This is a genomic window from Sphingomonas phyllosphaerae FA2, from assembly GCF_000427645.1.
In the GTDB taxonomy this organism is placed as follows: domain Bacteria; phylum Pseudomonadota; class Alphaproteobacteria; order Sphingomonadales; family Sphingomonadaceae; genus Sphingomonas; species Sphingomonas phyllosphaerae.
In genome coordinates, this window is sequence record NZ_KE386571.1 from 1 (window position 1) to 57,671 (window position 57,671).

47 protein-coding genes and 4 pseudogenes (1 of these 51 running past the window's edge) are annotated in these 57,671 nt (G+C 64.7%); 29 read left to right on the forward strand and 22 right to left on the reverse strand.

All coding sequences use genetic code 11. The features are described 5' to 3' along the window. The first annotated feature begins 568 nt into the window (after positions 1-568). From SPHPH_RS18405 to SPHPH_RS20620, 3 genes and pseudogenes are all read left to right on the forward strand, one after another. A pseudogene (locus tag SPHPH_RS18405) lies at positions 569-1,690 on the forward strand (IS3 family transposase). A 347-nt stretch (positions 1,691-2,037) separates the two neighbouring features. Continuing rightward, positions 2,038-2,517: a hypothetical protein gene (locus SPHPH_RS0100470; protein WP_156025728.1), complete on the forward strand. Its 480-nt coding sequence runs from the start codon at positions 2,038-2,040 to the stop codon at positions 2,515-2,517. 257 nt (positions 2,518-2,774) lie between these two features. Beyond that, on the forward strand, positions 2,775-3,110 hold the full coding sequence (locus SPHPH_RS20620) for an HU family DNA-binding protein (protein ID WP_081668698.1): 336 nt from the start codon (positions 2,775-2,777) through the stop codon (positions 3,108-3,110). Between the two features lie 258 nt (positions 3,111-3,368). Here the strand turns inward: SPHPH_RS20620 and SPHPH_RS0100480 are convergent, their stop codons facing one another. Continuing rightward, positions 3,369-4,121: an EAL domain-containing protein gene (locus SPHPH_RS0100480; protein WP_475296572.1), complete on the reverse strand. Its 753-nt coding sequence runs from the start codon at positions 4,119-4,121 to the stop codon at positions 3,369-3,371. A gap of 482 nt (positions 4,122-4,603) precedes the next feature. Then, positions 4,604-4,699: pseudogene (locus SPHPH_RS21750) on the reverse strand (PEPxxWA-CTERM sorting domain-containing protein); the annotation flags it as partial. A gap of 795 nt (positions 4,700-5,494) precedes the next feature. Here SPHPH_RS21750 and SPHPH_RS20955 point away from each other — a divergent pair. The 7 genes from SPHPH_RS20955 (at position 5,495) to SPHPH_RS20625 (ending at position 11,105) form a co-directional block, all read left to right on the forward strand. Beyond that, entirely contained in the window at positions 5,495-5,896 is a 402-nt protein-coding gene (locus tag SPHPH_RS20955) for a hypothetical protein (RefSeq protein ID WP_156025729.1), read from the forward strand. Positions 5,897-5,999: 103 nt separating this feature from the next. Continuing rightward, positions 6,000-6,443, forward strand: a complete 444-nt coding sequence (locus tag SPHPH_RS20300) for a hypothetical protein (protein WP_051272740.1) — start codon at positions 6,000-6,002, stop codon at positions 6,441-6,443. Positions 6,444-7,392: 949 nt separating this feature from the next. Next, complete coding sequence (locus SPHPH_RS0100495) at positions 7,393-8,163, forward strand: SDR family oxidoreductase (RefSeq protein WP_028964951.1); 771 nt, start codon at positions 7,393-7,395, stop codon at positions 8,161-8,163. After that, the gene (locus tag SPHPH_RS0100500; RefSeq protein ID WP_156025730.1) at positions 8,160-9,122 is read left to right on the forward strand and encodes a glycoside hydrolase family 130 protein; all 963 of its coding nucleotides are present in this window, start codon (positions 8,160-8,162) and stop codon (positions 9,120-9,122) included. The genes SPHPH_RS0100495 and SPHPH_RS0100500 overlap by 4 nt, the downstream gene beginning before the upstream one ends. Before the next feature lie 279 nt (positions 9,123-9,401). Next, positions 9,402-9,557, forward strand: coding sequence for a hypothetical protein (locus SPHPH_RS20960; RefSeq protein ID WP_156025731.1), 156 nt, complete (start codon positions 9,402-9,404; stop codon positions 9,555-9,557). 137 nt (positions 9,558-9,694) lie between these two features. Then, a complete protein-coding gene (locus tag SPHPH_RS0100510) occupies positions 9,695-10,252 on the forward strand; it encodes a hypothetical protein (RefSeq protein ID WP_028964953.1) in 558 nt (185 codons plus the stop codon). Between the two features lie 95 nt (positions 10,253-10,347). Further along, a protein-coding gene (locus SPHPH_RS20625) for an IS5 family transposase (protein WP_156025732.1) occupies positions 10,348-11,105 on the forward strand; the annotation gives its coding sequence in 2 pieces (ribosomal slippage) (positions 10,348-10,672 and positions 10,672-11,105; 759 coding nt in all). 70 nt (positions 11,106-11,175) lie between these two features. Here the strand turns inward: SPHPH_RS20625 and SPHPH_RS0100525 are convergent. Further along, on the reverse strand, positions 11,176-11,460 hold the full coding sequence (locus tag SPHPH_RS0100525) for a hypothetical protein (protein WP_156025733.1): 285 nt from the start codon (positions 11,458-11,460) through the stop codon (positions 11,176-11,178). A gap of 194 nt (positions 11,461-11,654) precedes the next feature. Between SPHPH_RS0100525 and SPHPH_RS20965 the strand changes: the two genes are divergently transcribed. The 3 genes from SPHPH_RS20965 to SPHPH_RS21755 all read left to right on the forward strand — a co-directional run bounded on the left by SPHPH_RS20965 (position 11,655) and on the right by SPHPH_RS21755 (position 12,757). After that, positions 11,655-11,801 (forward strand): lmo0937 family membrane protein, encoded by a 147-nt coding sequence (locus SPHPH_RS20965; protein ID WP_156025735.1) that lies wholly within the window; start codon positions 11,655-11,657, stop codon positions 11,799-11,801. A 118-nt stretch (positions 11,802-11,919) separates the two neighbouring features. Next, positions 11,920-12,174: a hypothetical protein gene (locus tag SPHPH_RS0100535; RefSeq protein ID WP_156025737.1), complete on the forward strand. Its 255-nt coding sequence runs from the start codon at positions 11,920-11,922 to the stop codon at positions 12,172-12,174. Positions 12,175-12,568: 394 nt separating this feature from the next. Further along, positions 12,569-12,757, forward strand: a complete 189-nt coding sequence (locus SPHPH_RS21755; protein ID WP_420329279.1) for an Rmf/CrpP family protein — start codon at positions 12,569-12,571, stop codon at positions 12,755-12,757. Between the two features lie 403 nt (positions 12,758-13,160). Here the strand turns inward: SPHPH_RS21755 and SPHPH_RS20305 are convergent, their stop codons facing one another. Further along, a complete protein-coding gene (locus SPHPH_RS20305; protein WP_272944256.1) occupies positions 13,161-13,607 on the reverse strand; it encodes an SOS response-associated peptidase family protein in 447 nt (148 codons plus the stop codon). Between the two features lie 27 nt (positions 13,608-13,634). Between SPHPH_RS20305 and SPHPH_RS0100545 the strand changes: the two genes are divergently transcribed. Continuing rightward, on the forward strand, positions 13,635-14,351 hold the full coding sequence (locus SPHPH_RS0100545) for an IS6 family transposase (RefSeq protein ID WP_028964958.1): 717 nt from the start codon (positions 13,635-13,637) through the stop codon (positions 14,349-14,351). Positions 14,352-14,651: 300 nt separating this feature from the next. On the opposite strand, the gene SPHPH_RS0100550 is transcribed toward SPHPH_RS0100545, so the two are convergent. After that, positions 14,652-15,137, reverse strand: coding sequence for an Rrf2 family transcriptional regulator (locus SPHPH_RS0100550; RefSeq protein ID WP_272944229.1), 486 nt, complete (start codon positions 15,135-15,137; stop codon positions 14,652-14,654). A gap of 79 nt (positions 15,138-15,216) precedes the next feature. Between SPHPH_RS0100550 and SPHPH_RS0100555 the strand changes: the two genes are divergently transcribed. Then, complete coding sequence (locus tag SPHPH_RS0100555) at positions 15,217-16,119, forward strand: NAD(P)/FAD-dependent oxidoreductase (protein WP_028964960.1); 903 nt, start codon at positions 15,217-15,219, stop codon at positions 16,117-16,119. 432 nt (positions 16,120-16,551) lie between these two features. Here the strand turns inward: SPHPH_RS0100555 and SPHPH_RS0100565 are convergent, their stop codons facing one another. The 3 genes from SPHPH_RS0100565 to SPHPH_RS0100575 are packed head-to-tail and all read right to left on the reverse strand — an operon-like array spanning position 16,552 to position 18,663. Next, positions 16,552-17,454 (reverse strand): sigma-70 family RNA polymerase sigma factor, encoded by a 903-nt coding sequence (locus tag SPHPH_RS0100565; RefSeq protein ID WP_028964961.1) that lies wholly within the window; start codon positions 17,452-17,454, stop codon positions 16,552-16,554. Next, complete coding sequence (locus tag SPHPH_RS0100570; RefSeq protein WP_028964962.1) at positions 17,441-17,884, reverse strand: hypothetical protein; 444 nt, start codon at positions 17,882-17,884, stop codon at positions 17,441-17,443. Before SPHPH_RS0100570 ends, SPHPH_RS0100565 begins: the two co-directional genes overlap by 14 nt. Further along, positions 17,881-18,663, reverse strand: a complete 783-nt coding sequence (locus tag SPHPH_RS0100575) for an SDR family oxidoreductase (RefSeq protein ID WP_028964963.1) — start codon at positions 18,661-18,663, stop codon at positions 17,881-17,883. Before SPHPH_RS0100575 ends, SPHPH_RS0100570 begins: the two co-directional genes overlap by 4 nt. Positions 18,664-18,826: 163 nt before the next feature. Here SPHPH_RS0100575 and SPHPH_RS0100580 point away from each other — a divergent pair, with 163 nt between their 5' ends. From SPHPH_RS0100580 to SPHPH_RS0100600, 5 genes are all read left to right on the forward strand, one after another. Further along, a complete protein-coding gene (locus SPHPH_RS0100580; protein WP_028964964.1) occupies positions 18,827-19,282 on the forward strand; it encodes a carboxymuconolactone decarboxylase family protein in 456 nt (151 codons plus the stop codon). Between the two features lie 274 nt (positions 19,283-19,556). Further along, on the forward strand, positions 19,557-21,287 hold the full coding sequence (locus tag SPHPH_RS18420) for a tryptophan-rich sensory protein (RefSeq protein ID WP_162143906.1): 1,731 nt from the start codon (positions 19,557-19,559) through the stop codon (positions 21,285-21,287). Next, a complete protein-coding gene (locus SPHPH_RS0100590) occupies positions 21,284-21,646 on the forward strand; it encodes a thiol-disulfide oxidoreductase DCC family protein (protein ID WP_028964965.1) in 363 nt (120 codons plus the stop codon). The genes SPHPH_RS18420 and SPHPH_RS0100590 overlap by 4 nt, the downstream gene beginning before the upstream one ends. After that, positions 21,643-22,137 (forward strand): DUF427 domain-containing protein, encoded by a 495-nt coding sequence (locus SPHPH_RS0100595; protein ID WP_028964966.1) that lies wholly within the window; start codon positions 21,643-21,645, stop codon positions 22,135-22,137. Before SPHPH_RS0100590 ends, SPHPH_RS0100595 begins: the two co-directional genes overlap by 4 nt. 56 nt (positions 22,138-22,193) lie before the next feature. Continuing rightward, positions 22,194-23,609, forward strand: coding sequence for a deoxyribodipyrimidine photo-lyase (locus SPHPH_RS0100600; RefSeq protein WP_238302775.1), 1,416 nt, complete (start codon positions 22,194-22,196; stop codon positions 23,607-23,609). Positions 23,610-23,813: 204 nt separating this feature from the next. Here the strand turns inward: SPHPH_RS0100600 and SPHPH_RS0100605 are convergent, their stop codons facing one another. The 3 genes from SPHPH_RS0100605 to SPHPH_RS0100615 are packed head-to-tail and all read right to left on the reverse strand — an operon-like array spanning position 23,814 to position 27,008. Continuing rightward, a complete protein-coding gene (locus tag SPHPH_RS0100605; protein WP_037487812.1) occupies positions 23,814-25,148 on the reverse strand; it encodes a GntT/GntP/DsdX family permease in 1,335 nt (444 codons plus the stop codon). Then, entirely contained in the window at positions 25,149-25,541 is a 393-nt protein-coding gene (locus SPHPH_RS0100610; protein ID WP_028964969.1) for a RidA family protein, read from the reverse strand. Then, entirely contained in the window at positions 25,542-27,008 is a 1,467-nt protein-coding gene (locus SPHPH_RS0100615; RefSeq protein ID WP_028964970.1) for an N-acyl-D-amino-acid deacylase family protein, read from the reverse strand. It lies immediately after the preceding gene. 86 nt (positions 27,009-27,094) lie between these two features. Here SPHPH_RS0100615 and SPHPH_RS0100620 point away from each other — a divergent pair, with 86 nt between their 5' ends. Continuing rightward, on the forward strand, positions 27,095-28,318 hold the full coding sequence (locus SPHPH_RS0100620) for an amino acid deaminase (RefSeq protein ID WP_037488858.1): 1,224 nt from the start codon (positions 27,095-27,097) through the stop codon (positions 28,316-28,318). A 21-nt stretch (positions 28,319-28,339) separates the two neighbouring features. On the opposite strand, the gene SPHPH_RS0100625 is transcribed toward SPHPH_RS0100620, so the two are convergent. From SPHPH_RS0100625 to SPHPH_RS0100660, 7 genes and pseudogenes are all read right to left on the reverse strand, one after another. Further along, positions 28,340-30,448 carry an alpha-L-fucosidase gene (locus SPHPH_RS0100625; RefSeq protein WP_081668411.1) on the reverse strand — a complete coding sequence of 703 codons (2,109 nt, stop codon included), beginning with the start codon at positions 30,446-30,448 and terminating at the stop codon, positions 28,340-28,342. After that, positions 30,445-32,745 (reverse strand): beta-N-acetylhexosaminidase, encoded by a 2,301-nt coding sequence (locus SPHPH_RS0100630; protein ID WP_028964973.1) that lies wholly within the window; start codon positions 32,743-32,745, stop codon positions 30,445-30,447. Before SPHPH_RS0100630 ends, SPHPH_RS0100625 begins: the two co-directional genes overlap by 4 nt. 40 nt (positions 32,746-32,785) lie before the next feature. Continuing rightward, on the reverse strand, positions 32,786-36,070 hold the full coding sequence (locus tag SPHPH_RS18425) for a TonB-dependent receptor (RefSeq protein ID WP_051272744.1): 3,285 nt from the start codon (positions 36,068-36,070) through the stop codon (positions 32,786-32,788). Positions 36,071-36,124: 54 nt separating this feature from the next. Continuing rightward, on the reverse strand, positions 36,125-37,213 hold the full coding sequence (locus tag SPHPH_RS18430) for a FecR domain-containing protein (RefSeq protein ID WP_051272746.1): 1,089 nt from the start codon (positions 37,211-37,213) through the stop codon (positions 36,125-36,127). Next, positions 37,210-37,737, reverse strand: coding sequence for a sigma-70 family RNA polymerase sigma factor (locus SPHPH_RS0100645; RefSeq protein WP_337587812.1), 528 nt, complete (start codon positions 37,735-37,737; stop codon positions 37,210-37,212). The genes SPHPH_RS18430 and SPHPH_RS0100645 overlap by 4 nt, the downstream gene beginning before the upstream one ends. Positions 37,738-37,825: 88 nt before the next feature. After that, positions 37,826-38,182: pseudogene (locus SPHPH_RS18435) on the reverse strand (IS5 family transposase); the annotation flags it as partial. A 266-nt stretch (positions 38,183-38,448) separates the two neighbouring features. Beyond that, entirely contained in the window at positions 38,449-40,797 is a 2,349-nt protein-coding gene (locus tag SPHPH_RS0100660) for a GH92 family glycosyl hydrolase (protein WP_028964975.1), read from the reverse strand. A gap of 215 nt (positions 40,798-41,012) precedes the next feature. On the opposite strand from SPHPH_RS0100660, the gene SPHPH_RS21495 reads away from it, so the two are divergent. The 5 genes and pseudogenes from SPHPH_RS21495 to SPHPH_RS18450 all read left to right on the forward strand — a co-directional run. Next, positions 41,013-41,801 (forward strand): TonB-dependent receptor plug domain-containing protein, encoded by a 789-nt coding sequence (locus SPHPH_RS21495; protein ID WP_238302776.1) that lies wholly within the window; start codon positions 41,013-41,015, stop codon positions 41,799-41,801. An 8-nt stretch (positions 41,802-41,809) separates the two neighbouring features. Then, complete coding sequence (locus tag SPHPH_RS18440) at positions 41,810-44,203, forward strand: TonB-dependent receptor (protein ID WP_238302777.1); 2,394 nt, start codon at positions 41,810-41,812, stop codon at positions 44,201-44,203. A gap of 97 nt (positions 44,204-44,300) precedes the next feature. Next, positions 44,301-45,353, forward strand: a complete 1,053-nt coding sequence (locus SPHPH_RS0100670) for a glycoside hydrolase family 43 protein (RefSeq protein ID WP_037487815.1) — start codon at positions 44,301-44,303, stop codon at positions 45,351-45,353. Between the two features lie 47 nt (positions 45,354-45,400). Continuing rightward, on the forward strand, positions 45,401-47,737 hold the full coding sequence (locus SPHPH_RS18445) for a GH92 family glycosyl hydrolase (RefSeq protein WP_051273165.1): 2,337 nt from the start codon (positions 45,401-45,403) through the stop codon (positions 47,735-47,737). Positions 47,738-47,818: 81 nt separating this feature from the next. Beyond that, positions 47,819-48,190, forward strand: a pseudogene (locus SPHPH_RS18450) (IS6 family transposase); the annotation flags it as partial. A gap of 914 nt (positions 48,191-49,104) precedes the next feature. On the opposite strand, the gene SPHPH_RS0100685 reads toward SPHPH_RS18450, so the two are convergent. Together SPHPH_RS0100685 and SPHPH_RS18455 are read right to left on the reverse strand one after the other, a co-directional pair. Continuing rightward, positions 49,105-49,512 carry a hypothetical protein gene (locus tag SPHPH_RS0100685; RefSeq protein ID WP_156025741.1) on the reverse strand — a complete coding sequence of 136 codons (408 nt, stop codon included), beginning with the start codon at positions 49,510-49,512 and terminating at the stop codon, positions 49,105-49,107. 62 nt (positions 49,513-49,574) lie between these two features. Further along, the gene (locus SPHPH_RS18455) at positions 49,575-51,725 is read right to left on the reverse strand and encodes a FecR domain-containing protein (protein WP_081668415.1); all 2,151 of its coding nucleotides are present in this window, start codon (positions 51,723-51,725) and stop codon (positions 49,575-49,577) included. Positions 51,726-51,903: 178 nt separating this feature from the next. On the opposite strand from SPHPH_RS18455, the gene SPHPH_RS0100695 reads away from it, so the two are divergent. From SPHPH_RS0100695 to SPHPH_RS20970, 3 genes are all read left to right on the forward strand, one after another. Continuing rightward, a complete protein-coding gene (locus SPHPH_RS0100695; protein WP_051272749.1) occupies positions 51,904-53,550 on the forward strand; it encodes a ShlB/FhaC/HecB family hemolysin secretion/activation protein in 1,647 nt (548 codons plus the stop codon). Beyond that, the gene (locus tag SPHPH_RS0100700) at positions 53,550-55,832 is read left to right on the forward strand and encodes a putative bifunctional diguanylate cyclase/phosphodiesterase (RefSeq protein WP_037487816.1); all 2,283 of its coding nucleotides are present in this window, start codon (positions 53,550-53,552) and stop codon (positions 55,830-55,832) included. The genes SPHPH_RS0100695 and SPHPH_RS0100700 overlap by 1 nt, the downstream gene beginning before the upstream one ends. A gap of 106 nt (positions 55,833-55,938) precedes the next feature. Beyond that, positions 55,939-56,094, forward strand: a complete 156-nt coding sequence (locus SPHPH_RS20970; protein WP_156025743.1) for a hypothetical protein — start codon at positions 55,939-55,941, stop codon at positions 56,092-56,094. Between the two features lie 295 nt (positions 56,095-56,389). Here SPHPH_RS20970 and SPHPH_RS18460 read toward each other — a convergent pair whose 3' ends face one another. Further along, positions 56,390-57,127: a hypothetical protein gene (locus SPHPH_RS18460; protein ID WP_156025745.1), complete on the reverse strand. Its 738-nt coding sequence runs from the start codon at positions 57,125-57,127 to the stop codon at positions 56,390-56,392. A 372-nt stretch (positions 57,128-57,499) separates the two neighbouring features. Further along, on the reverse strand, positions 57,500-57,671 hold the 3' portion of the coding sequence (locus tag SPHPH_RS0100715) for a hypothetical protein (RefSeq protein WP_028964980.1). Its footprint extends 251 nt past the window's final position; the window shows 172 of its 423 coding nt (coding positions 252-423); its start codon lies beyond the right edge, outside the window; the stop codon is at positions 57,500-57,502.

Here is a 57,671-nt window from a genome sequence, read left to right on the forward strand (position 1 = left end):
AGCCGCCCAGCATGATGCTCCACACCTCGGCCGCCGGCGACATCGCCGCCATGTAGATCAGGCTCAGGCTCAGCGCCGCGACCAGGATCTGGAAAGCCACAACCACCCGGAATTTGAGGCGGATCGGGGCGTTGTTTCGGAACCAGGCAATCATCTTCGTACTCCTACCGGCCGGCAGAACTAGCGAAGCTCAATAAATTTTCATTGGCGAAATGATGCTTTGCGACGATCTGTATGATCGAATATACAGATTCAGTAGTGAGGCGAAAATCTCAATAAGATTAACCATTAAAGTTGGCCTCAGGGGCGACATCCAGGGACATAAAGATCAAGACGCTTGTCTCAATATTTACAATCTATATTCGTTTGCAACCGAGGAGGTGGTGGTGAATGTTTCAACGGTTAAGATAAGGTTGAAACGCACCAGCATCTACGGAGCAGTAGCACAAACCCATTGTTTCTGGTTCTGCTCGTGATCATCCGAAGCGAGCAGGAGCGCCTTCAAGGGGTGAGGTGCTCCCCGGAAATCATGTCATTGATAAGTTAGCTCGTCAGATGGAGACGAGCGATGCGGCGAGGCCGTTTTACCGAGGATCAGATCATAGGCGTGCTGCTTGAGCACGAGGCTGGCGTGAAGACCGCTGAGTTGTGCCGGAAGCATGGCATCAGCGATGAGACGTTCTACAACTGGAAGTCGAAGTACGGCGGGATGACCGTGTCGGAAGCGGCGAGGTTACGAACGTTGGAGGACGAGAACCGGCGGCTGAAGAAGCTGCTGGCGGAATCGATGCTGGACGTGTCGGCGCTGAAGGATCTGCTGGGAAAAAACTGACCCGGTCTGTGGATCGCTACGCCGCGGTGGAGAAGCTGATGACCGACCACGGCTTCTCAGAGCGTCGCGCCTGCAGGCTGGTCGGGGTCAACCGGTCGGCGTGGCAATATGAGCCGCTTTGCGGAAAGGATGATGCTGTCCGCAAGCGGATGCGCGAGCTCGCCAACGAGCGTCGCCGGTTCGGTTATCGCCGGCTTGCGATCCTGCTGCGGCGCGAAGGCAAGGGCATGAACCTGAAGAAAGTGTACCGGCTGTATCGCGAGGAGCGGCTGACGGTGCGCAAGCGTGGCGGCCGGAAACGGGCGTTGGGCACGCGGGCGCCGATGGCGATCCCGCAGGAAGCCAACCAGCGCTGGTCGCTCGACTTCGTATCGGATGCGTTGGCCTGCGGCCGGCGGTTCCGCGTGCTCAACGTCATCGACGACTACAGCCGGGAATGCCTGGCATGCATCGTCGACACCTCGTTGTTAGGCCGGCGTGTCGTCCGCGAACTCACCGCCATCGCCGACCGTCGCGGGCTGCCGTGCATGGTGGTCAGCGCCAACGGCACCGAAATGACCAGTCATGCCGTGCTCGCTTGGTGCCAGAACACCGGCGTCGAGTGGCATTACGTTGCGCCCGGCGAGCCGCAGCAGAACGGCTTTGTGGAGTCGTTCAATGGTCGCTTGCGCGACGAATGTCTGAACGAGCACCTGTTCCCCTCGCTGGCTGCGGCGAGACGGATCATCGAGGCATGGCGCACGGACTACAACACCGTGCGTCCGCACAGCAGCCTCGACGGCATGGCACCCCGCCGACTTCACCAACCGCTCGCGCCAAGGGCATGAGGACACCGAAGCTAACTTATCGGCGGCCTGAAAATGGGGAGCACGTCAGTTGTTGAGCAGGGCGCTGGCGACGCTTTCTTTGTTTTGCCGAAAGATGAAAAGCCTCGATATCTGACCGAAAAGGAGACGGCGGAGCGCGATACCGATTCTGATCGTTGGCGATATCTGGGTGTCGTTAAGGGGGACGTGTTTCATACAGACATACCGGAGCGTATAGCGCTTCTCGGCGAGCGGAGTTCGCCATATCGGCGTCAACACCAGAAGCGCGATTTCTGCTGAAAGCACGCGCCGCTATCGACCGTCACAACGAACGTCTGCCTTCCACCAAATTGCGACGTGGTAGGGCCAAAAAGCGGCGCGGCCGAAGGCGCCCAGTTCTTGCCGGTCATGATACTTCTCGCAGCGGATGAAAGCGGACGTTGCGAACGGGCGTCGCCCATGCTTCAATCGTTCGCGATGTGGGCGTTCAGCAAGTCCGTCTTGGTCGGCAGCCTGGTCAGCGCCGCACCTCTGCTGTCCTTTACGCTGTTGATGGCAATTTCCTCGCTGCCTGAAGGGATCAACGGTCCGGACAGTATGGTTGCGACGGTCTGGCTCGCTGTGCTGCCGTTTGTAGTCGCTTTGGCGATAGTTCTCACCGCGAGCATTGTGATCGGGCTTCCGGTGACGATTCTTTTCAGGCGCAAAGGATGGGAGGGCAGCGCGGCCTATGTTGGCGTTGGTAGCGTTTCTGGATTTCTCATCCTCATCATCGCACTATCCTTGATGGAAATGCCCGGTGGCGATTGGATGGCACTGCTTGGCGCGATTGGCGGAGCAGTCACTGGTCGCATGTGGTGGGTTTCTACCCGAACTTAGAGCGTCCGCTTCTCAGGTAAGCGGCGGCTGATTGGTCGTGCCGCTTTCGACGAATTCCGGCCATTAAGGCGGAGGAGACGTCTGCCTCTGTGATGATGGGCCCGCGGAAGTCTGTCATTTATGAAGGCGCGGTCAGGCTCAGTACCCGCCCGATACCCTGCGATGCTCGCGATCGTCCGTCCTCAAAGGATTTCTGTCCGAATTGTCATTCTCCCGACACCCGATGTATGTTTGCAATCGTTATCAACGGGCGGCAGATGCAGTCAGGTCGTGTCGGTCGGCCAACCAGGCGAAGGAGAAGGAACAGTGACGCGCTCGGAGCTGAAAAGCGCCTTGTTGCAAGGAATAGGACCCTCTTCGGCAGAGATGTCGAGGCGATAGTGTCGATTTTCTTTGATGAGATCCGTGATCGGCTGGCAGAAGGCGGTCGTGTCGAACTGCGGGGCTTCGGCACATTCACCACGCGTGCCCAGCAACCACGAACGGGGAAAAATCCAAAGACTGGCGTGCCGGTGCAGGTGGAAGCATCCCGTAAGCCGCATTTTCGGCCCGCTCGAGGCCTACAGACCCTTGTGAACACAGCGGCCTCTTGATCGCTTGAACGCTGACGAACGTCAGCGAGGCCGGGTTGACGCTAAGCAACGCCGAAGATCCTTTTGGCCAACGGCTTGTTGATTGAGGCGGAGAGACCCTCCGCCGCGATGGCCTTCTCTCCTCAGGATGAAGCGCGATTGAACACGATTATACGCGCCGGATACCCCGGGCGTTCGTCCGCTTACGACTGATTGAGCGGCTCGATTTTGGGACATCAAGCGCGCCTTAGCTCGTTGAGCAACGTCGAGGGCACCAGCTTATCGCGGTATGATGGACGGCAGTCGTTCAAGTTCTGGCTTAGCGTACCAGAACCCCTGATGAAAACGTATGCCCAGCTGGCGCAAGGCATATGCCTCCGCCTCCGTCTCGATCCCCTCGGCAATGAGGAGGGTGTCCAACTCATCGCACATGCCCACAACTGACCGTACAATGGCGCGGCGACGCAGGTCGGTGTCGATGCCCCGGATGAGGCTCATATCAAGCTTGACCTCATCCGGCGCAAACCGCGCAAACATATCCAGTCCGGAGTGGCCGGCGCCGAAGTCGTCAATAGCAACCCCGAACCCGATGCTTTTATAGGTCTCGATGATGCTCATGACGTGCTGGGGCGAGCCCATCTGCTCGTTCTCGGTGAATTCGAAAATCAGCCGGTCGCGTGGCAGCCCCGCCTGACCTGCGGTGCGAAGCGTGAGCTGGATGCACGCGAGCGGCGAGTAGACCGCATTAGGAAGGAAGTTGATGGAAAGACGCGCATCGGTGTTCAGCAGCCCAGCGCTCAACGCGCCTTCGATGGCCATGACCCTGCAGGCCTGGTCGAAGGCGTAGCGGTTCGTCTCGTTGACACGGGACAGCACAGAGAGCGCGCCTGAGCCGTCTACTCCACGAACCAGCGCCTCATAAGCGAATGGCTGCCCGAGTTCCACGTCAACGATGGGCTGGTACGCCATCGTGAACGGTACATCGAAGTCAACGCCATCTCGGCAGCCGGAGCAGATCCTGCGCATCTCCATGCGGGTTTAGCTACATGAGCAGCGTTAAAACAGCCTGAAGCGACTTCTTGCTGTAGTCTGCTCGCGTGTGGATCGCAGGGCCCGTTATCCACGAAAAAATGCACTGTTACCCCGCCGAGGCCGCCTGAGCCAACGGCTGCTTACCGAAGATCGCTTCCCGGGAGCGGCCAGTCTCCAACCCACCATCTTGCGACATTCCTGCCGGACGGCTCTCGCCCAGTTGCGGAAGTCGCGCAGACGGGTAGCATGTGACAACGAATGAACCAGCCGGTCAGCCGTCGTCCATAGGCGGAACATAGCAAGACTTACGATAAAAGGATGGTCAGGCGAAATCAGTCGAAGCATCTCGGCTGCAAAGCCAGCAGAGTCTCGAGCTTGGCCCGGTGAACGGATTGAAAGTGCTTTTTGTTATAGCTCCGACTTCTTGGACGGTGCTTGCTGAAGCCGGATCGCGACGCAAGCACGCTCCGGCTCACCATTAATCAAACGAAGCGCAGGACCGTACGACGACGCAGCGCATACCCGATCACGCCGAAACCCAGCATCATCGTCGCCCAGGTGGCGGGCTCAGGCACCGCTGGGGTCGCGCCCCCGACACGGTTCACGACAAACGATGCCGACTGCCACGTCACGCAGCAGGTTAGCGCCTTGCCGTAGACGAAGTCGGTGTTGCGCACCGAGAGGACGTTGCCGTCCGCGTCGACCTTGAAGCTGGCGAAGAAGGTGTTGGTGCTCGACCCGGCGGTGCAGCCCGTGCGGTCGCAATTGCCGAACGAGACGTTACCGTTGTTGAAGGACGCGCCACCGAACTGATAGCCGTTCAGCTGCTTCGACGAAAACGCGCGCATCGCCGCATTCTCCCGCGCCATGGGATCAAACTCCATGGTGAACGAACCGCTAATCGTCCTGCTCGGCGCCGAGAGGTCGAACGAAGCGGAAAAATCGTACGTGCGCGTGATGTACGCGGCATTGGCGGGGGTGCTGACAATGGCGGTGGCAGCGACGAGCAGAGCAGGCAGGAACTTCATACGACCCCTTGGTTCATTCCCGCCTCTAATCGGGCGAGCGCTCGCTCGTTAGTCGGTTGTTAACCCGCTGTTAAGATGCTGCCGACGTCCATCCGTTATGCATTGTCCCAGATCGGATCGAGAACGTCCGTCGCTGTTCAAGCAAGTCACGCTTTATCACCCGCGCAACAAAAAGGGGACCTCCCGGCAACCATTAGGCCTTGCCGTTCCGGGGCGTGAGAGTCGACCGGATCCTCCCGAAAGCAGACGGACCGCTATCGGGCTGGAAAGCTGCCGGACGGCTAGCGCCCACTTGCTGACGATCGCACATGTGCCGATAGGTTGCCGATCCAACCGGAGGATGGGATGCTCTTTTTCCTTTCTACCGCAGCGCTCCTTCTGGCTATGAGGCCTGACGTCGCCAAAAAGGCCGAGGAGTTGCCTTCGATATGCTGGGTGAGTGACGTGGTTGCCTCAGAGAAGGGGGTCACGATCTATTTCCCGCGAAATGGTGGACCGTTGTTTGTTTCGCTGGCCAATCGCATTTTTCGCCCTGCCGATGCGCCGGTAGATCCTCGCCGGCCGCAGGACGGCGCAATTGAGGTAGAAGTGGGACAACAGCTTCATCCCAGCGCTTCGCCGGAAGATGGGTGCACATTGGTCGTGGCCAATCAGATTGGGCGGATTGGCGTGCTCGCCACGGCCAATCTCCGACCAACTGGGCTGCCACCGGAATCAAAGACCGTGTTCATCCCTGCGCATGACTGAACGTCCGCTTGCCACCACTTCGCGACGTTCGGCGCGGGCATCGGGAGCGGTCGGGCCGCTAGCGCCCAGTTGCGGTCATTCCTGAGACGATTAAGCAGTCTGTATGAACCTACTGCAATTGCGCTTCGCGCCCGAAGACGAGTGGCACGGCGAACTCACTGCTGATGTGTCGGCAAGGGGTTTCGCGGGTCGGGGAAGCGCGTGGTTTGCGGTTGAGGATCTACGCCGATTTGTTGCTGCCTTGTCTGCCTTTCCGCTCGAAGCGCAAAACCTACCTTCAATCGCTGGCGGTTTTGGCGACAGGGCGGAGGCGCTCGAACAAGTGCACCTCGCCATCGCTTTCGCGCCCCATGATCTGCGAGGCAACGTGCGCGCGACGGTCCATCTGGCCACTGAGGTATGGAACGGCGCCGCGGCCGACCTGGAGGCTATGGTAGAAGTGGGATTTCTCGTGACCTATGCCGACCTGGATCAGTTCGCCTCTGCATTCGACGGCCTCTTGACTGGCGAAAACACCGAAGCGATCCTCCGATCTTCTGTCGCCTAGGATGCAGGCGGAGTAGCCAAGCGCGCTCACCCGCCCCGGGTCCGCTGCCGCCCACTAGCGGACATTTACCGGCCAACGGCAAGCGAATGCAGAGAGGCAACAGGTGCGGTCCAACAGGACACGCGATCTCGTTCTCGGCGTATTGCTTGGGCTGCACCAATGCGGGTCAGAGGTTGGCGCGCGTCTTGGAATATCTGCTCGAAAACAAGCAAGCCGGTCGCGGTCGGCACGACGTGATACGCCCTTGACGCTCTGACCCCTACGTCCGTGTAGAATAGCACCGGAAGCCGTGTAGCTAAGCACCGCCTCGCGGCAGCCACCCAGTAACGTTCATATTCTTCGGGGAGCCAGACGTAGGTCCCAGACCAGAACGGCTCCTTGAGTTCGCCCAACGATACCTCGCCATATACATATCGACGACCGGGCGCGGTCTGCCCAACGGGCACCTTGAGGAAAGATAGAGCCTGCTGATTCATCAAACCGATTTACATCGTCGGGGGAATGTCAGCTATCCATCACAATGCGACATTCGGCTGACTGCGGCGGAGAACTCCTCCGCTCGGCCGCCTTTTTCCCTCGTGCAAAGGTACGGACGAACTCGGTTATACCCGCCGGGTACCCGCAGCCGCTCGTCTGCTAACGACCACTTGCAGAGGTCGGAGAGTGTGATCTGAGCTTGTTGGGCCGTCGCACTGGACGACGTTGCTGGCGTGGGCGATCAGTCTTCTCCTTGGCGCGATGCCGACGACAGGATCGATGATGCGGTTGCTGCAAGTTTGAGGCATTGATCACGGGTGGTGACACGGCAGCGAAGCTGCAGCGCATGCTTTGGTCGCGGCACGAAGTTGTTTCGTCTCAGCTCCGCCACCCAGCTACGATATTCCGCAGGGTGGCGGAGGTGAGACCGTTCGCGCCCAAGCGGCGTTATGCGGCGGCAACGGCGAGGACTATGACAGTGGCCAGAACGATCGTGGTGACGGGGGCGGAATCCGGGATTGGCGCAGCGTGCGCGGCGGCCTTCGGCGCGGCGGGGGATCGAGTAGCAGTGCTTTACTACGCCGACGCCGCGGCCGCTGAAGCCAGCGCCGAGGCGGTGCGGCAGCGCGGCGGCGAGGCGATGACCGCTCAGGCGCATGTCGACGACGAGACCTCGGTCGATGCTGCCTTCGCCGCTGTCGAAAAGGTCTGGGGGCCGGGCGATGTACTGGTCAACTCCGCCGGCCTAAACATGAGCGGCGTTCCAGTCCGCGCCATGGCGCTGGCGCAGTGGCGTCGCCTGCTCGACACCGATCTCACCGGCGCCTTCCTCGTCTCCCGCCGTTTCCTGAACGGACGCGGCGATGCGCTGAGTGACGCTGCCATCATCCATATTTCGTCTATCCACGCCTACGCGGTGCGCGCTGGCGGCGCGGATTATTGCGCAGCCAAGGGTGGGCTGTCGAACCTGGTCGAGACGCTGGCGATCGAGGAGGCGCCGCGACGGGTGCGTGTCAACGCGATCGAGCCGGGAATGATACTCACGCCGATGAACGCACGCGCCCAGACTGACACCACCTACCGCCGCACTTTGGAGGGCAACATTCCGCTCGGACGGGCCGGCGATCCGGCGGAGGTGGCGGACCTTGCGGTCTTCCTCGCCTCCGATCGCGCTCGCTACATCACTGGCGCGCGCATCGTTATCGACGGCGGGCTGTCGCTGATGCAGGCGCTCGGCGCATGACCGCGCCTGATTCCTCCGCCACTGTCGCCGACCCTCACCGGCGTGATCCGGTCGTCGCCGCAACGACGCTGCTCGACTTCAACGTCAAGGCGATTGAGCCGGTTATCGTCGACGGTCCGCCTGCGCTGATGGCGCGCGATCTGATGAGCCCCTTTGTTTGGCGCGAGGACGATGGGCGCTGGGGATTGATGGTGCGCGCTATCGTTCGGGCGGGCGAGCCGCTGACCGATACCGGCCAGATCTGGGCCGGGTGGAGCGAGGACGGCGTTCGCTTCACGATGCTCGATGCCCCCTCACTTGTCCCCGGCCCTGACGACCATGACGCGGGCGGCGTGGAAGATCCGACCGTGGTGCGCCAGGGCGGGGAGTACGTCGTATATTACTCAGGCGTGCTCGCCGATCACGCTCACGGCGAGCTCTCCTATGCGACCGGCCCGTCGCTCGACCGGCTGATCAAGAGCGGCACGGCGCTCGCCTCGTCCAAGTCGGAGGGCAACACTAAGGAGGCGACGGTCGACTGCCCGGCCGATGGCCGCTGGCGATTGTTCTACGAATACGCCGCGGACGAGGCCTCTCGCGTCGGGTTGGCGACTGGACCGGACGTGGCGGGCCCCTGGACCGAGCAGCCGACGCCCTTCATGCCCCGCGCAGACAGCTGGGACGACTGGCATCTCTCCACCGGGCCACTGCTGACCGACGATCCCGCGAGGCCGGTCATGTTCTACAATGGCGCTACCCGCGACGCGCGCTGGCGCATAGGCTGGGTGGCCTTCGACGCCGCCTATGAGCGCGTAGTGGCGCGCGGGATCGAGCCCCTGCTTACCCCGCCGCCGGTGGCCGACCGCAGTGCGACCGATATCGCTTTTGCCGCTTCGGTCGTAGTCGAGGGAGACGCAATCTGGCTATATTATTCCCTGGAGGATCGGAGGCTATCGCGCGCGCTTATCCGGCGCAGCTGAGAACTGTTCTGCGCCGAAGCAAGCCGACCGGCGATAATGGATATGGTGAAAGAGGCGACCGGCGTTGCCTCTTAAATCATCAGATAGCTTACCGCTTTTGTGACTCGAGCTGTTGCTGCCTACGATCCGAAGTAGCTATCATAGCGCATGATTAATAATCGGGAAGCAAGGACCATTGCACAGTTGGCCTTAGTACATGTTTCACGCTCTACCCCCTCACGGTATTTTGCGGCAAACGGGCATCTGTCATAATGCCAGCCGGCGGCGTACGTTCACGATATGACCGATTCGCAGCCGCCGCTCACCCCCGAGGCTCTCGCCACTTGGACCGACCAGGAACTCATCACCGAATGGTCGAAAACGACTTGGGAGAAGGATGACTTGCGGATGCAGGTCTTGTCGTCAGAGATCGAGCGGCGTGGCTTAGATTTTTGAGGTCGAGCCAAGCGGAGAAGTCTTCATAGCTATCAGGCTCGGCGCTCGCCGAGCGTGGTCTAACCCATATTTGTGACTCAGTGGATCATCCCACTGCATCGAGCGTCTTGGCTGCTCCACTTCACCGCGAGTTGCCCATGACGTTCCACAAGCTGCTTCTTCCCGTGACCGCTCTGCTCGCCATCGTAACCGGCACCGCTTCCCCTGCGGTTGCGCAGTTCCGCGATAATCAGGCCTATCGGCCAAGCAACGCGCAGCAGACTAAGGACATGCGCTCGCGCCTTGCCGCTGCGATCGACCGAGTTCGCGTCACCGAACAGCACGGCAAACTCTCCCCGGCACGATCAGCAGCGTTGCGCAACCAGCTCATGCAGGCTCAACGTCAAATGGTAGGCTTCGAGCGCCAGCAAGGCTTCGTCAGTGCAGCGGAGTTAGCAAGCTATGACCGCCTCGTTGTCGGCATTGATGCAGAGTTGGGGGACGTGTCAGGCAGGCGCTCGTACGGGAATGATGCGCTGCCCAGCGCCGAAGTGAAAGCATTTCAGCGGCTCGATAAGCGCCTGAGCTATCGTGATGCTCGCATCGAGTACGATGCAAAGGGCTGTGCTGTATATCAAGGCAAGGCACGTAGCGGGCGCATTCGTCAGGAAGTGCTTCGTGACCCGCGGGGGCGGGCGATATGCCCGCGTCGCTAACACTGCATTGAAGAACAGCGCTCCAAGAAGTCTAGGGTCAGGACCCATTGATGTGAGCGTTGCGATCTGATTCAGGCTCCGTGAGGAGACCGTGGATGAGCGAGCTGTACTGGCTGACGGATGAGCAGATGGCGCGTCTGCAGCCGTACTTTCCCAAGAGCCATGGCAAGCCACGGGTCGATGACCGGCGGGTTCTGAGCGGGATCGTCTTCGTCAATTGCAACGGGCTGCGCTGGTGTGATGCACCGAAGGACTATGGGCCGCACAAAACGCTCTACAATCGCTGGCAGCGGCGGGGCGAGCGAGGTGTATTCCTGCGCATGATGGAGGGTCTGGCGTCGGCGGAGGCAGAGCCCAAGACCGTCATGATCGACGCGACTTACCTGAAGGCACACCGCACGGCATCGAGCCTGCGGGTTAAAAAGGGGGCCTTGGGCGGCTGATCGGCCGCACCAAGGGCGGCATGAACACCAAGCTGCACGCTGTCAGCGATGCGAACGGACGGCCCTTGAGCTTCTTCATGACCGCCGGGCAGGTCAGCGACTACACCGGCGCGGCAGCGCTGCTGGACGACCTTCCAAAGGCGCAATGGCTGCTCGGCGACCGCGGCTATGATGCGGATTGGTTCAGGGACGCCTTGGAAGCCAAGGGCATCCAGCCCTGCATCCCAGGTCGGCGATCCCGCAACGAGCCCGTCAGGTACGACAAGCGCCGCTACCGGCGGCGCAGCCGTATCGAGATCATGTTCGGCCGCCTGAAGGACTGGCGCCGCGTCGCCACGCGCTACGACCGATGCCCAACCGTCTTCTTCTCCGCCATCGCCCTCGCTGCCACCGTCATCTTCTGGTTATGACCAATGAGTCCTGACCCTAGGCCGTAACGAAGTCGAGCCGGCGCTATCCAAGATAGCGCCGGCTCGATGTTTAGTGGCTCGTCTTGACGACGGCCTTGCGATCGCCATTCGAGCTGACGGCAGTCTCGCGCACTACCTTGGTCGTCTTCGTCTTGTGCCCGACCTTCACCCCGAGGATCTTCTTTGGCTGGTTGGTCTTGCGCTTGCTCGTGTCGGTCACCTTGGTCGTGGTGGTGGCAACGCCGTTGTGGACACTCGTGTCATGATCCACCTTCCTCTCGTGGCTCGTCTGCGCGAAGCTTGACGCTGAGGTGATTAGAGCGATTGCGGCGATTGCCGAGGTTGCCTGCTTCATCATGGGTGGTCCTTTTTCAATACGCTCGCCCTGAGACGGCGGCCATCAACACGTCACCCAGTTTTTGGCTGTCAGATCAGACCGGCCTAGGGGAGATGTGCGAGGTATAACCCTTTTTGTAACGGAACGTTGCCTCATGCCGGCGTTTGGCTCTTGAACGTGGCGCTAAATGCCATTGAGTGAGGATCTAATCGATGCTGCGGACAATCGCCGTTATCCTGCTCGTACTATGGCTGCTCGGCTTCTCGCTCCACGTCGCCGGCGGGCTGATCCATATCTTGCTCGTGATCGCCGTCGTCGTCGGCCTGATCCAGCTGTTCTCGGGGCAGCGTTCAGTTTAGCCGAACTTGAGCGACGGCTACCAAGGCGGAACTGGTCAGCCATGAAGCCGGGGCCGTTCTCAATCCTGCTGCGTTCCATGCTCGCCGCATTACCCGCGACACAGCGATGGAGGGCATGATGGCCCAGCAATCCAACACGAACGAGGGCGCCGACCCGTCAGGCGACATCAAGAAGCAAAACCTTGGCGGCACGACGACCGAGGATCTGACGCAAGGTACTGGTCAAAGCCGCGCAGGAACCGGCGAAGGTGCCGATGCCGACGCGGATGGCAATGCCAAGGACGAGAACGAGCAGTCGGAGCCAAACACGAAGACGCAGGATTTGGTGAAGGCTGGTCGTGACGATCTGGATCCAAACGCGGGGCAGGAGTGATGACGAGCGCATACGCCCAGGAAGCTGCCTTCTACGCTTCACAAGCAGACAACTGCGACGAACGAGCCGGCAACACGGATCTGTCCAACGTACGAGATCGCTGGCTACAGGCAGCTGCCGCTTGGCGCCTTCTCGGCAACCGATCTCGCCGGATCGAAGCTGCTCGTCAGAAAATTGAAGCCACGCTCCGCGTTTAGCTGTTAACCGTAGCATGCCCTATCCTGTGGGGATCCTGACCTGGCCCGGCCATAGTGCCGGGCGTTTTTACTCGCGCCATTCTCGTAGCGAGCGATATCTGCGCGCGTCCTAATTTTTGTTAACCACGAACCTGTAACCAATGTAGGGCATTGGCAGCCTCCGATAGAGAGGCCACGAGTCGCAGGGATTATCTAAAGTGCAGAATGCTTATGCTGAAGGGGTGCGAGCGGGCGAGCTATTAGGTTCGTCGATGGCGGACTGCCCCTATCGCTCGGCACTCGTTGCGCGAGAACGATCCGAATGGATTCGCGGCTTCAACGCTAGCCGGCAGGATCGTCAGTGGTGCCAAATCGGTAGCACGGAGCAAACCCGACGAACTGCCTGATTATCAGGTCAGGACCGTTAGCCTAAGTGGGTGATGCTGCTTAGTTACACCGCCATCATGGATCGCTCATAAACGGGAGCGCGCGAGGTGGCGGATCAACAGCAAACGAGCGACGCTTTTCGTCTTCGACAAGAGGCGGCCCGGCTGCGGCGGGTGGCAGAAGGCCTGAACAGCAAGGCTGACCGCGACATCATTCTTCGGCTGGCTGAGGAAACCGAGCGGGCGGCGGCTTCGGAGAGTGGCAGGGCAGCGCGAGGCGGCTCCCGCGACGTTAGTTCGCTAGACTTGGCGCAAATTTAGCTCTTCAGCCGAGACTGCCACGCGAGTTATCTTCATCCATAGCCATCAACTGAGACGGGAACGGCTTCGCCAGCGCCACGGCGTCGTCAAACGAGCACGTCAGTCATCGATCCTCATCTTCCTCGTCGAGCAGCACCGGCATGGCCTTCGGATGGCTGAGAGCCACTAGCGGATTAAGATCGGTCGTCAGGAAGGCGAACACAGCGCCGCCCTCGATCGGCCGCCACACGCCCGCGAAGCTTACGATCGGCTGGCTGGGAACATCGAACCAGAACAGCGGACGCTTGCCGGCTGGGCGGGGGCCGTACTCGCTGAAGCTGGTGAACGGGACGAGGCACCGTCGCTCAGGGTTCGCCAACGCCGACTTCCAGAACGGCGACGTGTAGTTTTTGACATTCGTCACTATCGTGTCGAGCAGCATGGGTTTGCCTGTTACCTTGTCGATGCGCTCGCCGGGCACCTTCCACGGAAAACCCCAGCGCATGACGTCCAGCGTGCGGGCGCCGTCCTCCTGGCGGGCTCCGTCAAACCAAATGCACCTGCTGGTAATCGGGTGAGGGTGAGGTAGGGCGGGAGCATGCCCCGCCCGCGCAAGCCAGCCAACCCGTTTCGCTACTTCAACTCGTCGCCGGAGGTGATCCGGCTGGTGGTGCTGATGTACGTGCGGTTTCCACTGTCGCTGCGGAACGTGGAAGACCTGCTGTTCGAGCGCGGGATCGACATCTGCCACGAGACGGTGCGGCTGTGGTGGAACAGATTTGGACCGCTGTTCGCCGGAGACATCCGTCGCCAGCGGGTGAGCCGGATGCGCGGCTTTCGTCACTGGCGCTGGCACCTGGACGAGATGTACGTGAAGCTGAACGGCGAAATGGTCTACCTGTGGAGAGCGGTCGACCATGAGGGAGAAATCCTCGAGAGTTACGTCACCCGCACCAGAGACAAGGATGCAGCACTCCGCTTCATGAAGAAGGCGCTCAAGCGCCATGGCTCACCTGAGGCAATTGCCACCGATGGCTTGCGCTCTTACGGCGCTGCGATGAACGAGCTCGGCAACCGGGACAAGCAGGAGGTGGGCCGCTGGGCCAATAACCGGGTGGAAAACTCACACTTGCCGTTCCGACGACGAGAACGGGCGATGCTGAGGTTTCGGCAGATGAAGACGCTGCAGAAGTTCGCCTCTGTTCACGCCAACGTCCACAACCACTTCAGCCTCGAACGCCACCTCATCGATCGACAGACCTACCGCGAACGACGCTCCGCCGCGCTGGCGGAGTGGCAGGTGCTCGCCAGCTAGGCTGCGACCTTCAAAGACCGACGTGCATCGTGTGGAGAGCGGTTCGCATTAGACTGACAGCACCTTTCTGGGTCTTTGCCGTTGCGGAACGGCGAACCGCCGTTCCGCAGTAGACGGGACATTCCGACACCGGCCGTCCTTCCGACCTGCGGCAATCCTGTTTCTCGTATTCGCCAGAGCGTTTCAATAAAAAGCAGTTGAGACAGGGTCTTGCGAGTAGCTCCAAATTCCCGGGCCTTGAGGAACCCGACCCGCCCTGGCCGTCTCGCTGCACCTTCGTCTTCGGGAAAGCTTGGTCGCTTACATCGACTGCGCTCGTGCGAGCTGATCGTCAGGCGACAGGCTCGCGAAACGTTTGTCAAAGTCAGCGGCGATATCGGCCAGCGTTACCTCGGCAAGGCGTTGCAGTAACAATGTCTCTGCCTCGCGCATCGCACTTACCAGTGAGCCGTTGACGGCCTGTTCCACCAGACAGGTGGGGTTGGGATCAGCCGGACCAAGCGCGAAGATGCGGTTTTCGCCGAGGGCGCGATGCACGTCGAGCATGCTGATGTCGTCGAGTTTGCACGTCAGCGACCAGCCACCGCCATGCCCTTTAACCGACCGAACGTAACCCGCATCGCGAAGGCCGGCCATCGTGCGTCGGACCACCACCGGGTTGGTGCCCAGCATCGTTGCCGCCACCTCGGAGGTCAGCGGTCCCTCCATGCGACCCATGTGGATCAGCAAATGCAGCATTCTCGACAGACGCGCGTCCAAACCCTCGACCTCCGGCAGCGTATGCACGCTATCATGCCACAACCGCTGTTGCAAAAGCTGAGGCACTGCATCATGTAACCGAACGTGTTATATGAAAGGCAGGCGCATGTACGACGTGATCGTGGTCGGGGGCAGTTTTGCGGGAATGTCGGCTGCGATGCAGCTGGCGCGCGCGCGACAGAATGTGCTGGTGATCGATGCCGGGACGCCGCGGAACCGCTTCGCAGACGAGGCGCATGGCTTTCTGGGACAGGATGGGCGTGCGCCTGCGGCGATCATGCGCGATGTCCGTTGTCAATTGCTGCGCTATCCGACCGTCGAGGTCATGTCCGGTGAGGCTGTTGGCACGCGGGCACTTGGTGCCGGTTTCGCCGTCGAACTGTCGGGCGGAGGTGAACACCGCGCCAGGCGCCTGATCCTGGCGACGGGTGTCTCGGATCAGTTGCCAGCGATCCCCGGCATGTACGAACGCTGGGGAGAGACCGTGCTTCATTGTCCTTACTGCCACGGATATGAGGTACGCGACCTGCCGCTCGGCGTGGTTGCAGCGCATCCCATGTCAGCGCATCAGGCTATGCTCATTCCGGACTGGGGACCGACCACTTACTTCACGCAGGGATTGTTCGAGCCGGACACGGCCGAGATCGACGCCTTCGCCGCGCGCGGCATCACCATCGAGCGCACGCCGGTCGTGGAGTTGGCAGGCGACGCGCCAGCGCTTGACGGTGTCCGCCTTGCCGATGGACGCTTCGTTCGGGTGGCAGCGGTCTTCACTGCGCCGCGCACGGATCCTGCTACGCCGCTCGCTACAATGCTGGGGTGCGTACATGAGGACGGACCGACAGGGCCGTACGTGAAGGTCGATCAGTGGGGTGCTACCTCAGTCGCGGGCGTGTGGGCAGCAGGCGACACGGCCACCCCCATGCACAACGCCACGCTTGCGTCCGCTGCGGGTGTGCTGGCGGGCATCGGAGCACATCAGGCTTCCGTTCGTGCAAAGGCGGGGTAAGCCATTCAGTTGGCAGACTTCTGCACCAGTCGACAGTGTAAGCGATGGTGGTGCACCTGCACGCTCAACGTGGCGGATGCGGTAGTTGTGATACCGCATCCGGATGCGTTTAGAAGGCGTGACGCATGCCGATCACGATGTTGCGACCACGCAGCGGCGATTGGTCTTTCACGAAAGAGGTGTGCACGTGCGCGGCTTTCGACCGCTTCAATCATGGAGGCTGTCCGGCATGAAAGTCCCTAATCTCGCTCCGAGATGATGCTGACCCCGATTTAAGCGGTCGATCCGCTCACATGAACGAACGGCAGATGTCGGGCGGCGGAAAGCGGCGCGTGAATGGCCGAAAGTGGGTCGTTCCAACCAACGGGGTCCTGCTGTCAATTAGTCAAAGAGAGGTACGCTCGGGCGCGCAGGCGGACACCGAAAACAGGGTCAGGACGCCGAGTCTGCCGACTTAGTGTCAGGCTGCGATAGCAAGGCAGCGACGTGGCGCAGCTTGTCCGGGTTGCGTACGATGTAGATCGCACTGATCCGTCCATCTCGTATCTCCAGCGCGGTGGTCTGGAGCACGGCGCCGCGATCGATGCTGACGAAGCCTGGCAGTCCGTCGATCATAACGGTCCGCAGCAGCGTGGGCGGGTCGACCCGCTTTCGTCGCTGTGCGACGAAGAGGCGGAGAGCGCGCTCGATCCCGCTAATCACGTTGTGGAAGGCAATGACTTTGCCCCCGCCATCCGCGTGGATGGCGACGTCGCTGGCCAGAAGCGATGACAAGGCGACGCTGTCGCCGTTACGGGCTGCGGCGAAGAAGGCTCGGGCGATGCGGTCAGCCTCCGTCCTATCAACGGCGAAGCGCGGACGCGACTGCTGAACGTGCTTGCGCGCACGCGAGGCGAGCTGCCGCACCGCGCTGGGATCCCGCCCGAGCGTAGTCGCGATGTCGGTCAGCGCGACATCGAACACGTCGTGCAGCAGGAACGCCGCGCGCTCCAGCGGCGACAGCCGCTCCAGTGCGAGCATGAGCGTCAGCGTCACATCGGCAAGGGTCTCTTCCGTCGCGTCGGTCTGCATCAACGGCTCGGGAAGCCAAGCGCCGACGTAGGTTTCCCGCCGGGCACGCGCGGATTTCAGCTGATCTAGACACAGCCGCGTGACAATGCGGGTGAGGTACGCCGATGGGGTATCGACGCTCTCGCGCGTCCCGACCCAGCGCAGCCACGCTTCCTGCACCACGTCCTCGGCCTCGCTCAGCGAGCCGAGCATGCGGTAGCCCAGGCGAAGCAGCCGGGGCCGCTGGGCCTGGAAATCAGGCAGGCGTTCGTCAACGTGCGGCACGCGCTTCCTCCAACGGGGTCCGCTGGTAGATCGCCAGACGGGCATCGCGCCATGCCCAAATCGCCAGAGCGCCCGCCAGCACGGCGGGCAGCGTCACCGCGGCGAAGTCCCGCATCAATGCGTCGGGGCCGCAGATGCCTGCGACCACTGCCCACAGGTGGAACAGCGCGTGCCCCGCCAGCCACAGCGCGGCGGCGGCCCAGAGCGCCACGCGCGTGCCGGGCTTCGACACGCCGACCAGCAGCGCCACCGCGACGAGCAAGAAGGTCAGTCCGATGTCGCGAACGAAGTGCTGATTGAACGGCCCGGTCGTGGTGACCCCCGACACCGCGAAATACCAGTTGGCCGGCGACAGCAGCATGAACGCCCTGTTGGCGGCTGCGCCCAGGCCGAGCAGCACCGCGAGCGCCAGCGGAAGTCGCCGGCTCACGCCGCGGTCGCCGCGGTCGCCGCGGTCGCCGCGGGCGTCACGGCGTGGAGCCACGCGTCGAAACGCGTTGGCATGATCCGCGCTTCGCCGCCGGGCACCAGCGCGTCATCGTCGATCGTAGCGCCGAAATAGTCCTTTTCGGCCGTGACGACGATGTGGCGGGGATCGTCGCGCGCGCCAAGCCAGCTGGCGACGAACTCCGCCATCGACCCGCGCTCCGGACCCGCGACATCGACGATGCCGTTTGCGGGAGACGCGATTGCGAGCTCGGCGAGCATCGCCGACACATCGGCCGCCGCAATCGGTTGGAACGCGAGCTGCGGCAGGTGAACGCCGTCTTTGCGCGTGTAGCCGTCCGCGATGGTGGCCAGAAATTCGAAGAACTGCGTCGCGCGGACGAGGGTGAAGGGCAGGCCGCTGCTGGCGACGAGCCGCTCCTGCTCCAGCTTGGCGCGGAAGTACCCGGACGCCTGAAGCCGATCGGTGCCGACCACCGACAGCGCGACCACGTGCGCGACACCCGCCTCGCGCGCCGCCGCGATCACGTTCGCGGTGCCGGTGCGGAAGAAGCCGAGCACCGCGTCGTCCGCGAAGGAGGGCGCGTTGCTGACGTCGATCACGACCCACGCGCCTGCCATAGCATCGGTGAGGCCAACGCCGGTCACCGCATCGACGCCGGTGCTCGGCGATGCGGCGACCACGTGGTGGCCCCAGTCCTGTAGCAGCGCGACCAGAGGACGACCGATCAGGCCGGTTCCGCCGATTACTACCAACTTCATGTTGCGTTCTCCCACGAAAGTGTCTGCCGGCATGACGAGACGCGCCGGGGGAGTGTGACACGTCGGCGCAGAAAATCTTTCGGAGGGGCGATGTCACACCGCGCCAAACTGCCTCGTCCTGATCGCGTGCGCCGGTGGTCGGCGCCGTGACGAGGAGTGCATCATGACGGGAACGCCGCGCCTGAACTGGGTCGAGGTCGCGCCGGACGGCGCCAGCGCCCTGTTCGGCATTCATCGGTACGTGACGAAGGGCACGAACCTGCCGGAAGAGCTCATCCATCTGGTGTTCCTGCGCGTGTCGCAGATCAACGGTTGCGCACACTGTATCGACATGCACACGCGTGACCTGCTCAAGACCATGTCTGTCGATAGAGTGGCGCTGGTGCCGGTCTGGGCCGAGGTGCCGCACCTGTTTTCCGACCCGTATCGGGCGGCGCTTGCGTGGGCGGAGGAAGTGACGAACCTCAGCACTACCCATGCGTCGGACGAAGCCTATGCCGCGGCGGCGGCTGCGTTCACTCCGAAGGAGCTCGTCGATCTGACGCTCACGATTGCCGCGATGAACGCCTTCAATCGCTTGGGCGCGCCATTTCGGTTGCCGGTGGCCGCCAAGGCATGATCACCGTGTTGAGGTGAACGCGATTCGAGGCGGCCGCTCCGACGCACTCGTCGACCTTGCTGAACAAACGACCGCTATCAGGAGCAAGCGCGGAGCCGCCGAATGGCTGATGATGGGTCAAGGCAGCGAAAGGCTGGGGCTTGGTGCGCTAGGGCCGGAACCACATTCATCGCGAACATCGAGTCTCGTACCATCGATCGATGGCAGGCGGGAATGACTCGGCTGCGCGACTTATCTACTTCCGATCGTTGTATGGACGAGGAGAAGCCTATCCATGTCCCGTCGCATCCTGATCACCGGCGCGAGCGTTGCCGGTAACACCGTCGCCTACTGGCTGGGGCGCGCCGGCTTCGACGTCACGGTGGTCGAACGGACGCCTGCTTTCCGCGATGGTGGCCAGAACATCGACGTGCGTGGGGTTGGTCGCGAAGTGCTGCGCAGGATGGAGCTGGAGCAGGTGGCGCTCGAGCAGGGCACCGGCGAGGAGGGCACCGCCTGGGTCGAGAAGGACGGAAGGGTCGCGGCGCAGTTCCTCACCGCCGACACGGCCGCAGACGGGCCTACGGCCGAGATGGAGATCCTGCGCGGCGATCTGGCGCGACTGCTCTACGAACCCGCCAGGGAGCGAGCGACCTTCCGGTTCGGCGACAGCGTCGCGAGAGTCGAGCAGGACGGTGACGGCGCGACCGTGACCTTCGCGAGCGGAGCCGTCGAGCGATACGACGCGGTCGTCATCGCCGAGGGGGTGGGATCGAAAACGCGAAGCCTGGTCTTCCCGGGCGAGAACGAGCCACGCTGGATGGATCTGACGATCGCCTATTTCACCATCCCGCGCCGTCCCGACGACGACCATCTGTGGCGCTGGTACAATGCCCCCGGCGGCCGCAGCGTATCACTCCGTCCCGACCGGCACGGCACCGCGCGCGCCATGCTCTCGGTGCAGCAGCGGCCGGGCGGCGAGCAGGACTGGGACGTCGAGCGACAGAAGGCGTTTCTGCGCTACCGCTTCGCCGACGCGGGCTGGCAGAGCGACCGCGTGCTGGCCGGGATGGCGACGACCGACGATTTCTACTTCGACGTGCTGCGCCAGGTGAGGATGCCGCGCTGGTCGAAGGGTCACATCGTGCTCACCGGCGACGCGGCATGGTGCGCGACGCCGATTGCCGGCTACGGCACTACGCTGGCGATCACCGGCGCCTACGTTTTGGCGCAGGAGCTGATTCGCTCGACCGACGTGCCGGCTGCCTTCGCAGCCTACGAGATGGCGATGCGGCCGATGGTCGAGGACGCGCAGGGCGTGCCGAGGATCGCGCCGCGGCTGGCGAACCCGCACAGCCGCCTGGGCATCCGGCTTCTCCACGGTGCGCTGAGCGTGGCGAGCCGCCCCGCCGTGCGCGGCGTCGCCGGCAGGCTGTTCGGTGGGCGCTCGAAGGACGTCGACCTCTCGCGCTACGACACGCCGGCGTCCGAAAGAATTCCGGCCCTCTCAGGAGCATTATCTCCGACGGGCCTGCCGCCCCTGCTGGCGCTCGGCGCGGTCGGCGTGGTGCTCGGTGCCAGCGCACTCGTCGGGCGGCGCAATGCGCCCGACCCGTCGCACCCCGGCATCCGCGGCTGGTACCGTCGTCTGGACAAGCCGGGCTACACGCCGCCCGACGCGGTATTCGGCGCGGTCTGGCCAGTGCTGGAAACCGGCCTAGCGGCTGGGGGCTACCGACTGCTGCGACAGCCGTCGGGGAGCGCGCGCAATGCGGCGGTTGGCCTCTGGCTGCTGAACACCGCCATGGTCGGCGGCTGGACGCAGCTGTTCTTCCGCGAGAAGCGGCTGGGCGCGAGCGCAGCCGCGTCCGGCGCGATGGTTGTCACGGGCGCAGCCTACGTCGCCACCGCGGCCAAGGTCGATCGGCTGGCCGCGGTAGCGGCGGTGCCGTTCGTCACCTGGCTCGGCTTCGCGACGCTGCTGGCCGAGCGCATCTGGCGCGACAATCCGGAGAAGGGTCGTTGAGTAGGGTCACGGTCTGGCACGACGGAAACTGTCCGCTCTGCCGTCGCGAGATCGCGCTGGTGCGCAGGCTGGACATTCGCGGCGCCATCGAGTTCGTCGACGCGACCGGCCCGTCCACGTGCCCGCTCGACCGCACCGAGATGCTGGCGCGCTTTCACGCGCGAGAAGCGGATGGACCCCTGTTGTCGGGTGCGGCCGCCTTCGCCGCGATGTGGCGTGCCATCCCCGTGCTGCGGCCGCTCGGAGAGGCGGCCCGCAACCGGTTGATCCTTTCGGTGCTCGAACGCCTCTACCTCCGCTTCCTTCGCATGCGACCGCACCTGAAGGGGGGGCTGTCACGGCGGGAGGCTCGGGCATGAGGCCGACGCCCGATCCCGTCGCCCCCGGGCAGGAGAGCGTGTGGCGCTACCCCCGTCCCGCCATCGCCAAGCCGAGCGATCGGCATGTCCGCATCGACCATCGCGGCGTCGTCGTCGCCGACACGCGCGCGGCGATCCGCACGCTGGAGACCAGCCATCCACCGAGCTGGTACCTGCCGACCGCCGACCTCAATTCCGGACTGCTCCACCGTTCTGAGCGACGGTCGTTCTGCGAGTGGAAGGGCCACGCGGTCTACTGGCACCTGGCGCTCGGCGACGAGCTGCTGCGCGATGTGGGGTGGAGCTATCCGGAACCGACACGGGCCTTCTCGATCCTCCGCGATCACGTCGCCTTCTACGCCGGCCCGCTCGACCGATGCACGGTGGATGGCGAGCAGGTCCGCCCGCAGCCCGGCGGCTTCTACGGCGGATGGATCACGTCCGATCTCAGCGGACCTTTCAAGGGCGTGTCGGGCAACATGGGATGGTGACGGCGGCTCTGCCCTCCGGGCTTCATGACTGGCGCGAGGCGCCGCGCGTTCGCGTGATGAACGACCGCGTGCCGGTTCCCGACGGCAGCTATGTCCTGTGCTGGCTCCAGCAGGCGCTGCGGGCCCGCGACAACCCGGCGATCGAGGCGAGTGTCCGCCTTGGCAACGCGCTTAACCTGCCCGTGCTGGTCTACCACGGCGTGCGCGAAGACTATCCCTACGCCTCCGACAGGCTGCACCGCTTCATCCTGGGCGCGAGCGTTGACCTCACCATCGGCTGCCGCGAGCGCGGGCTCGCATGTGTGCAGCACCTTGATCGCGCCGAACGTCGAGAGAAAGGCCTCGTCTACCGCTTGGCCGCAGAGGCCGCAGCGGTCGTGCTGGAGGATCAGCCAACCTTCGTCGCTCGCTGGCAGGCGGAGCGCGTCGCCGCACGGGCGCAGGTGCCCGTCTATGCGGTCAACGCGGCCTGCCTGGTGCCGCCGGCGCTGATTGGCGACGAAGTCCGTGGTCGATCCGGCTTCCTCCGGCGGCACGAACCGGAGCGCGCCGCTTGGTCGGAGTGGAAGGACGAGCAGGCCAACGTGGCGCCGTATGCTGGCGAGCTACCGTTCACGCCCGACCGGCTGGAGGAGCTCAACCTCGACGCACTGGTCGCGACCCTCACCATCGACCACTCGCTTTCCGTCAGCACGACGCATCCGCCCGGCCGCGCCGCGGCCGAGGAGCGGCTCGCGCGCCTGGTCACCGACGTGCTGCCCGGCTACGCCTCCGCACGCAACGATGCCACGCGGAGCGAAGGCGCGAGCGGCCTCTCGCCTTACCTGCACTTCGGCGTGCTCGGCTCCCGCGAAATCATGGCCGCGGTAAACGGCGCGATCGCCGGAGGACAGCACAAGCGGAAGTTCGCCGACGAGCTGCTCGGCTTTCGCGAGTGGTTCCACTACCAGGCGACGCAGCTGGCGGCACCAGAGCGGTACGACCGCATCGCCGGCTGGGCTCGTCAGACGCTGGCCGATCATGCTTGCGATACGCGATCCGAGCAGGAGACGCTCGCCGCCATGCTGGCGGGCGAAACGCGCGACGAGACGTGGAACGCGTGCCAGCGCCAGTTTCTGATTGACGGCTGGATGCACAACAACCTTCGAATGTACTGGTGCAAGCGGCTTATCGCATGGACGCCGACCCCGGAGGCGGCATGGGCGACCGCCTGCTACCTCAACGATCGTCTCAGCCTCGATGGCCGCGATCCGAGCACCTACGGCAACATCGCCGCGATGTTCGCCGGATCGCCGTCTGACCGCGAAAGAGAAATCTACGGTCGGGTGGCGACGCGCGGCGATGGCTCCACGCGTAACAGGGTAGGCGGCGAGGCGTGGCTCGCAGCAGCGGCTTCGCGGCCGGCCCCGCAGCCGTCGATCCCTGCGGAGGTGCCGGTCGACCCATACTTAACCGGTGAAGCGACCGTCTAAACTGTCAGGCACCCGGCGCCTCGGATCATGCATCTAAGACGGCTGAACGGATGTCTGCTTTCGGGAAAGTGGTTAGCGCCGCTGAATGTCGCCTTCTGGGCGAGGGAGGGCGACCTCGGATGTCTGGTTCTGGGTCGTTGGGGCCAAATTTCTGGGTGGCTCTGACACAATCATCAGTGTGCGAGAGAGGCAATCGAGCCACGTTCACACGATCAGCGACAGAGAGAGCACCAGCAAAAGGGCAATCACCGAAATTAAGGTCTCGCAGATCGACCAGCTGCGGAGCGTGTCCGCGACACTTAGCCCGAAGTACTCCTTTACCAGCCAAAAGCCGCCGTCGTTGACGTGGCTCAGCACCACCGACCCCGCGCCAGTGGCGAGCACTAGCAATTCAGGTCGAACCGCAGGCTGGGCAGCGGCGAGCGGCGCTACGATGCCGGCCGCGGTCGCCATGGCTACGGTGGCCGACCCGGTCGCGACCCGCATCAGTGCCGCGATCGACCAGGCGAGCACCAGTACCGGTACGTGCCATTGCGCGGCCAGCGCTACCAGCGCGCCGGACACTCCGCCGTCGGTCAGCATCCGGCCGAACCCGGCGCCGACGCCCACGACGAGCGTGATCAGCGCGGTCGGAGCAAGGCAGTCGTTGGTGTAGCGCTGGATCGTCTCCATCGTCAGCCCGCGCGCGAGCCCGAGCGTCCAGTAGCTCGCGAGCACCGCTGCGAGCAGCGCGACCACCGGCGTTCCGACGAAGCGGATGATCTGGTCCGCAGTCGAGCCAGGTGCGGCGATCGTTGTGCCGACGCTCCCCAGCAGCATCAGCGCGACCGGCAGCAGAAGGGTGGCGACGGTGATCCCGAACCCCGGTAGTACGCGATCTGGCCTCTCCGCCGCCGGCGTTGCCGATGGGGCGGCCGGGGCGAGGCGCGGCACGATCAACCGGGCGTAGAGCGGCCCGGCGATGGCGGCGGTCGGCACGCCGACGATCAGTGCGAACAGCACGGTCAGCCCGACATCCGCGCCGAACGACTGGGTCGCCAGCATCGCCGCCGGGTGTGGCGGCACCATCGCATGGACGACCGACAGGCCCGCCGCCATCGGCAGCCCGAGCCGCATCGGATGCTGCCCTACCCGGGCGGCGACCGCAAAGACGATCGGCACCAGCAGCACGAAGCCGACCTCGAAGAACACCGGCAGACCGACGATCAGCGCGACCGTCATCATCGCCCAGTCGGCGCGGCGTGCGCCGAAAAAGCCGATGACGGTTTGCGCGACCCGGTCCGCGCCGCCCGACTCGATCATCATCTTGCCGAGGATCGTCCCCAGTCCGACGACGAGCGCGATATGGCCGAGCGCGCCGCCGACCCCGGCCTCGAACGCCTTGACGATCGAGGCCGGCGGAAAACCGGTTGCCAGCGCAAGGCCGAGCGAAACCAGCACCAGCGCGATGAACGGGCTGAGCCGGACGCGGACGATCAGCACGATCAGGATCGCGATCGCGGCCGCGCCCTCGATCAGCAACAGCGTGCCGGACGCCACTTACGGTTTCTTCCAGGCCACGCAGTCCACCTCGACCTTGCAGTCGACCACCATCTGCGACACCACGCAGGCGCGCGCTGGCGGATTGGCGCCGAAATATTCCTTGAAGATGCGGTTGAACGACATGAAGTCGCGCGCATCGTCCAGCCAGACGCCGCAGCGCACGACATGCTCCGGCCCGTAGCCGGCTTCTGCAAGGATCGCCAGCACGTTGCGGATCGCCTGATGCGTCTGCGGGACGATGCCGCCGTCGATCACCTCGCCGTCAACCATCGGCACCTGCCCGGAGACGTACAGCCAGCCATCGGCCTGGACCGCGCGAGCGAACGGCAGATGCTGCCCGCCGGTCCCGCTGCCGCCTTCGACGCCAAAGCGCTTGATCCCGTCACTCATTCATCGATCCTTCTCGTTGAAAACATTCCGGCTTTCCGGGCGGCGCAGCATCCGGCCGCCGCGCGCGCCGGTGACGCCGTTGCGATCGAGCGTCGCTACGCCGTTGACCCACACCCCCAGCACGCCCACGGCTGGCTGCGCGGGATCGTCGTAGCGGGCGTGGTCGGCGATCCGCGCGGGATCGAACAGCACGAGGTCCGCGGCCATGCCGACACGGACGTAGCCGCGATCCACCAGCCCGAGACGGTCGGCAGTCAGCCCGGTCATCTTGCGGATCGCTTCGGGCAGCGACAGCAGCCCGCGTTCGCGGACGTAATGCGCGATCACGCGCGGGAAGCTGCCCCACAAACGCGGATGGGGACGCGGATCGCACGGCAGGCCGTCCGACCCGACCATCGTCAGCCGGTGCGCGAGGATGCGGTCGACGTCCGCCCCGGCCATGCAATGGTACACCGCCCCGGCCGGTTGCAGCCGCCGCGCCGCCTCCAATAGAGCGACGCCCCAATCGGCGGCGATGGCGTCGAGCATCCGCCCGGCCTGCGTGGGTTCCGCATCCGACCAAGTGATCATGATTGGGGTTTCCGGGACGACCTGTCCGAGATCGAGTGTCGAGGAACTGGCAGTGTAGGGATAACAGTCGCAGCCGACCGGATGCGTGCCGGCAGCTTGTTCCAATTGCTCGAGAATCGCGCCGCTACGGCCATGCTGCGGCGCGCCTGCGCACTTCAGGTGCGACACCACCAGCGGTGCGGCGGCGTGGCGCGCGATCGCGACCGCCTCGTCGATCGCCGCGCCGATCCCGGCGCCCTCGCTGCGCAGATGCGTGCAATAGACGCCGCTTGTCCCGCGCAGCGCCGCGGCGACCGCCATCACTTCCCCGGTAGAGGCGTGGATCGCGTTCGCATAGGCCAGTCCGGTCGAGAAGCCGAACGCGCCCGCGGCCAGCGCGTCGGCGAGGTCGGCGCGCATCGCGTCGCGCTCGGCGACGCTGGCGTCTCGGTCGAGCCGGTCGAGATGCCGCGCACGCAACGCGGTATGCCCGACCAGCGCCGCAACGTTGGTGGCGGGCGCAGCGGCGTCGACCGCAGCGGCGTAAGCGGCGAAGGTGGCGTAGCGGAACGCCGCCGGTGCGCCGAGCAACACCATGGGATCGGGCAGAAAATCGCCGTCGGCACATCCGGCGCCGGCGCTGATCCCGCAATTGCCGACGACCACCGTCGTGACGCCCTGCGTGATCTTCGGAGTCATCGCGGGGCGGGTGATCGCGACGAGATCGTCATGGGTATGCGCGTCGATGAAGCCGGGAGCGAGCGCGAGCCCGCGTGCGTCGATCGATCCGGCGGGTAGGGAGCCGTTTGCAGGGTTGACGGAGGCGATTCGTCCGGCGCGGATCGTCACGTCGGCGCGGAAGCCCTCGCTGCCGCTGCCGTCGTACAGCATCGCTCCGGCGATCGTCGTTTCGGTCATGATGCGCTCCTCACCGCTCGACCGCATTGTCACTGCCCCCCGCAATTAAGTAAACGTCTTGAATTATCAGGAGGCTGGCGGTGACGATGATCGAGTTGAACAAGGGTGTCGGCCAGGGTGACGGGCCGTGGAACTTGCTCGCCGGCGACGTGCCGTTCCCCGCCGCGGTGCTGAGCGCATCGCGCATGGCGCATAATCTCGCATGGATGCGGTCGTTCATCGACGCTTACGGCATGGCGCTCGCACCGCACGGGAAGACCAGCATGGCGCCCGCGCTGTTCCGGCGGCAGCTCGAGGCCGGAGCGTGGGGCATCACCGTCGCTACCAGCCAGCAGGCGCGGGTGGCGGCGGCGCATGGCGTGGAGCGGATCCTGATCGCCAATCAGGTGGTCGGTGCCGCGAATCTCGCCGAAATAGCCGGGCTCGCGGCGCGCCCGGAACTCGAATTGCTGTGTCTGGTCGACAGTCCGGCGGGTGTGGCGATGCTGGGGGCCGCATGTCGCGCGCGCGGGGTGACGCTCGATGTGCTGATCGAGCTGGCGCCCGAACGCGATCAGCCGGGTTTTCGCACCGGCATCCGTGACGCGGCGCAACTCACGGCGGTGCTCGACGCGCTGGCCGAGTGGCGCGGCGCGTTGCGGCTCGCGGGGGTCGAGTTCTACGAGGGCGTGCTGCCCGACGAGGCCGAGGTGCGCCGCTTCGTGCGGCGGGCGGTCGAAACGACCGCACGGCTGGTGGAGGCGGGAAGCATCGAGCGCGTGCCCGCGATCCTGACCGGCGCGGGGTCGGCGTGGTATGACGTCGTGGCCGAGGAGAGCGCGGCGGCGACCCGCGACGGCGCGGTGCAGGTGCTGCTGCGGCCGGGCTGCTACCTGAGCCACGACGACGGGCTGTACCGCGCCGCACAGGAACGGATCCTCCAGCGCAATCCGGTCGCCCCGACGCTGGGCGAGGCGTTGTTGCCCGCGCTGCGGATCTGGGCGGTGGTGCAGTCGATCCCCGATCCGGCGCGCGCGGTGGTGGCGATGGGCAAGCGCGACGTCGCCTTCGATGCCGGGCTGCCGCGCCCCGCGACGCTGTTCCGCCCCGGCCGCGACTCGGCCCCGGCGACCGCACCCGCGCATTGGGAGGTCACGGGGCTGATGGACCAGCACGCCTATCTCGCCATCACGCCCGGCGACGATCTGGCGGTCGGCGACGTGCTGGCCTTCGATATCTCGCATCCGTGCCTGACCTTCGACAAATGGCGGCGCGTGCTGGTCGCCGACGACGCACATCGCGTGGTGGAGGTGGTGGAGACGTTCTTCTGATCGTCGCCACCAAGCGGCGGCTCAGCGCGTCAGGATACCGATCTCCGCGATCGCCAGCCGCTGCTCGCCCTTGGCGGTGCGGGTGAAGGCGATCTCGATATAGCGGCCACGATGCGGACGGGCGAAGGCGAGCCGCTGCGGGGCCTGATTGGCCGCGATGTTGCTGAACTCGCCGCGCTCCTGCGGCGGCCCGGCCAGGGCCGGATCGTCGCCGACCCGCACCGTCCAGGCGGCGGGATCGCCGGCGCCCTGCGGCGCGTGCCAGCCGGGCTTGAGCACGAAGCCGCGCACGTCGACGCTGCGGCCGAGATCGATCGTCACCGAGCAGGGCCTACCGTCGGCGCCGGTCAGCGGCGCGATCCAGTCGGTGCGGTTCAACTCGTCGATCAGCCGCTCGGCACCGGGCGCGCTGGCTCGGACGATCTTCCAGTCGCTCTTGCGGATGTCGAAGCTCTGGCGGCCGACCGTGCTGAGCGCGCTTGTGGCGCGGTGGATGCCGATCGCCTGCACCACGCCGCCGTCGGGGAGCGGGAAGGGCGCAGTATAGCGTGGCGAGGCGAGCGTCGGGGCGCTGCCGTCGATGGTGAACGCGATCTCCTGACCCGGTGCGTCGCTGGTCAGCGTCACCATGCCGTCGCGGTCGCGCACGATATGCGGCGGTTCGAGCAGCACCGGGGCCAGATAGAGGCCGAAATCGGTGATCGCGGGCACAGCGCGCGCCGCGACGATCCGCATCCTTACGCCGTGGGTGGTGACGGGCGCGTCGAGGCGGATCACGCGCTGCGATCCGATCCCTTCCTTGCTGACCACCTCGACCCACGCGCCGGCGCGCTGCACGTCGATCGCGAACCGGTCGACGCGCAGCCCGAGCGGCAGATGCTCGGCGAGCCGCACCACGTCGAAGGTCCGCGCGCCGCCGAGATCGAGCGTCAGCGTCGGCACCGCCGCGCCGTCGCAGCTCGCCCAGAAGCTGGCGGGATCGCCGTCGAGCACGTTCGCCGCCGGATGACCCGGCCGCGCGCTGCTGGCGACCGGTCGCGCGCCGCCGGCGAGATTGATGGCATACATCCGGCGCAGCGCCGCGCCGAAGGTGGTGAGGTTGCCGACATCCTCGTCGGTGACCAGCCCGCGCGTGTCGGGCGCAAGGTTGAGCAACAGCCCGGCGCTACGCCCGACAGTCTCGAAATAGATTTTCATCAGATTGGCGGGGCTGCGGCTCTGCCCGTCCTCATAGGCGTGCCAGAACCAGCCGTAGCGGGTCGAGACATCGGCTTCGGCGGGCCACCAGACCGCGCCGCCGCGCACGCCGCTATTGCCCTTTTCGGGGGTGAAGCCCTGGTCGTCCATCGTCGCCCAGCACGGGTCGCCGGCCTCGCCCTCCTCGTTGCCGACCCAGCGCAGGTCGGCGCCGACCGGATCGAAGGTGCAGGCCATCGGCTGGAGTTCGTGGACATAGTCGATGATCGACGGCCAGTTGTAATAGGGCACGGCGTCGATCTTCCGCGTCTCGCGCGCGCCGCCGTAATAGCCGTCGCCGCCGTTGGCGCCGTCGAAGAAGACCTCGTAGATCGGGCCGTAGTTCGTCAGCAGCTCGCGGAGCTGGTTGCGGAAGAAGGTGATATATTCGGGTCGCCCGTAATCGGCGTGGTTGCGGTCCCATGGCGACAGATAGATGCCGAACTTGAGTCCGTGCCGGCGACAGGCGGCGGACAGCTCGCCAACGATGTCGCCCTTGCCGTCCTTGTACGGGCTGTTCTTGAGGCTGTGCTCGGTATAGGCGCTTGGCCACAGGCAGAAGCCGTCGTGATGCTTGGCGGTGATGATGACGCCGCGCAGCTCGGCCGCTTTTGCCGCGCCGACGATCTGGTCGGCATCGAACCGCTTCGGGTTGAAGATCGCCGGGTCCTCGTCGCCATAGCCCCATTCGCGATCTGTGAAGGTGTTGATCGTGAGATGGACGAAGGCATTCTGCTCCATCCGGTGCCAAGCGAGCTGTCGCGCCGAGGGCGTCGCGCCATAGGGGACCAGCTTCGAGGCGGACGGCGCGGCGAGCGCCGACGCGGGAAAGGACAGGCCGGCGGCAGCACCGGCGATCACGCCGCGCCGCGACAGAGGGGGGAGAAAGGTCACCGTGGCTCCTTCGGGGTCAGTCGCACCGTATCGATGCCGTAGAGCGGGCCGCCGACCGGCGGCGCGATCGTCAGGCACAGGTCCGCCTGCGCGGTCGTCGATGCCAGCGGCGCGTCGAGCGTGAAGCGGTTCGGCGCGCTCGCGGGGTCGGGAAGCGGCAGCGCGGCGAGCACCGCGCCGGCACAGTCGCCGGCATGGACCAGCAAGGTGCCGAAGCGGGTCGGGGTATAGCGCCACACCACCTGCTCGCGCTGCGGCTGGCGAAGCGCGAAATTGCGCGGGAGCCGCCCGATCGTCACGCTGATCGAGCCGACCTGATCGAGCGGAGCGTCGGGGTAACGCCAGCAGCTGTCGAAGATGTTCATGCTGTGCGCCGGCCCGGCGGTCGCGTCGGGCGAGAGCGGGAGGCGCAGCAGGATGCCGGGGGTGGCGGTGCACGGCGGCAGCGCGGCGCTGCTGCGGGTCAGCAGCGCGGCCGGGGCGGTGTCGAAGCGGCGCGGCGCGGCGAGCGCGCGGCCGTCGGGGGCGATCGTCGTCGCGCGGATCACGCTGCCCGCCGCGACCGTCAGCGGCGTGGCATAGGCGGGGGAGGTGGCGGTGGGCGCGCTGCCGTCGGTCGTGTAGCGGATCGTGCCATAGGCCGCCTGCCGGGTCAGCGCGACCGTCACGCGCTTGGCGCGCAACGCCGCGCCGACCCCGCCGGTCACCGCGAAATCGACCGCGAAGGCGGAGTCCGCCGCGGCGATCCCTTGGCGTCGATAGCGGTCGAGCTGCGGATCGAGCCGGGTGAGGAAGGCCGGCCAGTCGCGTGCCGCCTTCGGTGACCACGCCATCTCCGCCAGCGCGGCGAGACGCGGGAACAGCGCATGTTCGCGCTGTTCGGGGGTGACCATATATTCGGCCCAGAGATTGGCCTGTGCGCCGAGCACATGCTGCGCGCGGGCGGGCGCGATCGCGGCGGGCAGCGGATCATAGGCATAGACGTCGGCGAGCGTCTGAATCTTCAGCCGGCCGGGCGGCTCGTCGCCGCGCGCGCTTTGCAGATTGTCGAGATAGAGCACCGGGCCGGGCGACAGCACCACGTCATGCCCCATGTTCGCCGCCTCGATCGCGCCGGCCTCGCCGCGCCACGACATCACCGAAGCGGAGGCGGGCAGCCCGCCCTCGAGGATCTCGTCCCAGCCGATCAGGCGGCGGCCGTGGCGGGCGAGATGGTCCCCCAATTGCCCGATGAACCAGCTTTGCAGCCGTTGTTCGTCGGCGATGCCGAGCGCGCGCCTCTGCGCCTGCACCGCCGCCGAGGCCTGCCACTGGTCCTTGAGCGCCTCGTCGCCGCCGACATGGATATAGGGGGAGGGGAAGATCGCCATCACCTCGTCGAGCACGTTGCGGACGAAGGAGAGGCTGCGCGCGTCGGTGCCGAACAGATAGGGGTTGATCCCCCAGTCGCCCGACACCGGCGGACGGTCGCCGAGCACGCCGATCTCGGGATAGGCGGCGATCGCGGCCTGCGCATGGCCGGGCAGGTCGATCTCGGGGACGATCGTCACCGCGCGTGCCGCGGCATAGGCGACCAAGCCGCGCAGCTGCTCCTGCGTGTAGAAGCCGCCATATTGACCGGGCGGTGCGCCATGGTTGGGCGTTGTCGATGCGCGCCACGCGCCTTTCCGGGTCAGTTCGGGATAGCGTTTGATCTCGATCCGCCAGCCCTGATCGTCGGTCAGGTGCAACTGCAGGCGGTTGAGCTTGTGCTGCGCCATCATGTCGATGACGCGCTCGATCGCGGCGACCGGCTGCATGTGGCGCGCGACGTCGAGCATCACCCCGCGCCACGCGAAGCGCGGCCGGTCGTCGATCGCCATCGCGGGGACGGCGACCGCGTCGCCGAAGCGCGCATCGGGCGCGAGCAATTGCGCGAGCGTCATCGCCCCGTAGAAAAGGCCCGCATCGCTGACGGCGGTGACGCGGATCTCGGCGGGGGTGACGTCGAGCCGGTAATGTTCGTCGCCGGCGGTCGCCTTGCCGCCGCGGACGAAGCGGATTGCGCCCGCGCCGCGGTCGACGACGCGCAGGCGCAGGCCGCGGGTGCGGGCGACGATCTCGATCGCGCGCGCTGCTGCGTTGCGCGCGGCGGCGTCACGGCCCGGCACGACGATCGTCGCACCATCCTCGACCCGGAACGTGCCGGTGCCCGGCGTGACCGCGGCCGGCACCGGCAGGACCGCGGCCAGCGGCGCGGCGGCGGCGGGGGCAGCGACCAGCAGCGTCGCCGCGAGCCCGATGAGGTGGCCGGTCATCATTCGCTCTCCCGATCGTGGCGGCGCCGCCCGCGGGGCATCAGAACCGCGTCGTCGCCGACACGGAGATCATCCGCCCCAGCGTGTCATAGCGCTGCGGGATCGTATTGCCGCGCGACAGCGCATAGTCATAGGTGTTGGTGAGGATCGGCTGCTGCCGGTCGAACAGATTGTTGACGGCCGCGGTCAGCGTCAGCCCGTCAGCGATGTTGAACGCCAGCGCGAGGTCGAAGTAATTGTACGCCGGGATGCGCGTGAAGTCGGCGACGGCGGTCTCCGGCTTCGAGTTCGGGCCGCCGTTCTGCCCGGCGGTGGTGCCGGCGATGTAGCGCCACGCCAGCGAGGCGCTGAACACCTCGTCCTGCGTCGTATAGGTGGCGCGGGCATTGTGGACCCAGCGCGGCGCGGGCTGCGGGCACGACCCGCCGAAATAGCCGACGCAATTGATGCGCGGCTGGTTGACCGCCGCCTGTCCGCCCTGATCGGTGGTCAGCGTGCCGTTCATCAGCAGGTCGAGCTTGCCCGCTTTCTCGCCGAAGCGCAGCGAATATTGCGCCTGGAAGTCGTAGCCCTCGGCATAGAGACGGTAGGCGTTGAGGTTGCCGCCCTGAATATAGCCGCCGGCGCCACTGGTGCTGGTCAGCTGATAGGTGGTCGGGTCGCGCACCAGCCGCGTGCAATAATAAGGATCGCCGGTGATGACGCAGCCGTCGACCGCGAAGCTGGCGCCGAGATAGCTGATCACGTCGTTGACCTGAATTTTATAGCGATCGACCGAGAGGCTGAAGCGCGGCAGGAAGCGCGGGGTCAGCACGAAGCCATAGGTGGTGGTGCGCGCATCCTCGGGGACGATCGGGGTGCCGTTGTTGCGCTGGCGACAGACGTCGTCGACGCAGCGGATGCTGCCGGGCACGCCGGCGGCGAGGCCGTTGCCGTAGAGATTGTCGGGCAGCCCGGTCAGCCGGCACGCCTCGCGGCTGGCGAGCGGCGCGACGCCGTTGACGCTGGCGCACGGATCGACGATCGTCGCATTCTGGTAGCTGATCGTCTGATTGGCCTCGCGCAGCCCCGGCGCGCGCGCGGCGCGGTTGCGGCCGAAGCGGAAGGTGATGTCCTCGCTGGGCGAATAGACCGCCTCGATCTTCCAGGTGTTGAAGGTCTCGGGATTGGTGCTGTACTTGGACAGGCGATAGCCGCCGTTCACCTGCAACAGCTTGATGAGCGACACGTCCTGCACCAGCGGCAGCTGCGCCTCGACATTGCCCTCGACCACGTCCTGTTCGGCGAACCGGTCGGCGACCCCGCCATAGACCTCGATGAAGCGCGCGTTCTGGAGCCCGCGTTCCTGCTGCTTGCGATATTCGGCGCCGATCGCGATCGCGAGCCCCTGTTCGGCGAAGGGCGAGCGGATGCCGTAGCGGGTCAGGTCGGTGGTGAGGTTGGCAGTGACGTCGTAGAATTTGGCGCGCAGGTCGCTGTTGCCGAGCCCCTCGTTGAACAGATAGTTGCTCAGCGCGGCGCTGCCGGGATTGTTGGCGACGAAGACGTTGAGCGGGACGCACGCCGGATCGCTGCCGTCGACCACCGAGCGGCAGGTCGGCACGCCGCCGACGTTGACGACGTCGAGCGCACGGTTGACGTGCGCGGTGACCGGGTTGCCGCCCGGCTGCCACAATTGCCGGCTCTCGTCGTAGACGCCGCCGATATCGTAGCGCCATCCTTCCGCGATCTCGCCGCGCACCGAGGCGTTGATGCGCGTCTGCGTGTTGGTGAACGTCTCCTTGTCGCGGTCGCCGGCCAGCCCGGGGAAGCCATATTGCACGCCGAGCGGCGCGAAGGCGGTGGTCCCGGCGGTAGTGCCGCAGATCGTCTGTGCCTGCGAGGCGGACAGGAAGGGATTGTCGCAATTTACCCGATAGGTGCCCTGCACATACGGGCCGTAGAGCAGGTTGGCGGATTTATCGCGCAGGTACATGACGCCGAGCGAGAATTCGGCGGCCGACGACGCCTTGAAGTTGATGAACCCGCCGGCGTTGTAACGCTCATAGCCGCGCGCGGCGAGCCGGTCGCCCTGATTGGCGTAGCCGGGGATCGTCGCGGCTGGCGCGAAGGTGCCGGGGCTGCCGGTGACGTTCGAGTAATTGACGCCGTTGGCGGTCAGCGTGCCGTTGGGCGAGGCGGCGGTGACGCCGCAGATCAGGTTGTTGACGCGCAGCGGGTTGCCGGTGTCGCGGCGCAGCTGGCAGCCCGAAGCGTCGCGGTCGCGGAACAGGATGCCGTCGGCGGTACGGTAGGTGCCGTAGACCGAGACGTTGAGCCGGTCGTCGAGGAAATTGTGCCCCCAGGTGGCGCTGAGATCGGCGCGCCTGCCGTCGTTGGTCATGCCGGTCGGCGTCGTGATCCCGTAGCGCGCGGCGACCGGCGTCGAGACGTTGTTACGGTTGTTGTGGTTGTAGAAGCTGTAATTGGCCGACAATTGCAGCCCGGTGAAATTGCGCTTGATGACATAATTGACGACGCCCGCGATCGCATCGGAGCCATAGACCGACGACGCGCCCCCGGTCAGCACGTCGACGCGCTCGACCAGCGACACCGGGATCAGGTTGGTGTCGACCGACTCCGTCCCCGCGATCCGCTGCCCGTTGATGAGTGACAAAGTGCGGTTGAAGTCGAGCCCGCGTAGCTTGACGCCGCGCTGCTGACCGTTGCTCTGCTGGTAGTTCTGTTGCGCATCGGGCTGGACCTGCCCGAGCCGGTTGGTCACTTCCTCGAGATTGACCGCGCCCTGCGCCCTGATCTCCGAGGTGGTGACTGTGGTGATCGGGCTGGCGGACTTCAGGTTCGGGCGGACGATGCGCGTGCCGGTGACGACGATGTCGACCGCACCGGCCGGCTCCTGCGCGGCCGGCTCGCCCGTGATCGCCGCGGCGCGCGCCGGTTCGCCCTGATCGATCTGCCCGAGCGTGCTGAGCGCGGCGGGAGACGGCGCAGCCGGCTGCGCGCTGACCACGAACACGCCCTGCTGGGTGCGCGACGCGGCGAAGCCGCTGTTGCGGAGCATCTGGGTGAGCGCGGCGCCGACCGGCATCGTGCCGGACACGGCCGGCGCGCGGCGCGACGCGAGCCGCGCCTCGTCGAAGACGATCTGGATATGCGCCTGCTGCGCCAGCGTGCGCAGCGCCTGCGCGAGCGGCTGCGGGCGAACGTCGATCGGCACCGCGGCCTGTTGCGCCTGCGCCGGGGACGCCGCGATCAGCAGCGCCGCTGCCAGCGCCAGCGTGCTCGACCGCGCGCCGATGATACCAAATCCACTCCTGCCGGTCATACCGCCCCCATTTTATCTGGTTACCGGAATATGACGTGTGACGATGCAAAACCCTCAGCGCAGGGCGGAACTTTTTTGCGACCCTGTCGTGATCGCGACGTCTCGAGCGAAATTGGTATGGTCGTCACGGCGCGGTGTCAGCAGGATGTCGCGCTCCGAGACGACTGCTTTTACCGGAAAGGCCGCGACCACGCCCTGCACGAACGCATCGGTATCGCCGGTGTTGAACACGCCGCTGACCCGCATGTCGGCAGCCTGTGGCGCGACGGCGATCGGCTTGCCGACATTGTAGCGGTTGACGCGCTGGACCGCGACGCTCAGCGGCTCGCTGGCGAACGATAATTGCCCGCCGCCCGGTCGATCGCCGATCGACGCGGCGCGCAGCACCGCATCCGGGGCGTCGTCGGACAGGATCAGCTCGCGTCCCGGGGTCAGCGCCTGTTCGGCAGGCTGGCGCGCCCCCGCGACCCGCGCGAGCTGCGCTGACGGACCGCCGCCGCGATCGCGCAGCACCGCGACATGCCCCTCGTAGAGCGCCACGCGCACCTCGCGCGCCAGCCGCTCGACCGAGAAAGCGGTGCCGACCGCCACCACCACGCTGCTGCCGCTGGTCACCGCAAACGGCCGCAACGGGTTCCTCGCGACCTTGAAACTGGCGCGCCCGCGTTCGAGCGTCAGGTCGCGCCGGTCGTCGCCGAACCGCACGCGCACCGCGCTGTCGGCATCCAGCACCATCGTCGATCCGTCAGCGAGCACCACCGCGCGCTGTTCGCCGACGCGGGTCTCGTACAGCGTCGCGCGCTCGCGCAGCAGCAGCGTGACGCCGATCGCCAGCAATACCGCCGCCGCGACGGCCAGCCATGGCGCGATGCGCCCGCGCGGCGGGGCCCAGCGCCGCCGGCCCGCCGCCTGCACCGCCGCAAGCGCCTGTTGGCGCAGCGGCAGCAGCTCGGGCGCGTGCGCGTCGAGCGCGATCCCGTCCCACAGCCGCCGCACGCGGGCGAAGCGTTCGCGATGCACCGGGTCCTGTGCCAGCCACGCGTCGAGCGCCTGCTGCTCGGCGGGGGTCGGCTCGGCCTCGTGGAGCCGCAGGCACCAGGCGATGGCCTGATCCTCGATCTCCTGTTTGCGCTCGGTGCTCATCGTTCGCCTCCCGCATCGCGCAGCAAGGTTCGCATCGCGGTGGCGATATGCTTCTCTACCGCGCTGACGGAGATGCCGAACGTCTCGGCGATCCCCTTCCGCGGCATTCCTTCGAGGCGGTACAGGATGAAGATGTGGCGGGTCCGTTCGGGAAGGGTGTTGAGCACCGCGGCGACGCGGCCGACGCTCTCGCGCGCCTCGAGCAGCCGCGCGGCGTCGAGCTGGTCGATGTCGGCCTCGCGCCCCGGATCGTCGTGGCGGTGGAAGCGCGAGCGGACCGTTTCGCGGCGGTAATGGTCGTTGACGAGGTTGGCGGCAATGCGGAAGATGTAGGCTTCGGGATTGTCGACGACATGCGGTGGCCCGGCAGCGAGCCGGCAGAACAGGTCCTGCGTCAGATCCTCGGCATGAGAAGGGTCGCGCAGCCGTCGCTGAAAAAATGCGATCAACGCCGGACGGAGTCGACCGGACAATGCCAGCAGGTCCGCAGACAAGGCCCTTGGTTGAGGTCGATCCATTCGCATAGAGAGTAGACGGGTGAGCGGTCTAAAGACACAGTGGCATCCACGAATTTCGTCGCTTGCACTTTTGAAAGGTTAATGTTGGGCGCGTTCGCATCGGCGACGGCATGGAGCTTCGTGTTCATGCCACCTTTGGTGCGTCCGATAAGGCGGCCGAGATCCCCTTTTTAACCCGCAGGCTCGATGCCGTGCGGTGCGCCTTCAGGTAGCTTGCGTCGATCATGACGATCTTGGGCTCGGCATTGCCCGCAGCCAGCCCCTCCATCATGCGCGTGAACACGCCACGCTCGCCCCAGCGCTTCCATCGATTGTACAGCGTCTTGTAAGGACCAAAGCGCTGGGCGCATCTCGCCAGCGCAGCCCATTGCGGTTGACGAAGACGATGCCGCTCAGCACCCGCGCTCATCCACCCGAGGCCTGCCGTGACTTTTGAAAAGAACGGCCGCAGCCGCTAAATCTGCTCGTCCGTCCGCCAAGACAGGTCGCTCATTCCGGTCTCCTTGCGGAGCCTGAATCAGGTCGCAACGCTCACATTAATGGGCCCTGGCCCTAGACTGACAGTACCCATCGGCTTGCTTGCCTCGTCTGCGCTCATGGGTGTGCTTGTCCCTGTAAGTAGATGTTCAAAGGCCCGTTCGTCGGTGACGGCTTGATTGGCAAGCTCGCGCCGAGGTTTATTCGGCGGTGGCACCTCGCGTACGTTTTCCGGCGCGACTAATTGTTCGCTGATGTGCGTGCGGCCAGACGAGTTGTCTGCGAGTACGGCCGGCTCGAGAGCGAGCGACCCCAACGGGCGTTGGGCATGTCCGTCATGGTGAACGTCAACACACCGCCAGCCCGGATTTCGGCGTCTCTGAGGTAAGTGCGGTTGAGCGGCCTGTCGTTCAACGTGACCGAGCCTATGTACCTGTTCGCGTCGGAAAGATTTCGGGTGTTGACGACAAAGCTGTGCCCGTTCGCCAAGCGCAACTTCGCTTGGGCAACGAACGGCCGCCCGATAACATATTCGTTGCTGCCGGGCGCGACCGGATAGAAACCCAAAGCGGTGAAGACGAGCCAAGCCGACATCTGACCCAGATCGTCGTTGCCGCTGAGCCCGTCGGGGGTCGGCTTGTACTGGCTGGTGACGATCTGCGCGAGCCGCTCCTGCGTTCGCCACGGCGCACCGGCATAGCTGTAGAGATAAGCGACGTGGTGGCTCGGTTCGTTGCCATGAATATACTGGCCGATCAGCCCGGCAATGTCTTCGGCATGGCTGTAGTCGACCTTGGAATTGTCGTAATCGAACATGGCGTCGAGCTTGCGGATTGCGCGGGCATCGCCGCCGAGCAGGCGGAACAGCCCCGCCTGATCCTGCGGCACGAACCAGCTATATTGCCAGGCGTTGCCTTCGGTATAGTCGGAGCCGTAATTGATGGCAGTCGGATCGAACGGTGCGCGGAATGCACCGTCGCTGCGCCGGGCGCGCAGCCAGCCAGTCTTCACGTCGAAGCTGTTGCGCCAGAAGGTCGCCCGGCGGTCGAACTGCGCGGCAACATCGTTCCTCCCCAGCGCCCGCGCCATCCGGGCGATCGTCCAATCGTCGTAGGCATATTCGACGGTCTTGGACGCCGCCTCCGGTTCACGGTCGATCGGAACATAGCCGCGCGTCATATAGTCGCCCAAACCACCGTAGGGCGCATAGCTGGCACTCGCGACCATCGCATCGAGCGCGGCATTGGCGTCGAAGCCGCGAATGCCCTTCATATAGGCGTCGGCGATCACCGGCACCGCGTGATAGCCGATCATCGTCCAGGTCTCACGCCCCGCGAACTGCCAAACGGGCAGAATGCCGTGCGGGCTGAAGCGCTGGCTGGCCAGCAGCGAGTTGACCACATCGCTGGTGGTGCGTTCTGGCTGGATCAACGTCAGCAGCGGGTGCTCGGCGCGGAAGGTGTCCCAAAGCGAAAAGGTCGATCGCTGCGTGTAGCCTTGCGCGTGGTGGACCTGGTCGTCGGGTCCGCGCCAGCGACCGTCGGCATCGCTCCACACACTCGGTGCGATCAGGCTGTGGTAGAGCGCGGTGGCGACGATCGTCTTCATCGGCGCTGGCGCGTCGAGCTCGACGGCGCCGAGCGCGTCGCGCCACGCGGTCTGCGTCCGGGCGCGGACTGTATCGAAGTCACCCGGTTCGGCGTCCAAATTGGCGACCGCACCGGCCTCGTCGACCCCAGACAAGGCGACCTTCACCTCGAGCGGGCGATCGAGCGCGCCGAAATCGAGCCGTGCCTCCAGCGCCCGGCCCAGCTTCTCGGCGAGCCGGTCGGTGCCGCGCCCCGGCGGTGCGAACCCCTTGTACGTCACGTCCTTATCGCGATCGAGCAGTGCGTGGCCGGTGAGCGGTGCGGAAAAACGCATCGCGAAAAACAATTTGCGCCCCGGCGCCCAGCCGCGCGTCTCTCGAAAGCCGGTCAAGGTGCCGTCGGCGCTCAGGTGCAGCCCCGACCAGAGGATCTTGCCCGGATAGTTGTACAGCGACGTGCGCAGGTCGACGATCAGATGCGCGGCCTGTGCGGCAGGAAAGGCATAGCGGTGCACCCCCACGCGCGTGCCCGCGGTCAGCTCGGCGCGCACCTTCGGACCATCGAGCGTCACCGCATAATAGCCCGGTGTCGCCTGTTCGCTGGCGTGCGTGAAGCGTGATCGATAGCCCGGCGCGACGACCGTGCCCGGATCCATCGCGACCGTCTCACCGGACACCGGCATCACCAGAATGTCGCCGAGATCGGAATGGCCGGCGCCGGAGAAGTGCGTGTGGCTGAAGCCCTCGACCGTCGGATCGTCGTGGCGATAGCCTGCGGCGTGAGCATAGCATTCCCGGATAACGCACGAGGTGTCGGTGTCCGGCGACAGTTGCACCATCCCGAACGGGGCGACCGCGCCGGGGAAGGTATGACCCTCGCCACCGGTGCCGATGAATGGATCGACCTCGGCGATGGTGTCCGCGAGCTGCGCGGCGACCGGCGCGGTGGCGATCGAAGCAAGCGCTGTCACCGCGGTGCAGGCACGAAGGACACTGGCCATGCTGCGGTATCGGTCCCTGTCCATCATGTCGCTCCATCGGCCGGCAGTTCCGCACCTGTCTGACGCAGGTGTCTGCAATTCAAGCAACAATCTGCGATCCGACACGGCAAACTTCGAAGGGAGGCAGCGCCGCACCTGCGTGGGGAGAAGCAGTGCAAACGATAGCGAAACCTGAATTAAGTGTCTGGTAACAAAGCATTTCTATCCGATTTTATTTGACAAACTGTTTTCGTTATTGCGAAACGAAGCTTGTTGCAGGGACCAGACGGACACGCCGATCCGGCCGTGAACCGACGCCAGCTCACGAGCGTGAAGACGCCTGCGACGCCACAGGGAACCGGTGGCGGGCAGATGCCCGGCCGGAAAAAGGGAGAGGTCGAATGCTTGATCGTCGTGATCGGCCGGGTGTGCCCGGACGACGTTTGATGGCGTTTCTGCTGGCGACCGCCGGCGTCAGCATCGCCGCGGCGGCACATGCCCAGGAGACCACGCCGGCCACCGCGCCCGCGGTCGCGTCGGATGCCGCGACGCCGGACAATTCAGTCCCGGATAGCAATGCCGGCACCGCGCAGGGTACCGCAGCAAGCGATATCGTCGTGACCGGCTATCGCCGTTCGATCGAAGAAAGCCTGAGCCGCAAGCGCGAGGCGAACGCCTTCGTCGACGTCATCACCGCCGAGGACATCGGCAAGTTTCCCGACAAGAACGTCGCGGATTCGCTTCAGCGCGTGCCCGGCATCATCATCGACCGCGACGGCGGCGAGGGCTCGCGCGTCAGCATCCGCGGCCTGCAATCCGACTTGACGCTGACCCAGCTCAACGGCAATTTCATCGCCTCGGCCGACGACAACGAGCCGTCGCGATCGTTCAATTACCTGCTGCTGCCGTCGAACATGATCGGCAGCGTCGATGTCTTCAAATCGCCCGAGGCGCGGCTGGACGAAGGCGGCGTCGGCGGCACGATCATCCTTAACACGCGCCGTCCACTCGACCTGAAACGCTGAGCGGCTTCGTGTCGGTCGAGGGCACCTATGCTGATGTGACGAGGAAGGTGCAGCCGCAGATCGGCGCGCAACTGTCGTGGAAGAATCAGGACGAGACGCTCGGCTTCTTGGTCGGCGCGACCTATCAGGAACGCACCGTGCGCGATCACCGTGCCGCGGCGTCGAGCTGGAACTGGTGGACCTACGACCGCGCGAACGAGCCGGCCACCGACGTGAACGGCAACCCCTATACCAACGACGATGCGATTTTTTACTGGCCGGAGGACAGCGGCGCGACCACGCAGGCCGGCCAGCGTTTCTCGGGCTATTGGGCGCCGCAGCAAGTCAGCCAGACCGTTACCGAGCAGAACCGCAAGCGGCTGGGCATTCAGGCGACGGCACAGATGAAGCCGTTCGACGACTTCACCGTCACTGCCAATTACTTCCGCTTCCAGGTCGACGACGACTTCATCAGCAACGGCATCCAGATCCCGGAATGGGGATATGGCAACTTCTTCTCGGGCGCGACGCTCGACAAGAGCGGCACGATCTTCCAGTCCGCGCAATTCCAGGTGCCCCCCGACGGCACGGGGTGCCGCGTGCAGGTCGGCAACCAGCCGCCGTGCACGATGGAGACGCCGCAGATCTACGGCACCTACAGCCGGGAAAAGTCGGTCTCGAACACCTTCGACGTCGAGAGCGCGTTCAAGCGCGATCGGTTCGAGGCGGTGTTCAAGCTCGGCAAGACCCGCGCCACCGGCGGCCCCTCGGCGCGGTTCAGCGTGGCGGCCAAGCCGCGCGTCGTGAACGGCATCGTCGGGATCAACGGCAACCAGTTCAGCGCGTGGAACTTTACCGACCAGTCGGCCAATTTCGAATTTTCGCCGGACCTTCAGGACAACATCAACAACGGACTGACGCAGATCGACCTGGGATCGACCAATTCGTCGTTTAACCGCAGTTCGATCGCGCAGCGCTATGCGCAACTCGATCTGACGCGGCGCTTCGACACCTTCCTCGATTCGGTTCAGGTCGGCGCGAAGTGGCGCGACGGGCAGGTCAATCGTGCGACCGGCCGCAACGAATGGTATGCCGATCCCGCAACCCAGTTGCGCTATCAGGACACGCCGGGGGCGGCGACCACGCGGCCGGGCTTCTTCTTCGACAAGCCGCTGGGCAATATTGCCGGCGGGTTCAGCGGCAACGCCTTTCCGGCGATCGACTTCCGCAACTATCTCGAATATTTGAATAACACTTATGGCGACGCGGTGCGCGTCGACGAAACGGGCTTCGTCTACGGGATCGGCGAGCGGATCTGGGCCGGCTATGTGCAGACCAACTTCAAGGCCGAGCGCTTCCGCGGCAATCTCGGGCTGCGCTACGTCAACACCCGCCAGACCGGCGTCACCTCCGACCGGCTGCAGATCCTCAACGATTATTGCGTCAATGCGGAGGGCGGTCCGTTCGTAACGCCGCCGGTCGGGGCAGACGGCAATTGCATCACGCTCCCGCTGGCGCAGCGCGAGACAATCGTGAACACCAAGCTCGACCAGACGCGCACCTACAGCGACTGGCTGCCGAGCCTCAACGCCTCCTATGACGTCACCGACAATCTGCTGTTGCGCGGTGCGGTGGCGCGGGTGATTGCGCGGCCGGCCTTCACGAACCTCGGCTCACAGCGCAGCCTGACCTATCGCTCGCCCGAATATGCGTTCGATCGCCGGCAGTTCGGCGAGCGCGAGGGCTGGTCGGGCTCGGGCGGTAATGGCGCGCTCAACCCGTTCAAGGCGTGGCAATATGACATCGGCCTCGAATGGTATTTCAAGCGCGGTTCGGTGCTCGGCGCGACCGCGTTCCGAAAGGACGTGTCCGACTTCATTGTGCCGCTGGTGCTCGACGTCACGCAGACCGTGAACGGCCAGCCGGAGCTGATCCAGCCGTACAGCACGGTCGCAAACGGTTCGAACGCGCGCTCGCAGGGTGTCGAGCTTTACGCGCAGCATACGTTGTCGTTCGGGCTCGGTGCACAGGTGAACTTCACCTACAATGACACTTCGGTGGCGCAGATCACGCTGGAGGGGCAGAACGTCGGCAGCTCGCCGCTGGTCGGCAGCGCCAAGACGCAGATCAACGGATCGCTGTTCTACGAAAACGATCGCATGTTGCTGCGCGCGTCGTACAACCGGCGCGGCGAGGTGGTGCGCGGGCTGCAATCCGGGCTGAACGTCTATGACGATCCCTATGAGCAGATCGACCTGAACGCCTCGTACAATCTGTTCGAGAATTTTGTCCTGAGCGCCTCGGTGATCAACCTGACCAAGTCCGAGCAGCGCCAGCATCTCGGCAACGACACCGAAGCGCGGTTCATCTCGAACGTCTATTCCGGCCGGCGTGCCTACGTCGGCCTGTCGTACAAGTTCTGACGCAGGTTATCCTTCCCCCCCTGGGTGGCCGCGGTGCGGCCACCCGCTTTTTTGACAAGGGGTATTTGCCATGAAACGACGTGCGGCGAAGCGATGGATGAAAACGGCGCTGGTCACTGGCGCCGCGCTGCTGTCGGCGGGTGCGCTTCGGGCGGCCAACCCGATCGTGCCCGGCTGGTATGCCGATCCGGAGATTCGCATCTTCTCCGGCGAATATTGGATTTATCCGACCTATTCGGACGATCCCGCCATCCCGGCCGCGCCGTCGCGCTTCTCCGCGCAGCAACGCGAGGACCGCAAGCGCCGGATGGTCCGACCGTCCTATGCCAAGCAGACGTTCTTCGACGCTTTCTCGTCGCCTGATCTGGTCCATTGGACCAAGCACCGGCGCGTGCTGGACGTCGAGAATATCGCCTGGGCTTCCTATGCGATCTGGGCACCGTCGGCGATCGAGGCGAACGGGCGTTATTATCTGTTCTTCAGCGCCAACGACATCCAGAGCGACAAGGAAACGGGCGGCATCGCCCTCGCGGTCAGCGACACGCCGGGAGGGCCGTTCCGGGATGCGCTTGGCAAGCCGCTGATCGGCGCCTTCCACAATGGTGCGCAGCCGATCGACCCGTTCGTGTTCCGCGACGACGATGGACAGGTGTATCTCTATTATGGCGGCTGGAAGCACTGCAACGTGGTGCGGCTGTCCGCCGATCTGTCGACGGTCGAGAAACACCTCGACGGCACGACGTTCAAGGAGATCACGCCGCCTGGCTATGTCGAAGGATCGTTCGTCATCAAGCGCAAGGGCGTCTATTATCTGATGTGGTCGGAGGGCGGGTGGACCGGCCCGGATTATCGCGTCGCTTATGCAACCGGCGCGTCGCCGACCGGCCCGTTCACGAAGCGCGGCACGATCCTCGCCCAGGACATGAAGGTTGCGCGCGGGGCAGGGCATCATTCGGTGGTCAACGTGCCCGGCAGCGATGACTGGTATATCGTCTATCACCGTCGTCCGCTGGACGACGGCAAGGGCGAGCACCGACAGATCGCGATCGAGCCGATGCATTTCGCGCAGGATGGAAGGATCCTGCCCGTCAAATTGACCAACACCGGCGTCACCAAGCCGCGTCCGTTGCGTCGAAAGGAAATTCGGTGAATACGAGGTTGATGCGCAAAGGGATCGCAGCGCTATGCGCGGGCACGATGATCGCCACGCCGGCGATGATCGCGGCGCAGGACGAGCCCGTGACGGCAATCGAGCTCGTCAACCCGCTGATGGGCACCGATTCCAGCTATGAGCTGTCATACGGCAATACCTATCCCGCGATCGCGCTGCCGTTCGGGATGAACGCGTGGACGCCGGTGACCGGCAAGATGGGCGACGGCTGGGGCTATACCTACAGCGCACACCGCATCAACGGCATCAAGCAGACGCACCAGCCCAGCCCGTGGATGAACGATTACGCGGCTTTTGCGCTGCTGCCGATGACCGGCACGTTGAAGGTGAAGGAGGCCGATCGCGCTTCGTGGTTCAGCCACAAGGCAGAGGTCAGCACCGCCTACGGCTACAAGGTCTATCTCGCCGATTATGACGTGACCGCCGAGCTTGCGCCGACGACACGCGCCGCGCAGTTCCGCTTCACGTTCCCGAAGACCGAGCAGGCACATGTGTTGCTCGACGGTTATTCGGGCGGGTCGATGGTTTCGATCGATGCCAGGAAGCGGCGGATCACCGGCTATGTCCGCAACAATCACGGCGGCGTGCCCGCCAACTTCCGCAACTGGTTCGTTGCCGAGTTCGACCATGACTTCACGGTAACACGCACCTTCGACGGTGCCGGTACGGTCACTAAAGGGCGTCACGCCCAGGGCGATCACGTCGGCGCCGTGGTCAGCTTCGCGACACGTGCGGGCGAGCAGGTCGCAGTGCGCGTCGCCTCGTCGTTCATCAGCGCCGAGCAGGCGCAGCGTAATCTTGACCGCGAGATCGGGCGCGACGATTTCGCCATGACCCAGGCGAAGGCCAAGGCGGCATGGACGCGCGAACTCGACCGGATCAAGGTCGACGACCCCGATCTCGACAATCGCCGCACCTTCTATTCCGCACTGTGGCGGATGCTACAATTCCCCCGGCAATTCCACGAGATCGATGCCCGCGGCCAGCAGGTCCATTACAGTCCCTACGACGGGCAGGTGCACGACGGTCCGCTCTATACCGACAACGGCTTCTGGGACACGTGGCGTGCGGTCTTCCCGTTCTTCGCGCTGATGTACCCCGAGCGCGACGGCGAGATCATGCAGGGGCTCGTCAACACCTACAAAGAGTCGGGGTGGCTGCCTGAATGGGCGAGCCCCGGGCACCGCAGCGTCATGATCGGGTCGAACTCGGCCAATCTGATCGCCGATGCGTATCTGAACGGCGTGCGCGGCTTCGACGTCAACACGCTCTACGAGGCGATGGTCAAGAACGCGACCACCTCGCAGGGCCGCCCGCGCGACGCGAAGGGCAAGGTGCTGACAGCGGTCGGGCGCGAGGGTGTCGAGCTGTACAACCAGCTCGGCTACGTCCCCTATGACGTCGGCATCAACGAGAATGCGGCACGCACGCTCGAATACGCCACCGCCGACTTCTCGCTGTCGCGGCTCGCCGCCGCGCTCGGCAAGAGCGACGATGCCCGCAAATATGCGGCGCAGGCGCAGAATTATCGCAAGCTGTTCGACAAGCAGAGCGGCTGGATGCGCGGTCGCAACCGCAATGGCTCGTGGTCCACGCCGTTCAACCCGTACAAATGGGGTGACGCATTCACCGAGGGCAATTCGATCCATTACAGCTGGTCGGTGATGCAGGACGTGGCAGGCCTGATCGAGCTGATGGGCGGACGCGACAAGTTCGTGGCGCGGCTCGATGCGGTTTTCTCGACCCCGCCGATCTTCGATGACAGCTATTACGGGCAGGTCATCCACGAGATCCGCGAGATGCAGATCGTCGACATGGGGCAATATGCGCATGGCAATCAGCCGATCCAGCACATGATTTACCTCTATGACTGGGCCGGCGCGCCGTGGAAGGCGCAGTTCCACGCGCGCGAGGTGATGCGCAAGCTCTACTCCTCTGCGCCTGACGGCTATCCGGGCGACGAGGACAATGGCCAGACCTCGGCCTGGTACGTCTTCTCCGCGATGGGTTTTTACCCGGTCACGCCGACCGTCGGGCAATATGCGATTGGCAGTCCGCTGTTCAGGCGGGTGCAGGTGACGATGCCGGGCGGCAAAGTGCTGACGATCGAGGCGCAGAACAACAGCCGCGACAATGTCTACGTTCAATCCGCGACGCTCAATGGCGTGCCGCATGACAATCCGTGGCTGTCTCGCGAGGCATTGCAAGGCGGCGGCACGCTTCGCTTCGTCATGGGCCCGACCCCGAACAAGGTGTGGGGCGCGCAGCCGGAGCAAGCGCCGTTTTCGATGAGTGAAGCGACGCGGCACAATGATCTAAGATCTGCTGCCACTCACGATCATCATCGTCGAAAGCCCAGCTAGGGCGTTCGTCAACTCGCCGAATGGCCCCGTCAAACTAAATGCACCAACTGGTAATCGAGTGATGGTGGGGTAGGGCGGGGCATGCCCCGCCCGCGCAAACCAGCTTCAACGGTCCGCTACTTCAACTCGTCACCCGAGGTGATCCGGCTGGTGGTGCTAATGTACGTGCGTTTTCCACTGTCGCTGCGGAACGTGGAAGACCTGCTGTTCGAGCGCGGGATCGATATCTGCCATGAGACGGTGCGGCTGTGGTGGAACAGGTCTGGGCCGTTGTTCGCCCGCGACATCCGCCGCCAGCGTGTGAGCCGGATGCGCGGCTTTCGTCACTGGCGCTGGCACCTGGACGAAATGTACGTGAAGCTGAACGGCGAGATGGTCTACCTGTGGCGAGCGGTCGATCATGAGGGTGAGGTGCTGGAAAGCTACGTCACCCGGACCCACGACAAGGTGGCCGGGCGCTGTCCAATCGACGTACCGGCTTGCTCGAGAGCCGCGCAGGGTTGGTGATTTCGGCGGCCTGAGCTATGCAGGCCACGCTGTCAGTACTGCGAGCTTACTTGGTATTTTCCAAGGTTGGCTCCCTTTGCCCGCTAAACAGCAGGCAAAAGGGCAAGAGGGGCGCCTTCAATCGGCCATGTGCAGTTGCTTTGACAGCATCACGCTACGCTAATCGATAGGAGGCCCGTCCCAATCGGTTGGTGGCTTCACGCCAACCGATCGTAAGGTGGCCCCAGCGTTGATCGAACTCCGCATTCCGGTTCTATAGCAGTCGACCAGGCGGTCCGCTCCAATCCGGCTTGATGACCAGAACCGCCGGCCAGCCGGTGTTCGAAAGAACGCCGACACGTCTGCAATCTCCTGCGCCGATAGAGACCTAACAAGGGAACCTGCAGCACACAGATCGGCGCGCTCGTCCTCCTCCGACGTGGTCGGCAACAGAATCTCCAAGCGTGCGATCAGCGCCTGCAGCCTTTCCTGACGGTATGCAGGTCGCATGGACCAATCCTCCGAAGCTCGATCGAGCAATTCATTTGCGAGGCGTACACGACCCGCATCTCGTAGGTCACGCCGCTCTGCATCCGAGATCGCTTGGTCGCGCCAAAAGGCGAGAACCGGCGCTGACATCTTTGGATCCGGCGGTGGCGGAGGAGGAACTGCCTGGACAGCCAGCAGGGCGAGAAGAGCGATCATTACATCAGCATCGCACCGCACGTCCGCGTCCGCAATTGGGCGGAAACAAGCGCGCGCGTGCCGGTATCCGACGGGTACAACCGTGCCCGTTCATCCACTGCGCCGAGGAGAGAAGCCGATTGAGGCGGAGGGTATCTCCGCAGAGGAGTGAATATCAAACGACTTGCAAGGCAATACTATTGTTCAAGATGTTGCAAGATGGGTTTGAGAATGTAGGCTTCTATCGTGATGCGCCGCTCGATGCTTGTCATGGCCCGTCTTGAAGCCGTTTGATAACCGGGCCAGTCTCGCTCGATCGCTTCCAAATTCCATCGATCAATATGTGCCTTCGCTTCCGCCTGCCTACCATGAAGATCGGCGGTGAGCTGGTCGATAAGCCTTTCAATGTCTGGAAAAGAACTTCCCTGTAAAATGGGGAGAATTTCCTTCGCCAGGAAGCGGCTGCGCTCAGCGGCTGCTGCTGTGATGCGCAACCTCGACAGCGCTATGCGGCCGGTCTGTGGCAGCTTCTCACTGCATAGTTCACGGTGAAACTCGAGACAAAGGTGCATTCGTTCATGATGGCCGTTCAGAACCTCCAGCATCGCGCGCTTTCAAATATATAAATTCATGTACCCAGGGATTATAAAAGCCGAGGGTAAAGGGATTAACCTCCGGTTTTACCCTTCAAGAGGTCCTTGATCTTGTCAGCGGCATTCTCGACGCCCTTTCCAGCATCCTTTATTGCTGCATCTTTTTCCTTGGAAGCCTGTTTGGCCGCATCCTCTGCAGCCTTCTGTGCGTCCCTTGCGGCTTTCTCTTGTTCCTTGGCTGCATCTTCGACTGCTTTCGCAGCGGCCTTTTCAGCATCCTTTGCGGCCTTCTCAGCTTCCTTCGCAGTCTTGTCGCGGGCCGCCTTGTCTGCATCGGCGGCGGCGTTTTCGGCATCCCTCGCAGCTTGTTCTGCGGCCTTGTCGCGCGCGAGCTTGTCGGCTTCCTTTGCAACCTTGTCGGCATTTGCCTTCGCGGCCTCATCGGTTGCCTTCGCGGCGCGCTCGGCTGCGTCTGCAGCTGCCTTGGTGATACGGTCTGCCTGCCGGGCAGCTTCCGCCGCAGCCTTATCGGCCGCTTCCTTGGCGGCGCGCTCGGCATCTCTCGCCGCCTTGGCGACTTGATCGGCCGCATTCTTGGCTGCGTCCCGGGCCACCTTGTCGACCTTGGCTTTTTCGGCATCGTCCGCGGCGCGGGCAGCATCGGCGATCGCCTTCGCGGCATCTCGCGCCGCCTTGTCCGCAGCCGCCCTTGCCGCGGGATCGTTTGCACGCGCCGCTTCGGCATCGAGCCGCGTCGCTGCCTCGGTGGCAAGTCGTGCCGCTTCCTGCGCTGCCGTCTGCTGTGCCAACTGGGCGGTCAGCACATTCGCGGCGGCCTGGGCGGCTTGGGTCAAACGCGACGCCTCGGCTTCCTGTACGGCAGCAGCCTGAGCCTGCGCCTGAGCCTGCGCCGCAGCTTGAGCGGTTGCGCGCGCATTCGCCTCCATCTGCTCTTGGACGAGCTTTGCGCTGGCTGCAGCCTCGGCCTCTGCTTGCGCCTGGACGCTCGCCTTGGCGAGTCGCGCCGCCTCGGCTTGCGCGGCCTGATCGGCTGCCGCTGCAGCGGCGCGCGCCGCCTGATCCGCGGCCGCGGCGGCGGCAATCCTAGCCGTCGCACTCTGTTCCTGCTGGGCTTTCGCGCGGGCAGCCTCGTCGGCGGCTTTAGCGCTAGCGGCGGCAGCCGTGATCGCGGCGTGCTCCGCATCAGCCTTGGCCTGTGCGGCCGCTGCCGCGTCAGCGCTCGTCTTCTCGGCAGCCTCTGCGGCCGCAAGCGAGACAGATTGCTTTTCAACGATCACCGCGGCGGCTTCCACGACCCGTGTCGTCGTGGTCGTCGCCTCGTTGGCGAGCCGGGTCGCCGCCGCTACGCCAGCGATGTCGCCGCCGATCGACCCAGAGACCAAGCCGCCGGTCGTGGTCGAAAGAGATGCCGCAGGAGCATATACCGCCTGCGTCAGTGCGGGCGCCGCATTGGGCACTTGCAGGCTCTCTGTCATCGCAACGACCGGCTCCGCTGGCACGGGCCCGCCGATCGATGTGGCGCTGGCGTCCACCGGCTCCACATCTGCCTGCGCTTTCGATGTGCTGCTCGTCGCTTCCCCCGACGAAGGAGCCGATGCGGTTGGTGCGGATTCTTCTGGTGCGGCGGCAGCAGGCGACTCGACGATGCGTGATCGGCCATTGTCCTCGATCGTCATCCGCATCCGGTTCGATGCCGAGATCATGGCCACTGCGCCGGGGGTGACGAGATCGTGCGCGCGGCCGTCGAGCGTCGACACGTCCACCGCGCCTTCCAGAACCTGCACCGCGGTTCCCTGGTCGGAGACACCCACCGAGAACGTCGTGCCCTTTACGACGGCGGCCAGGTACGGCGTCTTTACCTCAAAATGGGGGGTCATCTTCTTCTTGATCATGAAGACGATGTTGCCGAATTCCTCGACCACGCGGGTCACGCCGGTTGCCTGCGCCTCGACGGGCAGACGCAGTCGCGACGATGGCGCAACCATCATGAACTCGGTCCCGCGCACCAGCACAGCACGGCCGCCGGGACCGGTGCTGACCGTGTCGCCAGCGCTGACCGATGTCCCGCGAGTTGCGATGGTGTTGAGCCCCGCGCGCGCGATGGTCACGGTGCCGCTCGCCTCGCTTATCGTCCAGCCCGCGGGCGCGGCGAGCGCCGGGGCGGAACAGGTGGCCGCCAAAACGGCGAGCAGGGCGCGACGCATGATGCACTCTCCGGATCGGTCACCGAACGTGACCGAGCATCATCCCGCATGGCCGCAATATCGTTTAGGGATCCTGACCGCAGGTGGTTGAGACAGCGGTAACGTTGTCACTAAGCGCCTCAACTAAATCACAATCATTCGCTCGCTACTGCTCCCGTTATCAAACGGGACGGACTGGATGACGCGTGAAATTCGATGGTCGTTGCTGGTGGCGCTCGCCTCGCAAGGGGCGCTGGCGCAGACCGCGCTAGACCGCGCCGATCCGCACGTGATCGAGAAGAACTTGCCGTCGGCTGAGGTGACGCAGCATTCGGTCGCGCCCGCCCGACCGGGGCCCGTATCGTCCGCGGCGAGCACGTCGAGCGCGCTGACGGAGGTGGTGCGCGCGATTATCATTGAAGGACGAGATCACCTTTCGCCCGCGGTGTTTGCCGATCCTATCGCAGCGGTGATCGGCCAGCGGCTTGACCGGGAACAGGTAGCCGGGCTGGCCGGAGCGATCGCAGGGCTTGCACGGGCGCAAGGGTATCCGTTCGCGACAGCGCACGTGCCAGCGCAGATTCAAGGCGATGGCGTGCTGCGCGTTACGCTCGATCTCGGCAAAATAGACGCCGTGCGGGTCATTGGCGCGCGTAGCGGGACGGCGGATCGGTTGCTCGGGCACGCGCTCGCGACCGGTCGGCCGGTGCAACAGAAGCAGCTCGAGCGGGCGCTGTTGTTGGTCGGCGACGTGCCCGGCGTACGCGTCTCCGACAGCCGGCTGGTCAGGCAGGACGGCTTCGGCATCCTGCTGGTCACGATCGAAACCGATCGCGCCTCGGGCTATCTCCAGATCGACAATCGCGGCAGCAAGGAGGTCGGCCCGATCCGCTCGACCGCGCTCGCCACCTTGCATTCGCTGGTCAACGACGGCGACGAGCTGGCGGTGATCGTGGCGCAGACGCCGTTCCAGCCCAGCGAGTTCGCGTTTGCGCGCGCCCGCTACGGCACCATCATCGGCAATGATGGTTTGGTGCTGTCGGCATCGGGCTCGCTCGCCCGCACGCGCCCGGGCGGGTTCCTCCGGACGCTAGACGTGCGTGGCCGCAGTGCCGATGCCGCTGTGACGTTGCAATATCCGCTGCTTCGCACGCGTGCCCGCAGTCTGTTTGCGACGGCCGAACTGCGCGCGCTGGGCACCGATCAGGACCTTGCCGGGCGACGGCTCCGCCACGATCGCCTGGCGACGCTCACCGGCACGCTGGGGGGCAACACGACGATGGGTGGCGGAACGCTGCGCGGGGAAGTGGCGGCACTCGCCGGCCTGCCGGTGGCTGGCGTCACCCACGCCGGTTCCCTGCTCGGATCGCGTTTCGACGGTGACGCGCGCTTCATTGCTGGCACTTATCTGATCGACTGGACGGTTGGTCTTGGCAAGCCGTTCAGTATCGTCATTGCCAGCGCTGGTCAGCTCGCCTCTCGTCCGCTGCTTGCCGCGATGGAGATCGGGCTGGGCGGCCCGGCGTTCGGTCGCGGCTATGATTATGCCGAGCGGACGGGCGATCATGGCGTGATGGGATCGCTGGAATTGCGCGCTGACATCGGACGCATTCCCGGCAGTATCGTTGATCGCGGTCAGCTCTATACCTTCGTTGACGGCGGAACCGTCGGCAATCGTAAGGCCGGGGTCGGCGGGGGCAGTCTTGCATCAACCGGGGTCGGGATGCGCATCGGCACCCGACGCTTCGACTGGATGGCGGAGGCAGCGCTCCCGCTCGGCCCGGTGCGGTTCGACACCGGCGACCGCCGCCCGCGTGTCTCGCTGCGCGTGTCACGCGCCTTCTGATGCGCGCGTCCAGCAACGCGCTGATCCTCGCTGCCGCCGCGCTGGTCGGCCTTGCCGGTATGCTGCCCGCAATCGGTGGCCCGATCATGCGCGCGCTGGAACCGTTGCGGTTTGCGGCCCAGTCCCACGCCGCCAGTCGTCAAGTGGCGATCGTCGAGATGGATGCGCGAAGCGTCGCCGAGATTCGGCGGTGGCCCTGGCCGCGGCGCCATTACGCCAAGGTCGTCGATAAGCTGCGCGAAGCCGGTGCGGCGACGATCGTGTTCGATGTCGATTTTTCCAGCGCTTCCAACCCGATCGACGACCGCGCCTTTGCCGCAGCGTTGAAGCGCGCCGAGGGGAAGGTGACTTTGCCCACTTTCGGCCAGCAAGCCGGCGCGCGCGATGTCCGAACTCTCGATGCTTTGCCGCTCGATCTGTTCCGCCCAAACGCGGCGCTTGCCTCGGTCAGCTTCTCGCCGGACGTGGACGGGCTTGTTCGCTCGCTGCCCTTCGCGACCATTACCGCCGGGATGCCGCGTCCCTCGCTTTCTGCCTATATCGCGGCCCGTGCAGGCGTTGCCGACATGGATTACCCCGTAGATTTTTCGATCGATCCTGACACAATCCCGCGGCTCAGCTTCGTCGGTGTCGAGCGCGGCGCATTTGATCCGACGATTGTTCGGGGGCGCAACATTTTGATCGGAGCGACCGCGATTGAAATGGGCGATCGCTACCCGGCGCCCCTACGCGGCGTGCTTCCCGGAGTGACGATCCAGGCGCTGGGCGCGGAAACGTTACTGCGGGGCGTACCGATGCGCGGGTCGCCGCTGGCGACGTTCGCACTGGCGCTGCTCTTGTGCCTGCCCGGCGTTCGGGCGAGGCGTCGTGACGTGGCAGCAGGCGTCTTCGCGGTCGGGCTCGTAACCCTGACGCTCGTGGTGTTGTCGGCGCAGCGTTGGCTGGCGATCTATTTTCCGCTCGGCCTCGGCTGGCTGATGCTGTCGACGGGCGGCTGCCTGTTCGTGGCTCGGGACATCTTCCGCCGGTTTCGCGCCGGCCGGCTCTACGACGAGGCGACGGGCCTGCCCAACCACCGGGCTCTCGTCACTCAAAGCGGTGACCGTGCGGGCGTGGCTTGCGTCGTGCAGCTCACGAATCTCGAGGAACTGTCGACGGTGTTCGACACGATGCAGGTGGCGCAAGGCATTGTGCGTACAGCCGAGCGGCTCCGGCTGTGCAGCGCGCATGACGTCGTTTATCGCGTACGTAGCCACCAGCTTGCGTTGCTGATGGCGACGCACGAGATCGTCGAGGATCAGCTCGCGACGTTGCGGACGCTGCTCCTACAACCGGTCGAAATTGCCGGGCGCAAGGTCGACATCGCGGTCGCGCTCGGGGTGGCCGAAGACGGCGACATGGCGGCGGCGGCAATGGCAGCCGGCGATGCCGCAGCGGCGGGGGTCTTCTGGCGGCGTGCGGCGCTCAACCGTGATCGGATCGAGAAGGCCGTTTCGCTTATGGGCGAACTCGACGTTGCGATCGCGGCTGGGCAGATCGAGGTTCACTACCAGCCCAAGCTGGCGCTTGCGACCGACCGGATCGCCAGCGTCGAAGCATTGGTGCGATGGCGCCACCCTGAACGCGGCTTCGTGTCGCCGGGCGCCTTCGTTCCGCTCGCTGAACAGACCGACCGGATCGAACCGCTAACGCTGCATGTGCTGGAGCGGGTCATGGGCGATGCCGCGCGCTGGCGCGCTGCGGGCCACGAGGTAACGGCGGCGATCAACATCTCGGCCAAGCTGCTCGACGCGCCGGCCTTCATCGCGGCCGTCGACCAACTGCTCGATACCGCTCCTGTCGCACCCGAGGTCCTCATCTTTGAGGTGACGGAGTCTGCGGCTATGTCGGATCCGACCATCTCTAAAGCAACGCTTCAGCACTTTCGTGATCGAGGGGTCGCTATTTCTATGGACGATTATGGCACCGGCCAGTCCACACTCAGTTACCTTCGTGAGTTGCCACTGAGCGAACTCAAGATCGATCGCAGCTTCGTGCAGTTTGCACATGAGCGGCAGAGCGATGCGAAGCTGGTCCGCTCCACGATTGATCTCGCTCACGCGCTGGGATTGAAGGTGGTGGCCGAGGGTATCGAAGACGCCGAGAACCTCGCTTTTTTAAGGGCGGCGAACTGCGATTATGCGCAAGGCTATTTTATCGACCGGCCAATGCCGTTTGATGCGCTGGTCGATCGGCTTGGGATGTTAAGCGATCTCAGCCTGCGTTTGATGCAGACGGGGTAAGCGCCGCCGTGCCCCTTGATTTGCCTAGGCAGAGGATATTCTCGCATTTCTGAACGCGGCGACGGATCGCTGTCGCAAGAACCTCGGTTGCCAGGTACGTTACCGCATGGACGACGATCAGCATTCGGAGCCACCACGCTGGAGCGAAGAGCCGGAGCCCATCTACAAGGCTTTAGGCTGGGGCTGCTTGCTCTTGGCGGTGCTACCGATCCTCTACGTCTTCTATATCGTGTTCTCTTTTTGCGAGTATCGCTGCGGCTGAGGCTATGCCGGACAGCATGCGGGTATCTGGCGGGTATGATGGCGTTGTTTGGCACCTGCGCCGAGGCGAGAAGCCGACCTCGGCGGAGGGTTCCTCCGCCCCAGTCAGCTGAATGTCGCATTGCGATGGTTAGCTGCCCGTTCGCTTTGAAGCGAGCTCCCGTGGCAATCGGCCGTTCAGTCGCTCATTGCGCGCCGCCGCAAGACTGCGGCCGAGCTTGTGGTGACGAGGCGTATCAAATTTCCATCTAGGATTGATCGAACAGCGCCGCAGAAGAAGCTTCGCCGCAAAGCCTCTATGATGGTTCGGGCGTCGGCGATGTCTGTGGTTCGGGCGCGTTAGCGCCGTCGGGTGTCGCTTGCCCCGGCGGCGGAACGATCACGACGGGAATATTATCGGTCTTCTCCACCTTTGGCTGAAACGACTGATAATAAGTTTGCCAAGCGTCGAACGCCGCGTAAAAATCGATGAAGGGTTTGTCCAGCCGAACCAAGGCCGCTCGGGCGAAGGTCGGCAAATCTTCATCCGAGATCTGGCCGACCTGCGTTACCTCCAGTCGAGCGGCCGCGCAAAAGCCCGCCCGCATCGCCGGTTGCGCATAGAAATTGTAGATCCGCGTCTGGTCGTCGTCATAAACGCGCTGCCAATCGAGCCAGCCGGGCGCCTGCCATTCCCGAACAAGGGCCTGGTAGAATTGATCGATGACGACGGCATGCGTCTTGATCCAGGCGTTGTAGGCATCGACGATCCCGCCACCTTCCAGATCGCAGCCAAGCGCCGCTACGTTTAACGCGTTACGCAGATGCCAAACCGCCGCGGAATCCGTATTGTTGAGGTTCGGGGTGAAGTATTTGCCGTCCTTGAGCTTTGCCGGGATTTTCATGCCGACATAGCCACCCGCCGGCATCGATGGGGGTGGCGGCGTAACAAACACGATAGGAGGCGGTGCCTGGACCGGAATGGGCTGTGGAGCGCAGCCTGAGACGATCAGAGCAAGTCCGCTTATCAATCTCCAGCGCGGTTTCGTGTTCATGATCCTCAATCGTCCAGGTACCTCGTCGCTACGCTGATAGCCGGTAGCGGACGATGGTCCAAAGAATGGCGAGCGTTGCCGTTCCCCATTGCCTTTGGAAGGGGAGTGCCGCGTCGTTTTCTCGGACGCTAACTAACGCCCGTGAGTGGCGTAAACCGTGCTCTTTCGGCCGGGTGCTTTCCTGCCCCTGCGACTTCGCTACGTGATGGAAAGCGGAAGAATCGCCAGCCTGACCTATATGCTATCATCGCATCGCCAGCTTGACGGAATTCGTAGGCGTATCGCCACAGCGATCCCCGGCGGCCGTCGAGGTGCGGGTTCAATCCCCTGCCGCTGGCTACTTCTGGACGTGGTGGGAAACGGACAATCAGATCAGAGAGACTCTGACCGCCTCTGCGGACGTTTGCGACGGATCGAAGCTGCGGCGGAATGGGGTAGCCGAATCTCAAAGCGCCGCAGCTCTTCACCGGCTTCACGATCCCCTAGGCGCGCAGCCTTGTTCAGCCAGTATCGATAGCCGCGAAGGTCATTTCGGTTGAACGCG

Bases quoted from the DNA above. Each gene is read 5' to 3' on its own strand.
- SPHPH_RS20620 (WP_081668698.1), top strand. From the start codon at position 2,775: ATGCAGTCAGGTCGTGTCGGTCGGCCAACCAGGCGAAGGAGAAGGAAC.
- SPHPH_RS0100480 (WP_475296572.1), bottom strand. From the start codon at position 4,121: ATGGAGATGCGCAGGATCTGCTCCGGCTGCCGAGATGGCGTTGACTTC.
- SPHPH_RS20955 (WP_156025729.1), top strand. From the start codon at position 5,495: ATGCTCTTTTTCCTTTCTACCGCAGCGCTCCTTCTGGCTATGAGGCCT.
- SPHPH_RS20300 (WP_051272740.1), top strand. From the start codon at position 6,000: ATGAACCTACTGCAATTGCGCTTCGCGCCCGAAGACGAGTGGCACGGC.
- SPHPH_RS0100495 (WP_028964951.1), top strand. From the start codon at position 7,393: ATGACAGTGGCCAGAACGATCGTGGTGACGGGGGCGGAATCCGGGATT.
- SPHPH_RS0100500 (WP_156025730.1), top strand. From the start codon at position 8,160: ATGACCGCGCCTGATTCCTCCGCCACTGTCGCCGACCCTCACCGGCGT.
- SPHPH_RS20960 (WP_156025731.1), top strand. From the start codon at position 9,402: ATGACCGATTCGCAGCCGCCGCTCACCCCCGAGGCTCTCGCCACTTGG.
- SPHPH_RS0100510 (WP_028964953.1), top strand. From the start codon at position 9,695: ATGACGTTCCACAAGCTGCTTCTTCCCGTGACCGCTCTGCTCGCCATC.
- SPHPH_RS0100525 (WP_156025733.1), bottom strand. From the start codon at position 11,460: ATGAAGCAGGCAACCTCGGCAATCGCCGCAATCGCTCTAATCACCTCA.
- SPHPH_RS20965 (WP_156025735.1), top strand. From the start codon at position 11,655: ATGCTGCGGACAATCGCCGTTATCCTGCTCGTACTATGGCTGCTCGGC.
- SPHPH_RS0100535 (WP_156025737.1), top strand. From the start codon at position 11,920: ATGGCCCAGCAATCCAACACGAACGAGGGCGCCGACCCGTCAGGCGAC.
- SPHPH_RS0100545 (WP_028964958.1), top strand. From the start codon at position 13,635: ATGCCCCGCCCGCGCAAGCCAGCCAACCCGTTTCGCTACTTCAACTCG.
- SPHPH_RS0100555 (WP_028964960.1), top strand. From the start codon at position 15,217: ATGTACGACGTGATCGTGGTCGGGGGCAGTTTTGCGGGAATGTCGGCT.
- SPHPH_RS0100575 (WP_028964963.1), bottom strand. From the start codon at position 18,663: ATGAAGTTGGTAGTAATCGGCGGAACCGGCCTGATCGGTCGTCCTCTG.
- SPHPH_RS0100580 (WP_028964964.1), top strand. From the start codon at position 18,827: ATGACGGGAACGCCGCGCCTGAACTGGGTCGAGGTCGCGCCGGACGGC.
- SPHPH_RS18420 (WP_162143906.1), top strand. From the start codon at position 19,557: ATGTCCCGTCGCATCCTGATCACCGGCGCGAGCGTTGCCGGTAACACC.
- SPHPH_RS0100595 (WP_028964966.1), top strand. From the start codon at position 21,643: ATGAGGCCGACGCCCGATCCCGTCGCCCCCGGGCAGGAGAGCGTGTGG.
- SPHPH_RS0100600 (WP_238302775.1), top strand. From the start codon at position 22,194: ATGAACGACCGCGTGCCGGTTCCCGACGGCAGCTATGTCCTGTGCTGG.
- SPHPH_RS0100610 (WP_028964969.1), bottom strand. From the start codon at position 25,541: ATGAGTGACGGGATCAAGCGCTTTGGCGTCGAAGGCGGCAGCGGGACC.
- SPHPH_RS0100615 (WP_028964970.1), bottom strand. From the start codon at position 27,008: ATGACCGAAACGACGATCGCCGGAGCGATGCTGTACGACGGCAGCGGC.
- SPHPH_RS0100620 (WP_037488858.1), top strand. From the start codon at position 27,095: ATGATCGAGTTGAACAAGGGTGTCGGCCAGGGTGACGGGCCGTGGAAC.
- SPHPH_RS0100630 (WP_028964973.1), bottom strand. From the start codon at position 32,745: ATGACCGGCCACCTCATCGGGCTCGCGGCGACGCTGCTGGTCGCTGCC.
- SPHPH_RS18425 (WP_051272744.1), bottom strand. From the start codon at position 36,070: ATGACCGGCAGGAGTGGATTTGGTATCATCGGCGCGCGGTCGAGCACG.
- SPHPH_RS18430 (WP_051272746.1), bottom strand. From the start codon at position 37,213: ATGAGCACCGAGCGCAAACAGGAGATCGAGGATCAGGCCATCGCCTGG.
- SPHPH_RS0100645 (WP_337587812.1), bottom strand. From the start codon at position 37,737: ATGCGAATGGATCGACCTCAACCAAGGGCCTTGTCTGCGGACCTGCTG.
- SPHPH_RS0100660 (WP_028964975.1), bottom strand. From the start codon at position 40,797: ATGGCCAGTGTCCTTCGTGCCTGCACCGCGGTGACAGCGCTTGCTTCG.
- SPHPH_RS0100670 (WP_037487815.1), top strand. From the start codon at position 44,301: ATGAAAACGGCGCTGGTCACTGGCGCCGCGCTGCTGTCGGCGGGTGCG.
- SPHPH_RS18445 (WP_051273165.1), top strand. From the start codon at position 45,401: ATGATCGCCACGCCGGCGATGATCGCGGCGCAGGACGAGCCCGTGACG.
- SPHPH_RS0100685 (WP_156025741.1), bottom strand. From the start codon at position 49,512: ATGCTGGAGGTTCTGAACGGCCATCATGAACGAATGCACCTTTGTCTC.
- SPHPH_RS18455 (WP_081668415.1), bottom strand. From the start codon at position 51,725: ATGCGTCGCGCCCTGCTCGCCGTTTTGGCGGCCACCTGTTCCGCCCCG.
- SPHPH_RS0100695 (WP_051272749.1), top strand. From the start codon at position 51,904: ATGACGCGTGAAATTCGATGGTCGTTGCTGGTGGCGCTCGCCTCGCAA.
- SPHPH_RS0100700 (WP_037487816.1), top strand. From the start codon at position 53,550: ATGCGCGCGTCCAGCAACGCGCTGATCCTCGCTGCCGCCGCGCTGGTC.
- SPHPH_RS20970 (WP_156025743.1), top strand. From the start codon at position 55,939: ATGGACGACGATCAGCATTCGGAGCCACCACGCTGGAGCGAAGAGCCG.
- SPHPH_RS18460 (WP_156025745.1), bottom strand. From the start codon at position 57,127: ATGAACACGAAACCGCGCTGGAGATTGATAAGCGGACTTGCTCTGATC.